The following is a 57,671-nucleotide window of genomic DNA, read 5'->3' as shown; positions in this document are numbered from 1 at the left end:
CGCCGAGGATCAGCGCGGCGGCCACTGCGATGACGGTCGGCAGCACCCAACCACGCTTGCGCGGTTCGGGCTGCGCGGGAGGTGGGGCATCAGGCACCGGAGGGTAGACGGGAGCGGCGAGGGTCGGCGCGAAGTTCGGCGCCAGGTGCGTGGCGGTCTGCGGTGCCGAGCCGGCGTGAAGGGCCCGCTGCGCGGCACGACCCAATCCGCCTGCGCTGCCGTACCGATCGTCGGGGTCCTTGGCCATGCCGCGCGCGATCACATCGTCGAACGTCGCGGGAACTGCGGGATTCGTCGCGCTGGGCCGCGGGGGCGGTGTGGAGATGTGCGCGGCGAGCACACTTTCCAGCTCATCACCGGGGAACGGTGCGTGTCCGGTGAGCGATTCGTACAACACGCAGGCCAGTGAGTACGAGTCGACCGCAGGCGTCACCGTCTGCCCGGTGAACCGTTCGGGCGCCATGTAATTCAGCGTGCCGATGCGGCTTCCCTCCGTGGTCAGCCGGCTCTCCCCCTGGCTCTCGGCGATGCCGAAGTCGACGAGGTAGGCGAAATCGGCAGGGGTGACGATGATGTTCTGCGGCTTGATGTCGCGGTGGATCAGTCCGGCGGCGTGCGCCGCGTCGAGCGCGGCCGCGATCTGGGTGACGATGGCGACCGCCCGGGCCGGCGGGAGCGGGCCGCGCGCGGTCAGATCCGACAGCGTCACACCCTGCACCAAACGCATGTCGATGTACAGGTTGCCGTCGATCTCACCCCAGTCGTGGATGGGGATGACATGCGGCTCTTGCAGGACCGCGGCGGCGTGGGATTCACGTTGGAATCGGGTGCGGAACGTGGTGTCGTGTGAGTACTGGTCGGCGAGGATCTTCAGAGCGACGGTGCGGTTCTTGTCGTTGTCGAAGGCCTCGTACACCTCGCCCATTCCGCCCCTGCCGAGCAGACGCGTGATGGAGTACTTACCGAACGTCGTGCCGACGCGCGAGTCCACTGCCGATCCCCCTGGTCGTTCGTTGTAAACGCAGTATCGCCTCTGGGCCCACGCGGTGCAGATGATTGCCGACCTTCCGGCCGGTCAGGGGCTCCCGATCGCGGGCAACGTGTCGGGCGGCCCTTTTGGTCGCTGATAGTCCGGGCAGGTCACCTCGATCTTCACCTGGCGCCATCCGGTCCCCCGCTCGTCGGCGGGCATCCGGCCGGTGATCGTGTAGTCGTCGTCGACCTTGGTGGCCGTCATCTCCTGCGAGTCCTTCGTGAAGCCGTTGGCTTCCGGGATGCGGAACCCCGCCGCCGTGACCACGAGCCGGTTTCTCGTCGCCAGCATCACCCGGACGCTTCGCCGGTGGTTCGTCGCCGACGGTGAGGCGTAGATCAGCAGATTGCCGTCGGGAAACCTGGTGCAGGTGACGTGCGCGGTCAGGGTGTGCGGCTCACCGTCCAACACGATCGAGACGTCGGACGTCGCGCCACCGGACGCACATCCGGCCACGAGCGTTATCGCAGCTACCGGCGCCGCGATGCCGACGACGGCACGCATGTGTGCAGTATGGACCGGTCACGGGCGAGCGCGCTGGATGAATCTGCCGCTTTCAGCCGGTATGGCACACCTCGCTTGAGAAAATGGTCCCGCCGATGGCGCTACCTGGGTGATGGGATGCCACATGATCGAAGTGATCGACAGAGGGTCAACCAGCGAATCGCATCCCGTGCCGCTGCTCTTCGTTCACGGTGCGAGTAGCGCAGCATGGTGCTGGGACGAGCATTTCCTCGGCTACTTCGCCGACAGGGGCTACCGCGCCGTCGCACTGAGCCTTCGCGGCCACGGGGCCAGCAGCCTGCCCAAGCCGCTCGATTCCTGTTCGATTGCCGACTATGCCGACGACGTCCATACCGTTGTCGGCGAGCTCGGTGTCGAGCCAGTGCTCATCGGTCATTCCATGGGGTCCTGGGTCGTGCTGAATTACCTTGCAACGCACGGCGCCCCAGCTGCCGTGCTCATGGCACCCGGTACCCCGCAGGGACTGCGCCGGTGGGCACTCCGTGTACTCCGCCGTCACCCGTGGCTTGTCCTGCGTACCAACACCTTCGGCAATCCAGCCGATCTGTTTGGAACACCTGCTTTGGCTCGTGAATTCGTATTCTCAACGGGCACGCCCGAGTCCGTCGTCGCATCGTGTCTGGCCCGAATGGGCTTAGAGAGTAAACGCGCCTCACGAGAGACGGTGAAACAACTTCCAAGTGCTCGGGTGATCACAATGCCAATGCTCGTTCTTGGCGCAGGAGCCGATGGCATGCGAGTCGCCGGGGATGCATCTGCCGTCGCCGGGATCTACCAAGCAGACATGGAATCGTTTCCCGGTATGGGCCACATCATGATGCTCGGACCAGGTTGGCAGGCTGTCGCCGAGAAGATCGACAATTGGTTGACAGCCGCCGTCGGCACCGCGATGCCGACGTAATCGGAACGCGGGGCAAAGTTAGGTAGCCGACTACGCTACGCAGCCCGCAGCCGCGGCGGGACCCTTGACGGATGAGCGTGCACGGCACACAGGACGACAACGGGAACCGGCTCGCGCCGGACTACCTGGCCCACTGGGTGGTCAAAACCGCGCGTGCCGACGAGGTAATCGCCTGGTACGAAACGGTATTCGGGGCCCGCGTCGTCCACGAAGACTCCAAGATCGCCTTCTTGACCTGGGATGAGGAAAGCCATCGCCTCGCGCTGGTCAAGCTACCGCGGTTCGTGCGGTACCTCTTCCCCCTGGGACGGTGGCGCCGCAAGTTCTACGGGGTCGACCATCTCGGATTCACCATCGGCTCGCTGGAACAGCTGTTGTCGACCTATGAGCGGCTCAAGCACGCCGGCATCACCCCGGTCTGGTCGATCAACCACGGTCCGACGACGTCGTTGTACTACGAGGACCCCGACGGCATCCGGTTGGAATTCCAGACCGAGAACTTCCCGACTCCGCAAGAGACGGCCGAGTACTTTCTCAGCGGCACGTTCGCCGAGAACCCGATCGGGGTGAATTTCGACCCCGACTATCTGCTTGAGCGGCTTCGCAGCGGTGCCGACCCGGCCGAACTACGTCGACAAGGAGCCGGCACCCGCCCCGGTGCCAAAGTGAGGCGTCCACTGACCTGGAAGACGCTCTGAGCGCTTCCTAGAGCTTGCCTGCGGCGAAATCGGCTGCCTGCGCGACCTTTCCGGACTGCACATACGAGACGTGGGCGCCCATGTCCCAGCCGCCTTCCCAGCAGATCGGGTCGGCCTCGTTGCACTGGTCGATCGAGTTCGCGGCGTACTGAGGCGCGAGCGTCGGCAGTGGCATCCCGGACGCCAGGAGACCCGAGAAGCTGGTGCGCGGCGTACCGAACAGGGCGGTGGCCGCCACGTGGTCGGCGGTCTGGGGAGAGGCTGCGCTGGTGGCCTGTTCGATGACCGCCGCGCCCTGCGAGTAGCCGCCCAGGACCATCTTGGTGTTCGGACAGCTGGCCGCGGTGGACTCGATCAGGGACCGGGCCGCGTCGGTGCCGGCCGGGGTGCTGTTGTGGAAGTCGTTGTTGGCCGGGTAGTCGACCGCGACGCCGTCGACGGTGCGCGGCGCCACCCGGGCCCGCAGATCGTCGACGAACGGGCCGCCGACACTGCCCAGGCCGGGCGGCTCATTGGTGCCGCGCGCGAACACCACCGTGACATCGGAACACGGTGCGGCCGCAGCCTGCGGAGCAGTGACCGTCGGGAACGCTGCGGCCAACGCCGCGAAAGCCAGGATGAAAGCGGGCTTGCTCGTCATACCCATCGATCGTAGAGAACGCGGCCGGCCGTTCCCCCGATCGGAGGACCCCCGATTCAGCCGATTCATCGTCTGACCAGCGGACATACGCAGGAGCTCCGAACCGGGATGGTGATTTCAACACACCAACCACCCACGAGGGGAACCACATGACCACCACCAATCGCATCGGGTTCGCCCGCCGCTTCGCTCTCATCGCCGCAGCGGTGGCCGTGCCGGCCATCGGCGTCGCCGTCGCACCGACCGCCGGCGCGCAGGCCACCGAGTTCGGTCCGTGCGGAAACGTGCACGACAACGTCGACCTCTGGAAGGACGTCAGGTATGCCACGCCAGCACACAAGGACGGCGCCATCGACGTCGTGTTCCCCGGCGGGGACAAGTCCCGCGGCTACGCGGTCCGGCAAGGGCACCACCCCGCACAGCTGACCGACCTGCTGGTGATCCCGACGGCTCGCGAGACCGGCATCGAATGCGACAACCTGCTGAACGCCGACGCTCCCCATTACTTCAAAGACGCCTTCGAGCAGGTCAGCATTCTGCCGCCGGGCAACCAGGGGCAGGCCCCGGACTGGGCGCTGGGCATCAACTCCGCCGACAACCGCGGCCAGGACCAGCTGCACATCCACGTGACCCTGCTCGACCCCACGGCCCGCGGCGACATCGATCAGGCTGTCAAGAACCACAAAGTGACCAAGGATGAGAAGGGCTGGAAGACCTCGGTGATCGGGGTGCGCGGCCACACCGAGAAGGGCCCGATCGAGACGAGCGCCCGCGGCTACCGGGCGTGGAACACCGACAACATCGACCAGAACTTCTTCTCCGCGCTGAACACCCAGATCGTCGCGCCGATCAAGAAGCAGGACCCTAGCTTCGGGATGGGCAACGAGACGCTGCTGATCACCAAGAACCACCAGGGCCCGGGGTTCATCGTGCTCGCCAGTGACGAGAAGTCAGGCATTGCACCCTTCGGCGTCAACAACATCGAGCGGTTGCTCGACAAGGGCTGACGCTTGCGAACCCAACGGCCACCCGTGTGCGGGTGGCCGTTGGTGTTGGGTGTTCAGCGCGCAATCGTGAGCAACAGAGCTGCCTCGTTGTAGGGAAACGCCTTGTAGAGCAGCCGGAAACTGGGGGTCACCAAGGGCGCGCCCTCGGCCTTGCTCACCAGCCGCGGGTTCGTGAGCGGTATAGCCCGTCCCCGCTTGTGCAGCACCGCAGGTCCGCCGGCCAGCACGTTCTTCAACCAATCCGTCTGCTGGCCGTAGCCGACCAGGATGGCGTAGCCGTCGCGGGTCTCGAACACCAGAAGTGGCGTTCGATACCGCCTGCCCGACTTCCGCCCGACATGCTCCAGTGTCCCCAAGCTCGGGAGCCACGGCGTGATCGCGCGAGCCAGCGGATTGGTGACGTGCTTGTTGAAATGTGCGACTCGTCGAGGGACGCGCATTTTCGGAGTGTAGGGGTTGATAGAGGTCGGTGACTGGCCACGACTCAGTCGGCCTGGCCGTTCACGCAGGTCGTTCGAGCCACAACGCACGTCAGGCGGAGCACAGTTCAACGAATTGTCTTCAGTGGTCCGCTCCAGAGGACCGTCCTGTGCTAGCGCGCTAGCGCTCGCCGCTGCCGTCGGTCATGCTTCGATCAGCTCCTATCCCGGATAGTGCACGAACACTTCTCGTAGCGACGGGTCGTTTATCTCAAACCGTCCCAGAAGCTCAGGCACCAGTGCGACAAGAGATCGGGCTCGTGCCCCGCACAGCAGCATTGCGGTAACCTCAGCGACCGAGGATGTTGGCCGGTTGGGGGATTGGCATGGCAAACGAACTACGGGCGAACGTTGACGGTCTGCGAGGGGCGGCTGCCAGCAGCGACGGCATAGCCGCCGACTTGACTGGCATATACGTCGGCAGCCGCCCGCCCACATCTCGGCGCAGCGCTGTCGGAGTGGCAGCGGTCAACGCAGCGCTCACCGAAGTACAAGGTCGCCAGTCGGCACGCGTCACCGGCCAGGCCGACGATCTCTTGGTGAGCAGCGCGCGCTACGACACCACAGACTCCGATGGGCACGCTGCGATTACCACGGTAGGCGTGTGAGCCCTGCTGCCGCGCCTGCTCCGCTACCTACGCGGTCAGAGATTGAGGAGTGGGACACCTCTTACCTCAACATCGCAGCATCGGCCTGGAGACAGACCGCTACAGCGAGCGAGGACGCTTTCGGTCAGCACCGGCAGAATATCTCCTCGCCGGGCGGTACCACCTGGGAGGGCGATGCCAGGGACGCCGCATTGGATCGGGTAACCAAGGATCTCGCGGTGGTCGGCCGCCAGAGCGATGTGCTGCGTGAGGCCGCGGGTCTAGCCGAGAACGGCAGTCACGACATCAAAGCCGCCAAGGACAAAGCCGTGGAGGCGATCACCGCAGCCGTGGACGACGGCTTCAATGTCGCCGAAGACTTGTCGGTAACCGACTCCCGCAAGTACGACATGGCCACGATCGCCGACCGCAACAAGGCGGCCACAGAGCACGCCGAGGACATCCGTTGGGCTGCTGAGCAACTCATGCATGCAGACAAGCTCGTGGGCGACCGATTGGAGGAGAAAGCCGCTGATCTGGAAGCGATCCGGTTTGACGGCGAGGATAACGGCCGCAACAGTCACGTGTCGCTCGTCGACAACAAGGTCAAGCACGATGCCGAGGGAAATGACCGGCCGGGTGAGAAGAAGCCTGAGACCCCCGCCCAGGCACCGGGTCAACTCGGTCCGTTCGCAGTGCCCCGGACCGTGGAGGACGCGGCGAAGAGGTCGGGGGCCAAACCCGATAGCAACGCGCCAGGACCTGAGACACAGCGTGCCCCCGGTTCTCTGGAGGATATGTTGCTGCCGGCAGGCAAAGCTGACCCGAAAGCACTCGCATCGGACGTCGACCCGAACAGCCGGGAGGGCAAGGAGATTTCCGCAGCACGCGAGTCATTGATCGCGTCGGGTAGGTCACCGGAAGAGGTCGAGAGGACGATCAACAACATATTCGGTGGCGCCAATGAGAAGTACACGCCGCCTGACGGACCGAAACCTCCTCGACCCGCGTTAGATGAAGGTGCCGGCGACACCCTTCGTGGCACGGAGGATTTCGTTCATGACCTCCTCGGCCAGGACGGAATGGAGTCCTTCAAAGATGCGTGGAAGGGCGTCGGCTCGAACCTCCTAGAGACGGCGAAAGATCCGTACGGCACCCTTGTGCGTGGGGTCGGCGATGAGTTTCACGATGCTGTCGACAATCCCGCCTACTGGGCCGGGGGGAAGTTGGCCGAGGCGGGAATCGCCGGAGCCACCGCCCCGCTCGGCCCCGAAGCGCTCGCGGCCCGCGGCGCGCTCGACGACGTTGTCCGCTCAGGCCTACCGCACGAAGCCGTCCACGCACCTCCCCACGTCGATGTGCCGACCCCACCCGTCGAACATCCCGCGCCGATGAGCGCCGATGAGACCGTTCGAACGAGTCCAGACGCAGGCGGGGGTTACGCTCCGCACAATCCCGCTGACCATTCAACACCAGTGGATATCGGTGACCGTCCTGTCGTGCCAGCACCTGATGGACTTGACCACCACGCGCCGATCGGACCCTGGCTACCACCGTCGGTCGACGACATCCGCCAATGGCTTCCCGATATCAATCATGGCCCTGGAATGGATCCCTTCGACCCGGCGCGCGCCGTTAACTGCGGGCAATGCGCGCTTGCAGTGGACCAAAGACTAACGGGCGCACTGCCTGACGCATCGGCTGGGCTCGGAACGTTGTCCATACCCGAGATGGAGGCCGCGACAGGATTGCGGCAGGTACCGGCGACACCGCTGGAGATCGAGCAGTACCTGATCAACCAGGGGGCCGGCGCCCACACGGTCATCGGAGTGGACAGAGCAGGGGCAGCTGGGCACTGGTTCAACGCGTACTACGATGGGACGAAAGTATATGCCGTCGATGGACAAACTGGTGACGTCGTTGGATGGCCACCTAACATGGACTTCCCTGGCCATCCGGTAATGCAGTGGGACATGGGGGTTCAGAAGTGAATCAGGATCAAATCGCCTTGGCCGCAGAGCTTCTCAATATGGACCCGCAGGTCGCCGCCGCCAATGCATACGATATTCGCGACGACATCATGTGCACCTACAGCGACATTCGAGGTTTGGGATCGGTACTGGTCGGTCCAGACCTGTCAGTTCTTTTCTTCGCATCGTACGTATCTCCGGAGCAAGCCCTCCAAGTTTGGGATACCGGCCGAAGAACGCCTAGAGAGTCGTTCGCCGCGCTACATCAGACCCGAAAAGCAGATGGTAAGACGACCTGAAAAGCGCATTCCGCCAGCGTCCGACCAAGCGTCGCACGCGACTTCAGCAGCGTGGTACGAGAGTCGGTGAGGATCTCGGTCATCGCCTGAATATTCATCTGAACCTCGACCGCGTCCATCAGCATCGCACAGATGCGGCACGCAGGTGGACAGGACACCGTGACCGAACCAAAGGTCGAGCGCGGGTGTAGTCCAGAGCGCGACTAACGTTTCCGAGCTACCCATCGATGGCCTATAGCCCTAGAAGAGCTTCTCTTGATCGACGTCAGCCTCAGGTGAGTCGTCGCCTTCCTCCGAACTGACTTCTGTGCCGTCGTCAACCTGCTTTGTGCCTCGGACTGCCGCAACTGAAGAAGGAGTATTGCTCTGGCGATACCCAGGGTCGGGACGGGCTGTTTAGCCCACCTAATAAGGCTAAACCCACTGCGATTAGGCCTTTACAGTGCCCCCACAGTCGGACTCGAACCGACACTTGGCGGATTTTAAGAACGGACTGGCGGGCGTTCTGACCTACGCGTTCGCAACGCGACTTCTCGCCAAAGTCACTGGTAAGGACAGTTTTTCGGGCTGCCTAGCAATGCTGCCAGCACTTACCCCCTCAAGGCTAACCCCCTCAGGGTTGCACAACGTTTGCACAACGCAACCATCCTCTCAGCGTGTTTGCTGGCGCAGCGGCAACACCGTGGCGGCAACTGCGAGGGAACAAGCGCGACCTCGGCTAGGCTGATCGTCGCTAATCAAGCAGCCGGGGGTGGAAGCGTTGGAAGAACACGTTTGGGGCTGGGACCCTGCGACTCTTGAGGCCTTGTCTACCGCTGTGGCTGCGACGTTCGCCATCGTGGCAGCAGTGGTGGCATTCATTTCATGGCGCTCGACAAGAACTGAGATCGACTCCCGAATGCGACCATGGGTAGGGCTTTACAACTTTGAGCCGAGGTTTGATGAGAACGAGAAACTAGCAGGCCTGTTCGTTCTGCTCAAAAACGTTGGTTCCTTGCCCGCCCAGAAGGCGCACCTGGTCGTGATTATTCGGCCTTGCAAGCTGCACGAAGGCGAACAACCGAACCCAGCGCGTAGCGAAAGGTTAGAGCAGAAGGCCTTGATGCCCACTGAGGACGGCAACTACGGCGTGTTGTTGGCGCCCTACCCTCAGATCCAAACGTGGGTGGCTGATAGACGAGATATCGCCATCGAAGGCACGTTCACCTACGCACTCGGACCGAAGAAGTTCAAATCGACTTTTCAAGCAGAGCTTTGGTTCAGCCGACCCAAACCACAAGACAAACCGGTCGCGCTCAACTGGCGCAATACCGACGCGACATAGGCAATACAGTTAACCCGTCGACCTCCGGCGAGAATCCACCAAAGGTGCAGCCCCACTACTGATATGGGCACATGTGGTTGATCGAGAGCTACCTCATCCCGCAGGGCTATTTCGTGATTTTTGCTACCGGTGGGCTGAACAGCGATGAGAACCCGCTGGCGCTTCGTGAGCACGAGCGGCCCGAATGGCGGGGTTTGAAGATCTATCCCGGTCCATACCGGTATCCCATTGTTGAGAGCATATTTTCGCGTGGCGTCGGAACTGGCGTTCGGTATCGCGGGGCGCCTGTGGTCGTTCAGGTGACCGCGAACGCGAGCTAACCGTCCCCGCGATCTTTCTCTAAACAGGTTGGTGTGCAATGGCGTTCGATCCAGCTTGGCTTAGCGCAGAGTACCTAGACGAACCTATCGACAACAGCCCGTCCGAGCTGTCACACGGTCGCGGCCTGCGCCCGAAGCACCTGCGCGGCACCCTGCCAGTTGACGGCGGTATGTATCACGGCAAGGCACCGAGCATGAATCCCACAGAGCGGCAATGGCACACCAGCCGCCCCGGCGAACACGCGAAGAGGTAAACCCATGACTACCAAACAGGTTCGCTACACCGGCGCATTGCCGGGTGTGAAGCTACAACGTGAAATGTCCCGTCAGGATTGGGCGCTACTCGGTATCAAGAGCGGTCCGCATGTATGGTCAGCGGCCAACGGCTATGCCCTACCCGCGTCAGACTTCACCGCTGAGCATCTCAAAGTGCTAAGCGGCACAAGCGGTTTCGAGGTCACATAGCCTGGGCCAGGGCGGCGTGCTTGCCTTGGTTGAGACCGCCCTGGCTCACATAACCGGCACCCGGCAGTCAGACAAACCTTTAAAGCACTTGGTCTCTATGGGGTCTGGCTGCCGGGTGTCTTCAGCGGGAAGTGCGTGGCCGACTAGATTTCGGAACGTACAGTTTGTCGATGTTCTCGACACTGTCCGCTGCTTTCCCGAGCGCGACAAGGTAACTCTTCACGAAGTCAACGTCGTATCCGGCGTCCATCAGAAGATCGATGGGCGGAAAGTACTTGGCGGCAAAGAATGTTTCGCGTTGTCGCGCGTAGCCGTTGTACCCGGCGTCATACAGGTCTTGCAGTGCCTCTTCGATTTCGGGGGGAACGCCAGGGTGGCGCTCGCCAGTCGCGAGGTCAAGAGCCTTCGTCGCCGCTGCCCACCCGATCACCTCGTGCGGGTGCACCGTCGCCACCCCGAGCAGTTGTCCGTCAGCCAGGCTCAGACCGAGTTCCAACAGTTTCAGCGGTGGGTCGACCGCTAATACTGGCCCGCCACGCTCAGGGCGCTTGCCGCGCGCACTACCCACGTTTTTATTGGCGCTGTAGTTCTGAAGGTATTGCTCCCCACGCGCCGACAGGTGAGGCAACAGCAGCGCTCGCTTAGCCCAACCGTTGGCGTTGTCGCGTAGGTGTTTCTCCACCCCTGCGAATGCGTACGCGAGGCCGCGCTCGCTGCCGTCAACCCACACGTTGTCTACCGGTGACATGCATCCATCGTTGCAGCGGGCACCGACACGTCGCGGCAGCCACGCCGGTTCCGTCGGATCGGTCTACCGGTGCCGTGGGCTCAGATGGGCGACTGGCCGACACTGTGACGGCACCGTACCGCCGCGAGTGACGTATGGGAGATCTGGGCTAGGACTTCGTGACCTTGTCCGTGGAGAACCATCCAACGAGGGTGGCGGCCAGCATGACGGCAGACTCCGCCTCAGCCTGCGTCATGTCGGGCAACGGCACTGGCGCGCCGCCGTGCCGGTCGTGCTGACCACGGTTGAGCATGCGCATCATCGACACAAGCACTTCGCGTGGCGGAGCCTGGTTGTGTTCACGCTGGTGCGGCAGCTTCCACTTCTCGTTCGCGGCCAAATCCCCGATGGCATCGCCGAGGACGGCATCGACCTTCTTTGGGCAGACGACCGGTATCGCGGCATCCTCTACGGCAACGATTGCCAGCGAGTAGGCCCGTGACGGGTCAGGGGCCAAGCCGAAGGCTGCGTTCCACGCCTCGGCTAAACGCTTGCCGCCGTTGGGCAGTTGGCTTGCGTGCTTTACCGCCTCTTCCACGCCCTTTGGGAGGCGACGCACCAACCCGAGCTTCCCGCGCCGCTCGCCGACGCGCCACGCAGATCTGGCCTCGGCGAGGGTCTGGTCCAAAGAGGTCCTGTTTCCATCGCCCTCGCGTGTCGTGAGCAGGAAATCAGCCAGAGCTAATGGCGCTGACGCAGATTTACCCATGTACGCCTTACGCAACCGGTCCGTCGCATCCCGCTGATAAGGCCCGATCCGTGGCATTGGTTCCTGAAGTACACGCTCGGCTTGCCGCAGAAGCGCATCCCGGAACACAGGGCTACCGCCTGTGGTGTGGCCCGTAAAGACACGACCGATCCAGACCCAAAGAGACTCGTTGAGCCAGGGCGGTACGTCATCGCGCAGGGCAAGGAATTGCGCTGTCTGCTCGTCATCGTCTTCGACGCCGAATGGGAGCCAATCGTCTTCGTCCACAGTCACCCGGCCATTCTCCCAAACCGCGGTGACGAAACTCGCCGTGATTTCCGTGCGCGCCGTGTTTGCCGGAGCGCTACTGGTGGACGATCCCCCTCGCAGGGTTGCACAACGATTGCACAACGGAACTACCACGGCGTGCCGTACTCAGCGGCGTATGACGCTTCTACCTGCACTTATTCGGTGCCCCCAGTCGGACTCGAACCGACACTTGGCGGATTTTAAGTCTGTCCGTCTTGAGGGTCAGCAACCTATCCGTTGGTCAAAATTGAACTAGGGAACGCATTCAAATCACGACCTAGATAGGTTGCGTCTCAATCGATTTCATTGATTCAGCGAAGTCAAAACCGACGTGAACAATGGCAAACATGCAGGTCACGCGCTGACCTTGGCAAACGCCCGGGTCGTGCTGCTCGGTGCTGTTGGCCCGCTGTTGAGGCCGGTTTGCTAGCAGCGCGCTCAGATTGAATCGGTCAGTCGCTCCATGCGCGATGAATGTTCGTCGGTTCATTCGCTGGCTCTCGATTGCCCTAGTTCGCTTTACGGCCAATCGGAACAACGTTCGTCTTGGCAGCGGTAACAGCCACCGGACGCGCCAACGGTGCTGCTTTGCCGCCCTCAACCGAAGAGATGTAATCGCCGTACGTGTCCAAGGTGAGCGTGAATGTCGCGTGACCCAACCATTTGGATACCTGCATGTAGTGCTCTCCACCGGACAGACTCATCACCGCAAAGCTGTGCCTTAGATCGTGCCAGCGTGCGCGGGTCAGATCGGATGGCAGCACACCGGTTTCAGCGAGCTTGGATAGAGCCTTATTGAAGTTCGTCTCATAGACGAAATCGCAGACAATCGGGTTATCCCAATCCAGCATGTCCAACGGGTCAGAGAACTTGCGCTTGAGAGTGCTTGCGGTGTGACGATTCAGACGGCCCGGAAACAGCACGGCTGTTGGATCACCGGCGTTCGGGTGAACGTTGGTTAGGTACTCCCGCAAATCGGCAGCTAGCCAGCCATCCAAAGGCACAGTACGAATCGACTTCTCAGACTTTGGTGTGGACGTGATCCATTGGCAATCTTTCGTCTTGCGCCGTGTCTTCGTTCGGCTCACGCTCACGGACGGATTGACCGGGTTCAGGTCCAAATCGGCTATTTCGAGACCTTGCAGCTCGGCAGCGCGTAGGCCGCTGAAACCTGCGAACGTCACAGCAAGACCAAAAACCGGGTTCCGCTGTTCGGCGCTGATGTAATCGGCAACGGCTGCAATCTGACCAGCATTCAACGGGCAATGTTTGAACGGTTGCCGATCAGCGCGTTGCTTGGTGGACGTGCTGATTTTGACCTCTGTAGTCGGGTTAGCGTCAATGGCCTTATCCAACACAGCTTTACGCATGATTCGGCGCAATACGCCAAGTGCTTGTTTAACGGTCGAATCGGAACGGCCTGCCATCAATCCCGACGTCCAGGTGTCCACGTCGCTAGGCAGGATCGAACACACCGGACGATTACCGAACGTCGGCTTGATGTGAACTCGGTACAGCTCTCGATAACCGTCAAGGGTGGATTGATCGATACGGCCCACCAGAGCATCGAAATACATGCGTGCGTAGTGGGCTAGTGGCTGGCTGGCACGGTCTGCCGATGCCGACGGGTGACCGCCTGATTCAATCTCAACTTCTATAGCCACCTTGCGACGTTCAGCGGCCTTTTCGGTATCAACCGTTTCGGTTCGTTGAACGAACTTGCCCTTGATCGGTGCGCCGTAGTCATCGCGTGCATTCTCACGCCAGCACACCTGATACTTACCGTTCTTCAACGTGCGTACATAAGCCATGATTCAGGCCGTCCTTTTGGTGTCGTGCCGTAGAGCTGTCATCACAGGACACCTTCACGGGCTAGAACGTTACGAACAGTCGAGTAATGCCACGTATCCCCTTGTGGCGCTTTCACTCTCGATTGGTTCAGCTTCGTTGCAATTGCCTTCGGTCCAAGACCGTCGTTCTCTCGCATCGCAACGATTCGCCGAACTGTTGCACGCGGGATAGTGGACGGCCTACCAAGTGCCTTACCTTCACGCTTGGCACGCGCTAGACCTTGCTTGGTTCGCTCGCTGATCTTTTCGCGCTCTTGCTCTGCGAACGCCAGCTTGATTGTCAGCTCTAGCTTTCCAATCGCTTCGCTGTCTTCGCCTTTGATCGTGACGATTCGCCAACCTTCATCCTGTGCTGTCTTCATCAGCTCCAAACCATCTAGCGTGTCTCGCGTAGCCCTATCCAATGCGTTCAGTAACAACACGTCGGCAATTCCAGCTTGAATCGCAGCGACAGCGGCAGCACGGCCATAGAGCTTGTCAGTCTTCCGACCACTCATCACGTCAGGAATCACGCTGACTAGCTCGTAACCGCTTTCCTTGCAGAATGATTCGAGCCGATCCCGTTGCGCGTCCAACGAATATCCGTTATCCGCTTGGCGATTCGTGCTCACACGTACGTATCCAATCGCTTTCGGTCTAAGCGATGGTTTACCGGCCTTCGTCACGGCCTGACCTCCAATTTCGCGGCGTTGGTGTAGCTCGGTGACGCTCGTTTAGAACGTCACTTGCACCCTACCAACTGGCACCAAACGTACAGGTCAGCGACGTTTGCGGCCCGGTGGTAATGCCTTGAGCGCTCCGGCCTCACGGTTCGCAGCGTTCGCGGCCTCTATGGCGTCTTCTCCCGTGACGTGCTCGGTTCTCCGGTACTGCATATCCCAGTGCTCGCGTGACGCTCTCCTACGGGCAGCTAGGCCGTCGCAATCGCGGTCTGTGCCGACGTGCTGACCAGCTCCGAATCCATCCACCGGGGCGGTGTGAGATTTTCGTGAGCTACCGGGATCATTGAATGCCGTACCTTCATTCCAGATGTTTGAATCCTGTTGGTACTCCGCTTGATTCGATTGCCCAGACGAACGCGACGAACCGAACGGGTTAGATTCCGTTGGCCCGAAAGGGTCTGAATCATGTTGCACTTTCATTGACTCGCGTTGACTATCAATGTATTCCGGTTGTGTGTGTTGGATACCCGAATACCCGACGTCTTGCGCAATGTCTTCAAACGCTGACGATTGACCGGCAGACACAACCACTTGCTCTGGCGCTTTAAGTCCAGCTCTATCCAGTGCATCGCGGATAGCGGCAAGCTTCACGCTGTCTTTAGTCTTTGGATCAATTGCCATGCGTAGCAACTGTTCTGCCATTTGATCGGCTGCGTTCTCAATCCTGTTTCTAGCGGCCAACTTCACGTGTGGAGCTAGGCCGCCATGATGCCGACAAACCCGACCACCGGTAATCGACTTCTGACGGCAACGTGTTCCATCGGTCGAAATTGCACGGCATCGGCTCAATTTCTCCTCTGGCGCACAGTGTTCCCACCAATCGGCAGACAAGTACGGATAGGGGTTTACGTACTCTGTTGGTTCCTGGCCGTCTGACTCTTGTTGTGCCGCACCGTTGTTACTCGACGCGCTTGGATCGTCGATCTGATTTGAATCCTGTTGTGGTCCAATCGTTTTTGGAAGCAAGGCCGGTAGAGAGATCGCACAGTCATCCACCGATTCGCCCTGTGATTGGTCCGAAAAATCCTGGCAATCTTCGCTGATTACCTCAACATCAATCGTGTTGTCTTCTTTGGCTTTCCGCTGCATATACTCACCAACTACATCCTTTGGCTTCCTACCTTCAAGTGCGGCTAGTTCGTTCTCAATCTCTTGCATTTTGTCCAGCGCATAGTTTGCACGACGCTTAGCATTCCGACGCTTTGGGTTCTTGCTTTTCTGTTCATAGGTTCGCTTGCCAGTATCAACGGCCTGGTCATCCGCACCATCGAAATCCGTACTCACGTCAAACCCTCACTCTCACTAGATTCTCTAGCTCGGTACTTCCCATCAGTTTTGGCCCAACGTGCGGCAGCTCCCTTTTTGCCAACGTTGCTCCGATGCTCGCGTCTACGTATGTCGTCATCGGTTGGCTTATCGAACGATTCGACTTCTGCCAGCTCGGCATCCAATTGCTTCACTCTGGTTTGCCACGTGTTGAACCGTCGTCTTGCTTTGCGCCGATCTGAATCCTTCACCATTGCACGACCGTCACTTACTCACTCGCGCAGACGTTTTGACGTTCGGAACCAAATAGACCTCTGTAAACCCCTTGCACTGACCCAAGACCAACGTTCCACCGTGGCACACTTCGCAATCAATGTGAATCTCTACCCAATGCCGCCTATCTGAGTACCTCAAATCAGTCGTCGGCCCTTGACGCACCTCACCGTTCATCGCGTCGAATGTCGCAGTGCTAGCCGATGTTGCGCCTTGATCGTAATCATCACCAGGAAAGTAACCGGCAGAGATTTCGTCAACGTGCGTCAGATCGTCAGAACAGAACGGACACAGCATTACCCCGTTATCACTCAGTGCTAGAACAGTTCCCGTTGTGGCCCGGTACCGATCTTCTACCCTCATCTTCTCTTTCCCTTCATTCAATCGTGTTGTTTCCCAATGACTCTCGGTGCCCCGACCCCGTTGCTAGCTAGATGCAGTGCGGAGATGCGATGCCCTAAGCACTCGCACTGCATGGCAAGCCTGCCATTGCGCCTGTGCGTGGCTATGCTCGGCGAAAAGATGTGTTGCGGATGCCGCACAGCATGTTTCAGCAGGTAGAGCACTAGATGCCGTAGATGCGATGCGGCCCGCACGGCATCCGCAGACTGTGCCCGGCAAACCCAAAGATGCGATGCGGTCAGACCGTGCGGGCCACCTGCGCCAACGACCCGAAATCGGCCGAAAAGTGTTTGCTGCCGTCACCGTTGGTTGCCCTTTCCGACTTCTCTGCCGGTTTTGAATCGCTCCACTTCATACTCACGTGTTGACTTGCCATAGGGCCGAATCTCTTTGGTTTTCGTGCTGACGACGTAACCGTCACGAATCGACCTGTCCCACAACGCACGCCAACCGTCACGTGAACGCCCTTTGTAGGCCGCTAGCAAGCGAGTGATTGTGTTCGTCTTGCTGGTCTCGGGGTTAGCGTCAACGTCGGCTTGAATCGCGCGTAAGCAATCGTCATCGTCGGCAAGCACAGTGAAACGGCCCGTGATTGCGTCAGCTGCGTTGTGAACCACCGACCAGTCGCACGCGGCCCACTTGATGACGTTGTGGTCAGACATGTCTCTAGTCAGATGCCAGTCAATGTCATAGCGCATGGAACCTGTTCTACGAGAGCCATATTCAACCTTGAGCTTTGCGTAGCTGTCGATGCCGATGCTTTGGAAATCCGTCCGGTGGCTCTGCAAACACCAGGAATCGGCCCATTGGCTCATGCCGCTAAAACCAATGTCGTCTAGGTCTAGGCGGTTGTCATCGGCAGACTTGTTGATGTGATCGCCGATGATGAGCGCGGCATACGGTTCGATCTCTTCCCTGATCTTCGCCAGCATCGGCCCGCGTGAGTAAACATTGCCGGTTTCAACGTCTTTCGGGTGATAGGCATACAAAGGGTCTATGTAGACAGCTACGGGTTGCACGACGTCTAAGTGATGTTTCAACGCGGCCATGAACTCTGGATCGGAGAGTGTCGAAACCTTGAACAACGAGTGAAACGACAAGTCTTCTAGTTCGTTTGGCTTCAAGCCGTACCGAGCCCCGATGGCTTGATGGCGGCTCATGAACTCATCTTGACCACCTTCACCCGATAGATAGATCACGGAACCGCCTGTGACTACTTCAAATTCGTCAAGAAACGGTAGACCGCTGGCAATGGCCAAACCCATAGAATGCATCTGCCACGTCTTGAAAGCTTTCTTCTTTCCAGCGGCCACACCGGCAGATTTTTCAATCCATACACCCTTAACCAACCATCTAGCGGGTTCAATCTCTCCTGCAAGGGTTTTCGATGAGACCAACGGGAACTTATCCCACGGGTCAAGGTCAAGGCCGGCCGAATCGTCTTCGACCCAATCATCGTTTGTATCAACCATATTCGATTGTTTCCTCTTCTTGCCCGCCCACGATGACGACTCAAAATCTGCAATACCTTGCTTCACTTCATCGGGTTGCCAACGTAGCCAAAGTTCACGCTCTGTTTGGTCCCGAACTTCACCGATGGCAAGAGCGATCAAGTCAGCTAGTTCGGTTTCATCAAGCGTGCGGCCACGGTTCGCGTAGGACAGAACCGCAGCGTCACGAATCTTGCCCAGAGCCTTACGCCAGCCGTACCGGCCACCCTTTGATTCCCGAGCTGCCCAGCACAGTGCATCCCGTAGCGCGTTGCGGGTCTGATTTGGGTTAGACCCGAACGTCTTTTCAATGATCGCGTCGATAACCATCGGTTGCGGCCCGCTTGAATACTTCGCTTCAAACGCGGCAATCTCTTGTGCTGTGGCATCACTTGCCCCCGCCCTGGCTTTCAGATCGGCAAGACCGGCAAGCCAGTCATCCGGCAGCATCGGCAGGGCTTTTGATTCGGGTAGGACACCAGAGCGCACCAACTGACCATCACACCTATATCGCTGGTAGCGACTACCGGAGTAATGAAAGCTGGGTGGAACGACTAGGTACCGGTGGAACCACTGGATTAGTTCGATGTGTTCGGCTGGCTGTGTCTTACCGTGCCAGCCATCGGGAACACGGAATAGACGGATACCGCTACCGGTAGACAGCTCCCTAGCCGTGACTACCGGGGCCGGGGGGAGTTTCCCGTACTTGGCTTCAAGCTCGCGTAGTTGGTCCAGGCCGCGCTTTGACCCGTATTGGTCAACGTCGATACCGATTCGATCCGTTGGGCACCGCACGCCTAGCGACAAGATGCCAGACGCGCCGTGTTCGTCTATCAGTCTCCGAATACGTTGAGGCCAATCCTCGATTTCGGATGGATCGGTCAGCTTTGCGTCATATCCCGTCAAACCCTTGAACCACGGCGCTTTGTACTTCGGTTGGTCGTTCCCCTTTTCGACCCGACCAACCGGCAGCGGATGCCAACCGCGCGAATGATTGCGCATCGCGGACGACACGAACGTGTCTGCGCTAAGTGATTGCACACCAACGGGATTGGCGGGTACGCTGGTCATTGGTCAACCTTCAGTTCGGTCATAAGGGTGATTAGTGTTGGCGTGACCACGAATCGATTCGATTCGCGCAGTAGAAGAACCGCCCCATTGAAAGGAAGCTTTGGGGCGGTTCTTTGCGTTGTGGTCCAACATGATTAGCAATCCAGTTCATTATCTGCGCTGGGTAGCGCGTCATGCATCATGTCTAGTAGCCGGTCGTGATGCCTCTGCGTGTTGATTGGCCGCCGTTGGTTCAATCTCCGATCAAAGCCGTCAAGATCGAACCACTTACGGCATTGCTGACAGCTCGCAAAGATCACCACAATTTCGCCTAGCTTCACGGGAAACCGGATTACCGCGTTGTCTGCCATGCAATCCCGCGAGATTCCAATGTCGCACTTGTGATAGTGCGGAAGCCGTTCGTTCACAACGTCTTTCCATGTGTACTCACTGGACAACGGGATAAGTTGGCCCGGTAGACCGGCAAGCAAGCCATACAACCGGTTCTGTGTCATCGGGTCTGCCGGGTCATACTGCGGCCCGCGATGCTCTGCAATCTCTGTGTGGCCGTGCGGGTTTGGCTGAATCCCATACTCCGGGAACCCGATACCCACAGTTGCAAGATGGTTCATGATCTTTTCAGCAGCGAGAGCAGTCGCATCTGAATCCTGGTCAAGCCAGGTCAATTGGACGAAATCGTTCTGCCCTAAACCATCGGCCAGCTTTGTTACGTAATCCCAATCATCCGGCATCACGACGGCTACGCCAGCTTTGGCAAGCGTTTGGTTGATGCGGTGTTGTGTGTCCTGTTCAAAGCTCATGCTTGGTTCCTAAGTCGTTTGATCCATGCGTCAATGTCTTCACGCGCCCAATAGGTACGGGCACCGATTCGGGTTGATTTCAACAGCTTTCGACCCTCGTAAGTTGCGCGTACAACGCTGCGCTCTGTGATGTGTTTTAGACCCTTGCCGTGCAAGTAGGTCACGACGTCGGCACAATCAAAGAACTCTTGATCGACCGTCGCGCCAGCAATGCGAGACATATTGATTGCCTTTCGGATTGAAAAACCCACGTAGATAACGGGGTAACGGCCTCTATCGACCCGACACCCAGAGTGCCACGGGACGCGTTGGGAGGCAACCACTTCGGGACGGCGCGCCGTTGACGCATGGCGTTGACCAGCGGGACGCATTGGCGCACAATGCGATTACGGGCATGGTGTGAGTCCTGTAAGTCTCCCCTAGCGAGTCATTTTCGCGCCGTCGCCTAGTGAATCGGTTCTTTACTTACCTTTCAGGCCGATTCACTAGCGCGGACGGTTCTGCCAATCAAGCAAGCTTTGAAGGGATTCCACCAATGTCTGACCTGTTCCGAAACCTGTTGGAAAATCCGCCGTTTGGCGCAGAGGGCGGCTATAACACAGAGGGTGACACTCTGGTCAATCGTTCTGCCGATGGCGTAGACCTAAATCTGATTTGGGGTGAAGTCAAGGCCGCGCTTGATGCGTGGAACGCGGAACGGTCTGCGATTACGAACCTGCTTTCGTACTGGACTGTCAACACTGCTGACGCAATCCCGCAAGCAACCAATGACGAAAGTTTCGAGCTGGCAAGCGAATACGGTGAGCCGGAATCTGTTCGCGCTCCGTCCAAGCATCTGCTACTTGGCTACACGTTCCGCGACTACGACAAGGCAACCCGCTTTACGTGGAAGTTCCTGCGAGACAGCACAGCCGAACAGATTCGTGCTGTAGCCAACTACGCGCTTGCTGCCGATCAAAAGCTAGTCCAGGGCACCATTTTGGAACGTCTGTTTTCTCCGACCGCAGAACTGAACGAGTGGAATCACACGTGCTACGGCCTCTACAACGGTGATTCGATCGTGCCACCGGCCTATCTCGGCAAGACGTTCACGGCACCGCATACGCACTACGCGACTAGCGGGGCGGCCACAATCGATAGCGGTGATCTTGAGACCTGCGCAAAGAACGTGACTGAACACGGTTACAACGCGGATTCTGGCGCGCAACTGTTGGCTTTCGTCAATCCCGCACAAGGTGAAGTCATTTCTACGTTCCGAGCTGGCAAGGAGACAGCAACCGACATTGTGGCCAAACACGACTACATTCCGTCGGCTGGCGCTCCGGCCTACTTGCAGCCGGAGAATCTTGTGGGTCAGGTTGCGCCGGAAAAGTTCAACGGCCTCAAGGTTTCTGGTTCCTACGGCCCGCTGTGGATCATCGAAAGTGATTTCGTGCCAGAGGGTTACTTCTCTGTTGCTGCCACCTACGGCCCAAATCACCCGAACAACGTGATTGGTGTTCGCCAGCACGTGAACGCGGCCTATCAGGGATTGCGTCAGATTCAGGGCAAGGTTCCTGGCTACCCGCTTCAAGATTCGTTCTTTAGCCGTGGTTTTGGTGTTGGTGTCCGTCATCGTGGCGCAGCGTCAGTGATGCAGATTTCGGCTAACGCGAACTACACCGCCCCGGTAATTGCCAAGTAAGCCAATCGGTTTCCCCCTGCCCATTAAGCGCATGAAGCGCGTTCATCTGTGAAGGATTGAACACATGGAACCGTCTACTTGGCTTGCACAGCATCTATCAGATGTGGTTGTCGCTCTGGCTGTCGCGGGTTCAACGCTCGAGCCTAAGCCGGTCACTGTGCCTACAGTGCAACATGATTCGGCTAGTGAAGGTGGCCAGCAATGACTATCGGAATCGGGTTTCTAGGTGATTGCGAACGGCCTCTAGACCCAACACGGCTAGATGACACTGCTACCGAATACAGCTGGGGCAAGGGCATCACGCCAAAGGGCAAAGAAGACAAGTCACCGCTTGAAGGTGGCCGCTACCACGGCAAAACACCGCCGATGAATCAACCGATCATCGGCACCGGTAGCGCATAGAAGAACTTCCCGAACCATGCGCCGGTTCGGGACACGACAGCGGTCTAGTTGGGTCGGCTAGGCCGCTGTTGTTGCGTCCAAGCTCTATGAGCACCTGGCGCACGCGGTCTAGCGCTGCGACCACTTGAGGGTCATCGGGGTCTGAACCTTCGGCACGGATGGCAGCACGTTCGATTTCGTCCATACCCCGTTAGACGCGCCAGCTGGCCGAACGGTTCCGTACCCGTCAGAACAACATGTCTGGCGCTTCATCCGGCGTTTTGAGTGCTTCGGCTTGAATGTGGGTTTGTGTGTCAGTGAGCGGCTGACGTGGTTTCTTGCCCTCTAACAGCTCGGCAATCGTGATGTGCTGCAATCGCGGGAACGGTTCAGCCACAGACGGATGCTTGTATGTGCCCCCGTGATTGATGGCGTCGCGCACACCTTTTGTTGACGGCTTCAATGTCACAAGTATCCCCATTTCGGCCTTTTGCGTGGTCAGCGTGCCGTTCAAATCTCGAACGTCAGTAGGTCCATAAGCGCCACCTTTGACACTAACGATGATCTTTCCGCGTTCGTTCTTACCAGGCAGCAAGAAACGCGCAATACCGTCAACCCCTTTGTCACCACCGGGTTTCGCCTTTGGACGTGCTCCGACAAGCGAAACCGCCCAACGTTCAAACTCAAAGTGATTGCGCTCAAACAACTTTTGCGCGCCGTCCAGGTCTTTGGGTATTCCAGTAACGTCGAACGTACTGGATATTGGCGGCTGTGCATCTTTGTAGACGTCTTTCAATCGCTTGATGATTAGGTCCACGGCAAAGTAAGTAATATCTATGCCGATCCACTTGCGGCCTAACCGTTGCGCAGCGTCCACCGTTGTGCCGCAACCACAGAACGGGTCTAGAACCACGTCACCGGGTTCAGTGGTTAGTTCAATGATCCGCTCAAGAAGTGCGAGCGGCTTTTGTGTCGGATATCCGAGTCGTTCGGCGGCTTGGGAATTCAGTGGTGAAATGTCAGTCCAAACGTCACTGAGTGGTCGGCCACGCTGTTCGTCAAGGTAGCGCTTCATTTGGGGAATCTTGCCCGGTGCTGTTTGAACAATTATCCCGTCATTGAGCGCTTGTTCCATTCGGTCTTTCGTCCACCTCCATACTTTCGTCATACCCATAAATTCGTATGTGAGGTTCGGCCGATTTGGATTCGGGTTAGTAATGTCGCTAAGACGATAGATTCGGCCATCCGGGTCTTTGTACTTGTATTTCCCGGCAGTCTTCTCGTCAAGGTCGTCAGGATCGTATGGTGTGAATGCTTTATCCGCTATCCATTTTGGTGTCGTGGATTTCGCGTACCCGAGCAATACGTCATGATTTCGCGCCAACCTCGTTGTCTGCAATCCCTTGGCGGCTGTGCGGTTCCAAATGATTTCATTACGGAAGTTGCGCGGATCAAAAACCGCGTCTAACAAGATTTTGAGATAGTGGCTCATCGTTGCATCGCAGTGGAGATAGAGCGAGCCGGTTGGTTTCAGAACCCGATGTAACTCAAGTAATCGCGGCGCCATATTCGTTAGGTAGGCCATCGCGTCATTTTCACCCAGTAGGGTATGGAATGCGGTTAGCGCGTCTGCGGCTTCATTCGGCGCTTCGTCAATAAATTGGCTGAACTGAACGTCTGTTACTGGCGTCCAATGCCACGTGTCCTCAAAGGCTTCGATCTGCGCAGCATCATCAACGTGCCCTGACTTGTTGAAAATGACCGAATAGTTCCGGTTTGAGTTAAAGGGCGGGTCTAGATACACCAGGTCTACGGACTCGTCAGGGATTTCCTTGCGGTACTTGCGCAGCACGTCAAGGTTGTCGCCGTAGTAGAGCTGGTTCTTATCCACGCCAGCAGCCTAAACGGGGCGGTTGAAGCTCATGCGCTGCGCCACGCGATGAATCAGCCGGGGTTCAAATGAGCACCCTTGTTCAGTCGCGGCCAGGTTTCCACGTTGAAACCGTCCACCGGTGGCCGATTGGAGCGCTTCGCCGGTGGCATTGCCGTAGCGAGCTGCCTACGTCAGCGAGCGACGAAATCAGACGGCAATACGGCCATCGTGCGCGGTCAGCTCGGAGCGGTCTTGGCACTCATCCACCAGGGCGGTTGGTGATTGGCCGATTCAATCCGTGCCATTGAATGCAAGCGGTGCGGATGGTGGGACTCGAACCCACAACACAGGGATTTTAAGTCCCCTGCCTCTACCAATTGGGCTACACCCGCTTGAGCCGGGAGTCTATCTAGGTCCGTTTGAATGCAGGTCAGAGGGTAGTTTGCTGGATTTTGTACCTAGCTTTGTTGCGCTGTTGATGTGCTGTTGAAAGTGCGATGAGCACCTATCGAACCATCCTGACAGACAACCATTTTCAACCCTCTGACCTGCATTACCTTCCGTTTGGGCAAACCGCATGAATCCGTAGGCCGGACAGATTTTAAGTCCGCTGCCTCTGCCAATTGGGCTATGGGGGCGTCGCAGGAGAGCATATTTCAGCAGGGTTCACCCTCATCAGACCGCCCCGAGTACCCGAAGGGTCGATCACCCCACCTCGACGACGATCTTGCCGAACGGGCCTCGATCGAGATGGTCCAGCGCCGTCGACAAATCATGCAACGGATAGCGCGCGCCGACGACGGGCTTCGTCCCCGTGCTGTCGATTGCACTGACGAGCTCGGTGAGTGCGCGCCGATGTCCAGTGCCGATACCGTGAATTGTGATGTCCTTCATCAGGATTGGCATGACGGGTGTCGTGACCTCGAACCCGTCAAGCGCGCCGATGAGATGGATGTGGCCGCCGACCGCGACGACCTGCGCGGCCTTGCCGAGGTGCGCGCCCCCGACGAGTTCCAAAACATGGTCCACACCGCGGTCGCCCGTGAGGGCGAGGATGGTCTCGGCCCAATCCGCGCTCCGCCGATCCACGACATGGTCTGCACCCAGTTGGGCGACTCTGTCCAGCTTGTCCGCGCTGCCCGACACGATGACCTGGGCACCGTGCATCTTCGCGATCTGAAGTCCGAACAACGCGACGCCGCCGGTGCCTTCGACCAGCACGACCTCACCGGCCCGAACATGTCCACGTTCGACGAGCGCGAACCACGCCGTGAGCCCGGCAACCGGCAGCGTGCTAGCCTCTGCCGGCGACAGGGTCCGTGGAGCCTGAACAACCCAATCCTGCGGCAGCACTACATATTCGGCGAGCACGCCGGGGTAGAAACCGCCCAGTGTCCAGTAGGAGGGCGTCCGCGCATCACCTGCCCGGGAGCCATCGATCCAGTCCGGGGTGAACACCGAGATCACCTGATCGTCCACGGCGAATCGGGTCACCGAATCTCCGACCGCGACGACGGTCCCGGCGAGATCGGACCCCGGTGTGAAGGGGAATTTCAGTGGCAACCCGCGGCCTGTTTCGATCACCATCTTGTCGCGATGGTTCAACGAAACCGCCGCCACCTTGATCAGAACTTCGCCGGGACCCGGCGTCGGAACGGCCACCTCACGCAGCCGGAGCGCGTCTCGGCCGATCCCGTCCATCTCCCACCGGCGCATGATTTCAGCCATGAGCCGCTGCAACCAGGCCGGACACGGGCATATTCCCCGAGGAATGACGGACCGGAGCACACCCTCGCACAAATGGGGGATGGCACCGACCTGGGTCCGCTTGGTTGAATGGCCCGCAGGGCTGAACAGCGACGGGGGCCGCACATGCCAAGCAGTATCGCGAATTCGATTGCCGTAGTTGCCGAAAGCATCGCGGCAACACTTGGACCACGGGCGATGCGGATCATCGCCCAGTTCAACAAGTACGTCACCAACCCACTGCAACGACTGTGGGCACCGTGGCTGCCCTACATGGCCGTCATCGAGCACACCGGCCGCAAGTCGGGCAAGCCGTACCGGACCCCGGTCATGGCATTCATCGACAGCAGGTCGGTCAGGGTGGTGCTGAACTACGGCACCCAGTCGGACTGGGTGCGCAATGTCCGGGCCGCCGGTGCGGCTGACGTGGTACATCGGGGCCGGCGCTACCGCTTATCCGAGCCCCGCATCATCCCGGCCACCGATCAGAAGGCCCGGTTCGTCGCCTCGTTGGCGCCGGTTTCTACCGCTGGGTCGTGAAAATCGCGGCGGCGCGACCCAGGTGTGGAAAGCGGCGTCGCAGAAGCAGGCGATAGGCGACACCCGCCGGGCGTAGGCTGCGCATATCCCGACTCCCGGGAGGCTGCGATGCCCGAACTGGCCATCGAACTGCGCGACGTGGTGCGCGAGTACCAGGTCGGCGGCCAGACCGTGCGCGCCCTCGACGAGATCAGCCTGCGGCTGACCGGCGGGCAGTTCGTCTCGATCATCGGCCCGTCCGGTGCGGGGAAGAGCACGCTGCTGCACCTGCTGGGCGCACTGGACTCCCCCGATTCCGGCTCGATCACCTTCGACGGCGAGGAGATCGGCCGCCTGGGTGACGAGCAGCAGTCCGCGTTCCGCCACCACCGGGTGGGCTTCATCTTCCAGTTCTTCAACCTGCTGCCGACCCTGTCGGCTTGGGAGAACGTGGCCGTCCCGAAGCTGCTCGACGGGGTCCGGCTGGGCAAGGTCAAACCGCAGGCCGTGGAACTTTTGGACCGCGTCGGCCTGGGCAACCGGACCGAGCACCGGCCGTCCGAACTGTCCGGTGGCCAGATGCAACGCGTCGCGGTGGCCCGCGCGATGATGATGGACCCGCCGCTGATCCTGGCCGACGAACCGACCGGCAACCTGGATTCGACGACGGGTGCGGCGATTTTGACCTTGCTGGGCGACGTCGCCCACGAGGAGGGCCTCGGCCGGCTGGTGGTGATGGTGACCCACAACGCCGACGCCGCGGCGGCCACCGACCGGGTCATCACCCTGCAGGACGGCCGGCTCGGCTCCGACGAGATGTCGGTGGTGCCCGGGTGAAACTCGCGGCCGCGGCAAGTCGGCTTCGAGTGTTCAGCCTGCGCGAACTCACCGTGCACCGGCGGCGCACCATCGCCTCGATCGCCGTAATGGCCGTGTCGGCAATGTATCTCGTCGCGATCCTCGGCATCTTCGGGTCGATCACCGGATCGGTCAACCGGCTGGCCGACGGCGTCGCCGGCATCGCCGCCCTCGAAATCTCGGGCGTCACCGACGCGGGGTTCCCCGACGCTGTGCTGGGCGACGTCGCCAAGGTGCCCGGGGTCGCGACCGCCGCTCCGATGATCCGGATGTCCGCGCCCACCGCGACCGAACCGGTCCTGCTGTTCGGCGCCGACGACCGCAGCCGCGCCCTGGAAGGCGCGCTGAAAGACGCGGTAGGGGTGCAGGTGCAAACCCCGACGGCACAAGAGGGTGTCCGCGTCGGGCCCGCCGTCGGGCACGCGAAAGGCGAGACCTTCCAGCTCGGCTCGGGGAAGGTGACCGTCGCCGAAGTGCTGGAGGGCAAGCAACTCGCCGACCTCAACGGCGGTCACTATGTGCTGGCCCCACTTCCGTTGGCGCAGAGCGTGACCGGGAGGCTGGGCCAGCTCGACTCGATCCTGATCACCACCACCCCGGATGCCGACCTCAACAAAGTGCGCGAGCAGGTCACCGCGGCCGTGGACGGCCGGGCCATCGTCGCCGCACCCAGCCTGCGGGCCGCCCGGGCCGGTGATGGCGTCAAGCTGATGAACTACATGGCGCTGATGGGCGCGGCGGTGGCACTTGTGGTCGGCGCGTTCCTGATCTACACCACGATGACCATGGCGATCGCCCAACGCCGCCCGGTCATCTCCATGCTGCGGGCCATCGGCGGCCGGCGCGCCACCATCGTCCGCGACATGCTCGCCGAAGCCGCGATCCTCGGGCTGATCGGCGGCACCATCGGTTCGTTGCTCGGAATCGTGTTGGGCCGCTTGGCGATCGGCCGGCTGCCACCGACGATGACGCAGGGACTGGAAGCCCGCATCGAGTATTGGCTGCCCGATTACGCGATCCCGGCGGCCATTGCGGCGACGGCATTGACCAGTGTGGCGGCGTCGGCGATGGCGGCCCGGCAGGTGTACAAGGTCTCACCGATCGAGGCGCTGGCCCCGGTCGGGGTGTCGGCGGCGGACAACGTGCCGCGCTGGCTGCGCATCACCACGGGTATCGCGGCCGTGGCGGTGCTGGCGGCGTCCATCCTGGTGGTGTTCTACGTGCCGGGCTCGATCGCGTTCGTGGCGATCGCCGCCCTGTTCACCGCACAGATCGCGCTGGGGTTCGCGCTCGCCGGGCCCATCGTCACGGCCACCGCCGCCGTGGCGCGGATGTTCGGTTCGGCCGGCGCGCTGGCGGCGGCCACCATAGAGCGTGCCCCACGGCGGGTCTGGGCCACCGTGATGACTGTGCTGATCGCCGTCGTCACCACCGTGGTGATCACCGGCACGAACAACGACATGATCCGATCGGCGCGCGATATCTTCGCCCCGGTCGCCGAGGTCGACGTCTGGGTAAGCGCCAATTCACCCGACCAGTACCCCACCGGCCTTCTGCCCCAAGGCCTTACCCAGAACGTCACCGAGGTGCCCGGGGTCGCGAAGGTCACCGAAGGCGCGCTGGGCTTCGCCGTCGTCGGGGGCACCCGGGTCATGCTGGACGGCTTCGCCCCCGGCAGCCACGACGCACTGTTCCGGGCCCTCGACGATCAGACCCGCAGCGACGTGCTCGCCAGCCGCGGCGTGGTGCTCTCCCAGAACCTGGGGAAGACCCTCAACGTCCGGGCGGGCGACGAGCTGCAACTGCAGACGCCGCACGGCCCGCAGCGGACGAAGGTGCTGGCACTGGTCCCCTATTTCTCGACGGTGATCGGCACCGTCGGGATGGGCCTCGATCAGCTGCGTGCCTGGTTCGACCGGCCGGGGTCGACGACGCTGCAGGTCACCGCCGCCAAGGACACCGACCCCACTCGCCTGCTGGCCAACATCCGTGGCGTCGTTCCCGCACCGAACCACGCCTACGACGGCCGTACCGCGCTGGCCGGCCTGGAGGCGCCGCTGCACCAGAGCATGCTGATCGCCAACGCCGTGTGGATCATCGTGGTGTTCGTCGCCGCCGTCGCCCTGCTCAACACGCTGACGCTGTCGGTGCTGGAGCGGCGCCGCGAGATCGGGGTGCTGCGCGCGATGGGATCCAGCCGTCGCTACACGTTGGCGATGGTGTTGGCCGAGGCGGCAGCCATCGGCATCGTGGGCGGAGTCCTGGGCCTGACGATCGGCTTGGTCGACCAGTGGCTGTTCAGCCTCGTCAGCGGGGACGTCATGAACTTCAACGTCACGTTCCGGCCGAGTCCGATGGCACTGGTCTTCACGCTGGGCGCCCTGGCAATCAGCCTGCTGGGATCGCTGCCACCCGCGCGACGTGCCGCGCGGCTCAACATCATCGAGGCCGTCAGCGTCGAATAGTCGCGACTCCCTGCAGATGTGGGGTGCACGGTGGCGGTACCAGCGTCCGCGGGGTGCTGCGCAGCTTGCTGGTGTCGAATCCGGCCGCGGCGATGGCGTCGACGGTCCGGCGATTCGGCTCGCAGCCCGAGGACAGCCAGGCCCACGGCCTCGCGATCAGATCCTGGTACCGCCCCATCAAGCCTTCACCGCGGACGTGCTCGAGCACTACCAACCGGCCGTCGGGCGTCAGGACGCGGCGGATCTCGGCGAGCGTGGCCGCCACATCGTCGACCGAGCACAACACCAGGCCGACGTGGACCGAATCGAAACTGCTGTCCGGGAAGGGAATCGACTCGCCGGCCCCGTCGACGACCTCGACGGCGATACCGTGGCGACGGGCCAGGGCGCGCGCCATGCGCCGCATCGTCGGTTCCGGTTCCACCGCCACGACGGACGTCACCGCCGCCGGCAGGAACAGCAGATCCGTGCCCGGGCCGAGTCCGACTAACAACAACCTGCCTGTCGCATGGCTCATCGCCGACCGGCGGTACCGGCGGTAGAACAGCCTGTCGAATACCGGCATACCCAGCCGATATACGTACGGGAACAACGGGTTACGACGCCTCATGCACCTCAATCCATGTCAATGTCCTACGCACGGCGCGCTGGTCACGCGTTGTCCCTGGCCAGAGATGTTGACATTCCCTCCGCACAGCGCCGCCGCGAAGTTGTTGTCCCCGGTGACCGTCGAATGACTGCCGGGGATGGCATAGGAGGTGTTGTTGTTGCCGGTGACGTGATTCGTGCTGCCGAAGGCGGCGCGGACATCGTTGTCGTTGCCGTTCGCGGTGGCGGTGCTGCCGTTGATCGCCAAGGCAAAGTTGCGATCTCCGTTGGCGGTTGCGGTGCTGGGATTCTGTCCCGGCAGGTCGAAGGCGACGGCGACGCTGCGGCCGCTGGTGTTCGCCGAGCTACTGCCCACCTGCACCACATCGTGACCGCCTGCCGACACCGCCACGCCACCCGTATCCACGTGTGGCGTAGAGGAATTGGCAGACGGCGTGGCCCACGCGGTTCCGGCTCCGAAACACAGCGCCGCGACCGGGGCACCGACACATGCACTGACGAATCTGGTTGATTTCCTCATTGGAACCCACCTCTTCTGGGTGCACGGTGTGGCACCCCACACCCTCTGCACGTTGGCGAGCACCGATTGGTTCAATCCGCGGCCCCCAGATCCATTCGAAACGGTGGATATTCGTCACTCATCAGCGAGACGTACACGGCGACGCGGTAACGCCACCGCACGATTCCCATCAAGAGGTCGAACATGCCTTGCGAGACTGTCCCCCGGGCCAGCAACCGCACCGCGGAGATGACGCAGAGCACTTGCAGCGGCGCCTCCATCGCCCAGCACATGATGATCTGCGGCAGCGCCAACATCCACCACTTCACCAATACCGCTCCCCTGGAGAGCTGTTCGGGATAGTCGACCTCGAGATCACCCGGATAGTCGGCCTGCGGCTTGAGGGAGAACGGCGGGTACTTGTCGGTGGTGTTCATCGGGAACCGGTAATTCATCACCCGCCACGACCAGCGCAACACCCCGACGTTGAAATCGAACAGGGGCCGCGGATACCGGCCGGTGAACAGGATCGCGACACCCGCGGCGAGCACCACCAGCGGATACACCAGGTACAGGCCGATCAGTATCGGATAGTGCGGCACGGCCAGCACACACCATTTGACGAGCCACAGCTTGTTCGACGGCGCGTCGATCGCTCCCCGCACACGTACGGCTTCAGCGGGCATGTTCGTCGCTTCCTGTGGCCGGAGCGGGCGCCAGGTCCCGGTTGATACCGGCGGCCATCCTGCGGTGGCTCACCACCCGCAGGAAGGTGGCCAGCACCCAGGTCATCACCCGGTCGGGGACCATCGCCGCCGGCCGCAGCACCGCCTCGCCGTGCGACACCTGCAGCGAGGCCACCCGGGACACCGCCGCGACGCGGCGCCGACGGGTCTTCTCGTACCAGCGCAGCGCCCCAGCCACGTCGGCGCCGCCACGGCTATCCGAAAGCGCCTTGCACAACACCATCGTGTCCAACAGCGCCTGATTGGTTCCCTGCGCCAGCGTCGGCGGCATCGTGTGAGCGGCATCGCCCAACAACGTCACCGCACCCCGGCCCGGGCCGGGGATGGGATGGCGGAAATGCGGGTACGGCGAACGGACCAGGTCAACATCGGTCAGTGACGCGAGCACGCGATCGACCAGCTCGGACCATCCGGTGAAATTGGCGCGGATCACCTCGATCGGGCGGTCGGGCCGGACGAAGTCGGGTGACCACGGCAGGTCGAACCACCACTGCACCTCGGTGCCGCCGGCCGGCCACAGGCCGAGGTTCCCGTGCTCCCCGACGATGACGAAGGCGACCCGGCGATCGGCCCCGTCCGGGAGCGTGGCCAGCCCTTGCCAGCTGCACCAGCCCGTCGGTTCCGCGTGCGGCGCGCCCACGATCTCGCGGACCTTGGAGTGCAAGCCGTCCGCACCGATCACCAGATCGCCGTCGGCACAGCCGCCGTCGGCGAAATCGATACGGATCCCGCGGCTGCCGTCAGCGACGCCGACCACCTGGGTGTTGCACCGAATACGTTCGGCCGGAAAGCCTTCCAGCAGCCGGCCGAGCAGAATCCGGCGCGGAACCATCCGCACCGGCGCACCCATCCGGTTCACGATCGCGGTCACGTCAAGGGTGGTCATCGGACGTCCCGTCGACGTCATCACCCGAACGGTCGACAACTCCTGACCGGCGCCGCCCATGTCGACATCGAGTTGGCGCAGCACCGTTTCTCCGTTGGACCAGATGGTGACGGCGCCGCCACCGGCCCGCACCTCGGGGCGCTGCTCGAACACCGTGACGTCATGGCCGTCCCGCAACAGTCCGCGGGCGATGGAGATGCCGCCGACCCCAGCGCCGACAACGAGAACCCGCAGCGGCCGTTGCGCCGCTGGTTGAACGTGGTGCCGGCTCTGGGGCCGTTTTGAGCCCACGGCTCAATTTATGTCCGTTGCGGGGCCGCTGTACAGGTTTGTCCGGTACCCGCCTAGTGAGGCCCGCCCGGCCCGGCGGAGACCACCACCAGCGGCCGCGGGAAACGCAGCGTCGCGCAGGCGTCGTCGACCGTCATCTCGATGGCCCGCGAAGGCTCGGCAAGGTCATCGGGACCGGCGTCGAGGCCGAACCCGCCACCTCCGACCCACACGCGGGTGAGCACTACCGCGTGCGCCTTCCGAATGCGGGCCATCTCGGCGATCACCTCACCGACCACCTCGGGCGCCTCAGTGAAACAGTCCTTACTCGAACCGATTTCGCGATACACACCGACCAAATCGAGACGCGGACCGGTCAGGACGGCAGTCACGACGTCGGCGGTGGTCGTGCCGAGAACCACCCGCTGCCGACGGTGCCGCACGGCACAGGACACCAGCAGCCGAACCTGCTCGGGGGTGTTCGCCACCACCCGCCCGACCCCGAGGTTGGCGCTGCAGAACACCAGCTCGTCACCGCTGAACCCGCCGGCGTGCACCACCAGGCGCATCGGGTGAATGCCGGTGCCGATCGCCGTCGCGAGATCGCCGCCGTTGTGCACCTCGACGACCAGCGCGTGATCGCGGGCCCATTTGGCCACGTGGCTGTCCCGCAACGCCCGGGCAGGCAACGCCAGCTCGACCGGGTCGAGCGAGCGGTGCCACGCGGCGCACCGGCGCATCGCCTCCTGCTCGGCCGACGCCGGCAGCATCGCCGAAGATGTGGACCACAATCCTGTCGTGAGTGTCACCGAAACCTCTTCTTGACCGCGCCGCGGCCCGATGCCGCATGCGCCTTCATCGAGCCTTCCGCTGCCGCGACGGCTTGGCCAGGATCTTTGCGGCGTCTTGACGGGATGGAGCGGAACCTTCACGCCGCGTTGACATCTCGTGGCAACAATGCGCGGACGGACGGGGACACGGTGAGCGCAGGCCGCGGGAAGCGATAACGCGCACACTGCTCCTCGAGGACCTCGCTGAGCGCGTCGGCCACTCGTCGCAGCGCCCACGGATGCAGGCCGAACAGGCCACCATCCAAGCCCGCCAGGATGATTCGGCTCAGCAGCACCACCTTGGACCCCAACCTTGACGACCCCTTGATCATTGGACGGCGTCGGCGACGGGGCCGACCACAAGAGCCGGCAGGTACTCCAACCCGATCAGGAGCAGGGTCGTGGCCAGGGTCAGCACCACGAAGGTGGGCGTATGGGTCCGTAACGTCCCGGCGGTGACGACGCCGGGACGCTGCGCGGCGAACGTCCCCGCGATGGCCAGGACGGCGATGATCGGTAGGAAGCGGCCGATCACCATGGCGATGGCCAGCGCGACGTTGAACCAGGTGGTGTTCCCGCTGAACCCGGCGAACCCGCTGCCGTTGTTGGCGGCCGAACTGGTGAAGGCATAGAGCATCTCGGAGAGCCCGTGCGGCCCGGAGCTCAGCATCGCCGCGCGCTGACCGGGCAGCGCCATGGCGATCGCAGTACCGACCAGGACGGCGATCGGCAGTGCCAGGAGGTACAGGCTGACGAGCTTCATGTGCCTGGCCTGCAACCGCTGCCGGAGGTATTCGGGTGTCGTCCCGACCATCAGCCCGCCGAGGAACACCGCCAGCAGGACCATCATGACCAGCCCGTACAGGCCGCTGCCGGCACCGCCGGGGGCCACCTCGCCGAGCATCATGTTCAGCATCAGCACCGCGCCCCCGAGGCTGGCGAAACTGTCGTACGACGAGTTCGCCGCACCATCGCCGGTGGCTGTGGCCGCCTGACCGAATGCCGCGCTGCCCGGCACGCCGAACCGCAACTCGGTGCCCTCCACCGGCGCCCCCACCGCGTGGACGACGGTGCCGTGCGGCACCGATGTGGCCGCGACGAGGGCGACCGTGGCCAGGACGTACAGCACTGCCACGACGGCGCACAGGGCCCAGCCCTGCTTACGGTCACCGACCATCACACCAAAGGTCCGCAGGAACGCCACCGGGATCACCAGCATCGCAACGATTTCCACGACGTTGCTCAAAGGTGTCGGGTTCTCGAACGGGTGCGCACTGTTGACGTTGAAGGCTCCGCCGCCGTCGCCCGACATCAGCTTGACCGACTCCCAGGTGGCCACCGGACCGCCGAGCAACGTCTGGCTGCCGCCGGCGATCGTCGAAACCTCCTGGCCGCCATGGACGTTGTTGACGACACCGAGGACCAGCAGGAGCAGGGTGACGATCACCGACAGCGGCAGCAGGATCCGGACCACGGTGCGCACCAGATCCACCCAGAAATTGCCGATCTCCTGGTTCTGATACTGTGCCAGCCCGCGGATCAATACCACCGCAACGCACATGCCGACCGCGAGGCTCGCAAACGCCTGCACCCCAAGGCCGGCCACCAACCCGACGTGACCGAGCGTCGCCTCACCTGGGTAGTTCTGCCAACTGGTATTGGTCGTAAATGAAATTGCGGTATTGAACGCTAATGCCGGTGTCATACCTTTATGGCCCCACGGTTCGGGCAAATTCACCTGCAAAAGCAGAAGCCCGTACAACAGCAGAACACTGACGGCCGAAAAGGCCAGCACCGCACTCAGATAGCCGGTCCAGCGCTGCTGCCCGTCGGGTCGCACCCCGACCAGCCGGTAGATCACCCGCTCCACCCGCAAATCAGACCGCGACGTATAGACAGCGGCAAGGTAATTACCCAGCGGGACATGCAGAAATACGACGAGGACGGCAATCGCGACCAGCTGGCCCCAGGCCGCCGGTCCCCACAACGATGGATTGTCGATGACTCCAGCTCCTTCACACGGCGAGACTCCCGGCACACGCTAAGAACCCGCGCCGCACGAATTCGACAGCGATTACGCATTTCCTACACCGCAACCGGGCGCTGTTGACGGCACCTTTACGCCGCCGACGAGGGTCCGAGCGGTCCCCGGGAAAGAACCCGTAAAGGTCCGGCAGCCGAGCGTAAAGAAGACATAAAGATCGTCGCCGGACGGACGCCGCGGACGGACGCTGGATCAGTCGCCGAGATCCGGCGACCCGAATACGTGTTGGAGAACCCATGTCCGTAGTGGTGTTCATCGTGCTGACAGTGGCGATCTTTGCGCTGCTGGGCCTGGTGCAGAAGTTGGTCGAAGGACTGTGAGCTACGAAAACGTCGTCGGCCTGGGCCTGGCGATCCTCATCGCGCTGTTTCTCTTCGCGGCGCTGCTGTTTCCGGAGAGGTTCTAGTGACTACAACAACCGCGGGGATCGTTTTCCTCGTCGTCCTCATCGCCGCGGTGGCGGCTGTGCACGTGCCGCTCGGCGATTACATGTACCGCGTCTACACGACCGACAAGCACTCCCGTGTCGAACGCGTCATCTACCGCCTGATCGGCGCCGATCCGAAGGCCGAGCAGACCTGGGGTGCCTACGCCCGCAGCGTGCTGGCCTTCTCCGCGATCAGCGTGCTGTTCCTGTTCACCTTGCAGCTGGTGCAGGGCAAGCTGCCGCTGCACCTGAACGATCCGGGCACCCCCATGACCCCGGCGCTGGCCTGGAACACCGCCATCAGCTTCGTGACCAACACGAACTGGCAGGCCTACTCGGGTGAATCCACCCAGGGCCACCTGGTGCAGATGGCCGGCCTGGCCGTGCAGAACTTCGTCTCGGCCGCGGTCGGCATGGCCGTGGCCATGGCCTTCGTCCGCGGCTTGGTCCGGCGCAACACCGGCGACCTCGGCAACTTCTGGGTCGACCTGGTACGCGGCAATCTCCGTATCCTGCTGCCGATTTCGGTCGTCGGCGCGCTGATCCTGGTCGGCGGCGGCGCCATCCAGAACTTCGCGCTGCACAGCGAGGTGGTCAACACGCTCGTCGGCGGCTCGCAGACCATCCCGGGTGGCCCGGTGGCCAGCCAGGAAGTCATCAAGCTGTTGGGCACCAACGGCGGCGGCTTCTTCAATGCCAACTCCGCGCACCCGTTCGAGAACCCCACCACCTGGACCAACTGGGTCGAGATCTTCCTGATCCTGATGATCCCGTTCTCGCTGCCGCGGACGTTCGGCCGCATGGTGGGCAGCGTGAAGCAGGGCTATGCGATCGCCGCCGCGATGGGCGTGATCGCGACCATCAGCGTCAGCCTGATGATGCTGTTCCAGTTGCAGGCCCACGGCACCGTGCCCACCGCTACCGGCGCCGCGATGGAAGGTGTCGAGCAACGGTTCGGCATCGCCAATTCGGCAGTGTTCGCGGATGCGACGACGCTGACGTCGACCGGTGCGGTGGACTCCTTCCACGACTCGTACACCAGCCTCGGCGGCTTGATCACGATGTTCAACATGCAACTCGGCGAGGTCGCTCCCGGCGGCGTCGGCTCCGGCCTGTACGGCATGCTGGTGCTCGCGATCATCACCGTGTTCGTTGCGGGCCTGACGGTCGGGCGCACCCCGGAGTACCTGGGCAAGAAGATCACCCCGCGGGAGATCAAGCTCGCCGCAACGTATTTCCTGATCACTCCGTTGCTCGTGCTGACCGGCACCGCGGTGGCCATGGCGATGCCGGGCCAACGGGCCGGCATGCTCAACACCGGGCCGCACGGCCTCTCGGAAGTGCTGTACGCCTTCACGTCGGCTTCCAACAACAACGGTTCGGCGTTCGCCGGCATCAGCGTCAACACCGAGTGGTACAACACCGCGCTCGGCCTGGCGATGGTGTTCGGCCGGTTCCTGCCGATCATCTTCGTGTTGGCGCTCGCCGGATCCCTGGCCAAACAGGGCAAGACTCCCGAGTCCATCGGCACCCTGCCCACCCATCGACCCCAGTTCGTCGGCATGGTCGCCGGCGTCACGCTGATCCTGGTCGCCCTCACCTTCTTGCCCATGCTCGCGCTCGGGCCCCTTGCTGAAGGAATTCACTGATGTCAGTACCTACCCTCGCCTCACCGTCGTCCACACAGCCGAAACCCAACAGTTCCAACCGGATCAAGGGCGGCCTGCTGGACCCGAAGATGCTGTGGAAATCGATGCCCGACGCGCTGCGCAAGCTCGACCCGCGCACGCTGTGGCGCAACCCGGTGATGTTCATCGTCGAAATCGGCGCGGTCTGGAGCACCATCCTGGCCGTGCTCAACCCGTCGTGGTTCTCCGGGTTGATCGTCATCTGGCTGTGGCTCACGGTGATCTTCGCCAACCTGGCCGAAGCCGTCGCCGAGGGCCGCGGCAAGGCCCAGGCCGAGTCGCTGCGGAAGACCAAGACCTCCACCATGGCCCGCCGGCTGACCGGCTGGGCTCCGGGCACCGCGGGTCAGGAAGAAGAGGTCGCCGCACCGCTGCTGCAGCAGGGCGACGTCGTGGTGGTCGAAGCCGGCCAGGTCATCCCCGGCGACGGCGATGTCGTGGAAGGCATTGCCTCGGTGGATGAATCGGCGATCACCGGTGAGTCGGCGCCCGTCATCCGCGAATCCGGTGGTGATCGCAGCGCCGTCACCGGCGGCACCACGGTGCTGTCCGACCGCATCGTCGTGCAGATCACCCAGAAGCCCGGCGAGAGCTTCATCGACCGGATGATCAACCTCGTCGAGGGCGCCAACCGGCAGAAGACCCCCAACGAGATCGCGCTCAACATCCTGCTGGCGTCGTTGACGATCATCTTCGTCTTCGCCGTCGCCACCCTGCAGCCGCTGGCCATCTTCTCCAAGGCCAACAACCCGGGCGTCGCAGACACCCTGGCGCTCAACGGAAACGGCATCTCGGGCATCGTCATGGTGTCGCTGCTGGTGTGCCTGATCCCCACCACCATCGGCGCCCTGCTGTCGGCGATCGGCATCGCAGGCATGGACCGGCTGGTGCAGCGCAACGTGCTGGCCATGTCCGGCCGCGCCGTCGAGGCCGCCGGCGACGTCAACACCCTGCTGCTCGACAAGACCGGCACCATCACGCTCGGCAACCGCCAGGCCGCCGCGTTCGTCCCGCTGTCCGGCGTGACGCCCGAGCGGCTCGCCGATGCGGCGCAGCTGTCCAGCCTGGCCGACGAGACCCCCGAAGGTCGCTCCATCGTCGTGTTCGCCAAGCAGGAGTACGGATTACGCGGCCGCACCCCCGGTGAACTCGACCATGCGCACTGGGTGGAGTTCAGCGCCAACACCCGGATGTCCGGTGTCGACCTGTCCGGGGACCATCGCCTGCGCAAGGGCGCCACGGGTGCGGTCGCCGAATGGATCCGGTCCGAGGGCGGCAAGGTGCCGACCGAACTCGGCGACATCGTCGACGGGATCTCCGCCGCCGGTGGCACTCCGCTGGCGGTCGGGCACGTGGTCGACGGCAAGGCCGAGGTGCTCGGCGTCATCCACCTCAAGGACGTCGTCAAGCAGGGCATGCGGGAGCGCTTCGACGAGATGCGCCGGATGGGCATCCGCACCGTGATGATCACCGGAGACAATCCGTTGACCGCCAAGGCGATCGCCGACGAGGCCGGTGTGGACGACTTCCTCGCCGAGGCCACGCCCGAAGACAAGATGGCGCTGATCAAGAAGGAGCAGGCCGGCGGCAAGCTGGTCGCGATGACCGGCGACGGTACCAACGACGCGCCCGCCCTGGCCCAGGCCGACGTCGGCGTCGCGATGAACAGCGGGACCTCGGCGGCCAAAGAGGCCGGCAACATGGTCGATCTCGACTCCGACCCGACCAAGCTGATCGAGATCGTCGAGATCGGCAAGCAGTTGCTGATCACCCGCGGGGCACTGACCACGTTCTCGATCGCCAACGACATCGCGAAGTACTTCGCGATCATCCCGGCGCTTTTCGTGGCGCTGTTCCCCGGCCTGGACCTGCTCAACATCATGCGGCTGCACAGCCCGCAGTCGGCGATCCTGTCGGCGGTGATCTTCAACGCGATCATCATCGTGGCGCTGATCCCGTTGGCGCTCAAGGGCGTCCGGTACACCCCGAGCAGCGCGTCCAAGCTGTTGAGCCGCAACCTGTACGTCTACGGCCTCGGCGGCATCATCGCGCCGTTCATCGGCATCAAGCTGATCGACCTCGTCGTCCAACTCTTCCCGGGAATGTGACATGAAATTCTCCAACGTGCTCCGTCAACACGCAGCGGCCCTACGGGCCCTGCTGGTACTCACCGTGATCCTGGGCATCGGCTATCCGATCTTCATCTGGCTGGTGGCCCAGATCCCCGGCCTGCGCGACAAGGCCGACGGATCGCTGATCGAGCTGAACGGAAAGCCGGTGGGCAGCAGCCTGATCGGTCAGTCCTTCACCGATGCCGACGGCAATCCCCTACCCCGCTATTTCCAGAGCCGGCCGTCCATGGCCGGTGACGGGTACGACCCGATGGCCACCAGCGCGAGCAACCTCGGCCCGGAAAGCGTCGTCGACCAACCCGACAAGCCGAGCCTGCTCACCCAGGTGTGCTCGCGCAGCGCGGCCGTCGGCGAACTCGACGGGGTCGACGGTGCCCGCCCATTCTGCACCGGCGGCGGTGTCGGAGCGGTGCTGTCGGTGATCGGCCCACGGGATACGCGCGGCAACGTGGTTCACCCCACTCGGGTGGTCAGCGTCAACGAACCGTGCGACGCGACCAAGACCCCCTTCCTCAACACGTATGAGGGTGTCCGGGTGGAATGCGCGAAGCCGGGCGAGGACTACAGCGCCGGTCTGATCGTGCCGATCCGCGGCAGCGCACCGGCCGATCCGCAGGTGCCGGCCGACGCCGTCACCGCCAGCGGCAGCGGGCTCGACCCGCACATCTCGCCGGCCTACGCCGATCTGCAGGTCAACCGGGTGGCCAAGGCTCGCGGCCTGAACCCCGATCTGGTGCGTTCCATGGTGGCCCAGCACACAGACGGACGCACCCTGGGCTTCTTCGGCGAACCGCGGGTCAACGTGCTCGAACTCAACATCGCCCTCGACTCGCTGTAGGCACGAGGATGATGGTCTTGTGAACACGCCGTCGTCGGGCCCCGCCAAACGCGGTGAGCTGCGCATATATCTGGGCGCGGCTCCCGGCGTGGGGAAGACCTACGCGATGCTCGGCGAGGCGCACCGCCGGCTCGAGCGCGGCACCGACCTGGTTGCCGCGGTGGTCGAAACGCACGGGCGCAAGAAAACCGCCGATCTGCTCGACGGCATCGAGACCATCCCACCGCGCTACGTCGAGTACCGGGGCGGCCGGTTCCCCGAACTCGACGTGGCCGCGGTGCTGGCCCGTCACCCGCAGGTGGTGCTGGTCGACGAGCTCGCCCACACCAACACCCCGGGCAGCAAGAACCCCAAGCGCTGGCAGGACGTCGAAGAACTGCTCGACGCCGGGATCACCGTGATCTCGACGGTCAACGTCCAGCACCTGGAAAGCCTCAACGACGTGGTCACCCAGATCACCGGAATCGAGCAGCAGGAGAAGGTCCCCGACGAGGTGGTCCGGGCGGCCGATCAGATCGAGCTGGTCGACATCACCCCGGAGGCGCTGCGCCGCAGGCTGTCCCACGGCAACGTGTACGCACCCGAACGCATCGATGCCGCGCTGTCGAACTACTTCCGGCGCGGAAACCTCACCGCGCTGCGCGAACTGGCGCTGCTGTGGCTGGCCGACCAGGTCGACGCCGCACTGGCCAAGTACCGGGCCGACAACAAGATCACCGATACCTGGGAGGCCCGCGAGCGCGTGGTGGTCGCCGTCACCGGCGGCGCCGAGTCGGAAACCCTGGTGCGCAGGGCATCTCGTATCGCGTCGAAATCCAGTGCCGAGCTCATGGTGGTGCACGTCGTCCGCGGGGACGGCCTCTCGGGTGTCTCGGCACCCCAGATGGGCAAGGTGCGCGAGCTGGCCGCAAGCCTCGGTGCCACCGTGCACACCGTCGTCGGCGACGACGTACCCACCGCGCTACTGGATTTCGCACGTGAACGCAATGCCACCCAGTTGGTGCTCGGCACGTCGCGGCGGTCCCGGTGGGCCCGGATCTTCGAAGAGGGCATCGGCCCCGCTGTGGTGCAGCAGTCGGGCAAGATCGACGTGCACATGGTGACGCACGAGCAGGCTCGTCGCGGCTTCGGCTGGTCGGCCGCCACCCCTCGGCAGCGTCATATCGCGTCCTGGCTTGCCAGCCTTGTGGTTCCGTCGGCGATCTGCCTGGCCATCGTGACCCTGCTGGACCCGTATCTGGGGGTCAGCGGCGAGAGCGCCCTGTTCTTCATCGGCGTGCTGATCGTCGCACTGCTCGGTGGCGTAGCCCCCGCGGGACTCTCGGCGCTGTTGTCCGGGCTGCTGCTGAACTACTTCCTGGTCGACCCGCGGCACACGTTCACCATCGCCGAACCCGACAGTGCGGTCACCGTCGTCGTGCTGCTGTTGGTCGCGGTGGCGGTCGCGGCACTGGTCGACGGCGCCGCGAGCCGGGCTCGCGAAGCCAGGAAGGCCTCGCAGGAGGCCGAACTGCTGACCCTGTTCGCCGGGTCGGTGCTGCGCGGTGCGGATCTGACCACCTTGCTGGAACGGTTGCGGGAGACATACTCCCAACGCGCGGTGAGCCTGCTGAGGGAAGGCAACGGCACCGCCGACATCGTGGCCTGCGTGGGCACCAGGCCGTGCGCCGACGTGGACACCGCCGACACCGCGATCGAAGTCGGGGACGACGAATTCTGGCTGCTGATGTCCGGGCGCAAGCTGGCCGCGCGGGATCGCCGCGTGCTGAGCGCCGTCGCCAAACAAGCTGCCGGCCTGGTCAAACAGCGCGAGCTCACCGAGGAGGCAAGCAAGGCCGAGGCCATCGCGCAAGCCGATGAACTGCGCCGCTCGTTGCTCTCGGCGGTCAGCCATGACCTGCGCACCCCATTGGCCGCGGCGAAGGCGGCCGCGTCGAGCCTGCGCAGCGAGGACATCGACTTCTCCGACGAGGACACCGCCGAACTGCTGGCCACCATCGAGGAATCCATCGACGCACTCACCGCGCTCGTCGGCAATCTGCTGGACTCGTCGCGGCTCTCGGCCGGGGTGGTCCGCCCCGAGCTGCGCCGGGTCTATCTCGAGGAGACAACGCAACGCGCGCTCCTGGGAATCAGCAAGGGCGCCACCGGGTTCACCCGTGAGGGCCTGGACCGGGTCAAGGTCGACGTGGGCGATGCGGTGGCGATGGCCGACGCCGGCCTGCTCGAGCGGGTGCTGGCCAACCTGATCGACAACGCCCTGCGGTACGCGCCCGACGGTCCCATCCGGGTCAGCGCCGGGCAGGTGGCCGACCGGGTGCTGATCGCGGTGATCGACGAAGGGCCCGGCGTGCCGCGCGGGGTCGAGGAACAACTCTTCGCACCGTTCCAGCGACTCGGCGATCACGACACCAGCATCGGCGTCGGCCTGGGATTGTCCGTTGCCCGCGGCTTCGTCGAAGCCATGGGCGGCACCATCTCCGCGACCGACACTCCCGGCGGTGGCCTCACCGTCGAAATCGACCTTGCTGCACCGCCAAAGGACGAACCAGCATGACACCCACCACCAACGTCGCCAAGACCCGCGTCCTGGTGATCGACGACGAACCGCAGATCCTGCGCGCGCTGCGGATCAACCTGTCGGTGCGCGGCTACGAGGTCGACACCGCCACCAACGGCGGGCAGGGCCTGCGCGCCGCCGCCGATCACCGGCCCGACGTGATCGTGCTCGATCTCGGCCTGCCCGACATGTCCGGCATCGAGGTGCTGGCCGGCCTCCGCGGGTGGCTGTCGGCGCCGGTGATCGTGCTCTCGGCCCGCACCGACTCGTCCGACAAGGTCGAAGCCCTCGACGCAGGCGCCGACGATTACGTCACCAAACCCTTTGGGATGGATGAGTTCCTGGCCCGGCTGCGCGCTGCGGTGCGCCGTGGCGCGGCGGCGTCCGAAACCGATGAACCCGTCATCGAAACCTCGTCGTTCACCGTCGATCTCGCGTCCAAGAAGGTGACCAAGAACAACCACGAGGTGCACCTGACCCCGACCGAGTGGGGCATGCTGGAGATGCTGGTCCGCAACCGCGGCAAGCTGGTGGGCCGCGAAGAGCTGCTGCGCGAGGTGTGGGGGCCGGCCTACGCGAAGGAAACCCACTACCTGCGGGTCTATCTGGCGCAGCTGCGCCGCAAGCTCGAGGACGACCCGTCGCGTCCCGTGCACCTGCTGACCGAGGCCGGTATGGGGTACCGCTTCCAGGAGTAACCGACCGATGACCGCGCACGAGCGACCTCCCGTCGCGGGCAGCGCACCGACCAGCGACAATCACCGATTTCGGCTGGCCGGACACGCTACGGTGCCGGTATGTCAGACGATGGTGCCCTGTACCGTGCTCTCTTCGAAGCCAGCCTCAACGACCCAGCCACCTTCTGGGCCGACGCCGCCAAGGCGGTGACCTGGACATCCGAGCCGCAGCGCATACTCGACGACACCAACCCGCCGTTCTACCGCTGGTTCCCCGACGCCGAGCTCAACACCTGCGCCAACGCCCTGGACCGGCATGTCGCCGAGCGCGGCGATCAGACCGCCCTGATCTACGACTCCCCGGTCACCGGCACCAAGGCCAGCTACACGTACCGCGAATTGCGTGACGCCACCGCCCGGTTCGCCGGGGCCCTGCGCGGGCTCGGGGTCACCAAGGGCGATCTCGTGGTGATCTACATGCCGATGGTCCCCGAGGCCGTCATCGCGATGCTGGCCTGCGCCCGGCTCGGCGCGGTGCACTCGGTGGTGTTCGGCGGGTTCGCCGCCAATGAGCTGGCCACCCGAATCGACGATGCTCGCCCGGTGGCCGTGGTGAGCGCATCCTGCGGCGTCGAACCGACCCGCATCGTCGAATACAAACCCATGCTGGATGCGGCACTGGAGATCGCCGAGCACAAGCCGCGAGCCTGCGTCATCCTGCAGCGCGAGCAATGTCCCTGCGAGCTGGTCGACGGGCGCGATCACGACTGGCAGCAGCTGGTGGCCGACGCCGCGCCGGCCGACCCGGTACCGGTGGCCGCCACCGATCCCCTGTACGTGCTGTACACGTCGGGCACCACCGGCAAACCCAAGGGCATCGTCCGCGACAACGGCGGGCATGCGGTGGCCCTGCTGTGGAGCATGCGCCACATCTACGACGTGGCACCCGGCGACGTGTTCTGGGCGGCCTCCGACGTCGGCTGGGTGGTCGGCCACTCCTACATCGTGTACGCACCGCTGCTGCTGGGCGCGACAACCGTTCTCTACGAAGGCAAACCGATCGGCACGCCGGACGCCGGGGCGTTCTGGCGCGTGGCCGCCGAGTACGGCGTCAAGGCACTGTTCACCGCTCCGACCGCGATCCGCGCGATCAAGAAGGAAGATCCGAACGCCACGCGGCTGGCCGATTACGACCTGTCCGGGCTCAAGTATCTGTTCCAGGCCGGCGAGCGCCTCGATCCCGACACGTATCACTGGGCCGCCGACAAACTCGGCATCCCCGTCGTCGACCACTGGTGGCAGACCGAAACCGGTTGGGCCATCGCAGCCGATCCGATGGGCGTCGAGCCGCTGCCGATCAAACCCGGTTCGGCGACCGTGCCGATGCCAGGCTACGACGTCCAGATCCTGCGTTCGGACGGCACGCGGTGTGAGGCCGACGAGGAAGGCGCGATCTGCATCAAGCTGCCGCTGCCTCCGGGCACGCTGCCCACGTTGTGGGGCGACGACCACCGCTATGTCGCGTCGTACCTGTCGGCGTTCACCGGCTACTACCTCACCGGCGACGGCGGTTACGTCGACTCCGACGGCTACCTGTTCGTGATGGGCCGCACCGACGACGTGATCAACGTTGCCGGACACCGCTTGTCGACCGGGTCGATCGAAGCCGTGCTGGCCGACCACCCCTCCGTCGCCGAATGCGCGGTGATCGGCGTCGCCGACGAACTCAAGGGACAGGTGCCGCGCGGCTTCGTGGTGCTCAAGAGCGGGGCCTCGACCGAGGGGATCACCCAGGAGCTCGTCGACCGGGTGCGGGACCACATCGGCGCGGTCGCGGTGTTCAAGAAGGTCGACGTGGTCGCGGCGTTGCCGAAAACCCGCTCGGGCAAGATCTTGCGCAAGACCATGCGCGGCATCGCCGACGGTCTGGACGAGCCGGTGCCCTCCACCATCGAGGATCCCGCCGTGCTCGACGCGCTCAAGGACGTGCTGCAGCGCTAGATTTCCGAGCGCGGCCAGGCCCGGCTGCTCAGCAGACGCAGCCCGTTGAGGGCGACCAGGATGGTCGACCCCTCGTGACCGGCGACCCCGAGCGGTAACGGCAAGTGCCCGAACAGGTCCCAGGTCACCAGCACGGTGATGACGGTGGCGGCGATCACCAGGTTGGCGATGACCAGGCGCCGGGCGCGCCGGGACAACGCGACCACCCCGGCGATCGCCGAGAGATCGTCGCCCACTGTGACGACGTCGGCGGTGTCGACCGTGAGATCGGCACCGGTGCGCCCCATCGCCATCGACGAATGCGCCGACGCCATGGCCGGTGCGTCGTTGACGCCGTCGCCCACCATGAGCACGCGGCGCCCGCCGGATTCCAGCTCCCGGACCGCGGCCGCCTTGTCCTCGGGCAACAGCCCGGCCCGCACGTCGTCGATGCCCAACTGCCCGGCCAGTTGCACTGCCGCCGCGTGGTTGTCACCGGTGAGCAGCACCGGCGAACATCCGGTCAGGGCATGCAGCGCCCGCACTGCGGCGGCCGCTCCCGGACGGGCCTGATCCCGCAGCCCGAGCACCCCGATAGCGTCACCATTGACGGCCACGACGACGACGGTCGCCCCGGTCGCCTCGATCTCGGCCACCTCCGGAATCGGCTGACCCGCATACGCCACGGGGCTGAGCACCTCGACCGAGCGTCCGTCGACCACCGCCCGGACCCCGCGGCCCGCGCCGGCGGTGAAGCCGGTGGCCTCGGGCACCGCGATGACGCGGGACGCCGCCTCGGCGACGATGGCGCGCCCGATCGGATGCTCGCTGAATTGTTCTGCGGCAGCGGCCGTTGCGAGCACCAGGTCCGGCGCCACCTCGCCGACGGAAATCACCTGAGATACCTCGGGCGCCCCGGTGGTCAGGGTTCCGGTCTTGTCGAGGACGACGACATCGGTGTCGGCCAGCCGCTCCATGGCCACCGCGGATTTCACCAGCACGCCGCGACGGCTGGCGTTCGCGATCGCGCACAGCAGGGGCGGCATGGTGGCGAGCACCACGGCACAGGGCGAGGCCACGATCATGAAGGTCATGGCGCGCAACAGAGTTGAGCGCAAATCGGCTCCGAACGCCAGCGGAACCGCGAACAGCGCCAGCGTCGCCGCCACCACCAGCACCGAGTAGCGCTGCTCGACCTTCTCGATGAACAACTGCGTGGTGGCCTTGGTCGCCGAGGCCTCGGCGACGGCCGCGACGATCCGGGCCATCACAGTGCTCGAGGGGTCCCGCGTGACCGTGACCTGCAGCGCCCCACAGGTGTTGAGCGTTCCGGCGAACACGTCGTCGCCCCGGTGTTTGGTGACCGGCAGGGGTTCCCCGGTGATCGAGGATTGGTCGACGTCCGAGGAGCCAACGGTCACAGTGCCGTCAGCCGAGATCCGTTCCCCGGGCCGGATGAGGATCTGGTCGCCGGGGCGCAGCGACTCCGCGTCGACGACGCGCTGGGTGCCGTCGTCGTCGAGCAGGGTCGCGTCCGGCGGGGCCAGATCGAGCAGGCCGCGGACCGAGCGTTCGGTGCGCGCGGTGGCGACATCCTCCAGTGCGCCGGACGTCGCGAAGATGACGATCAACAGTGCGCCGTCGAATACCTGTCCGATGGCTGCCGCGCCGATCGCCGCCAGGATCATCAGCAGGTCGACATCGAGAGTCCGCTCGCGCAGCGCCTGCACGCCCGCCCACGCGGGCTCCCACCCGCCGGCGGCGTAGCAGGCCAGATACAGCGTCCACCACACCGGTTCCGGGGCGCCGGAGAGCTGCGCGGCCAGCCCGGCCAGGAACAGAACCAGTGCTGCGGCGGCCCATCGCACCGAGACCACTGACCACAGCCAGCCCAGCGGTCGACCGGGTACCGACGTGGGACGGCTGCGGGCCGGCGAGGCCGCCAGTGCGGTCATGAAACGTCTCCCGTCAGATGCAACAACGCATACCTTTATACATGTATAGATTGAAATGTATCAATCGGTACTTGCTTGCCATGCTTGAATGAATGCCATGGGTCACGGAGTTGAGGGACGCGCGACGCCCGCGGCATCGCTCGATGCGGCCGCTGCCGCCAAGGTCGCCGAGACCCTGCAGGCCCTTGCCTCCCCCAACCGATTGCTGATCCTGACCCGGCTGCGGGAATCACCGTGTTCGGTGACAGAGCTATCCGCTGCGGTCGGCATGGAACAGCCCGCGGTCTCCAACCAGCTCCGGCTATTGCGGGCGCTGGGCCTCGTGACCGGCGACCGGACCGGCCGCAACATCGTGTACCGGCTTTACGACAGCCATGTGGCGCAACTGCTCGACGAAGCCGTCTACCACATCGAGCACCTCCGACTCGGCGCGCGCGACACCTCGGCCTGAGCCCCTAAGTCGGCTGCGGCCAAAGAGTTTCACGCAGTGTTCATCTGAGAACGCCGCCCCGAAACACGTCGCGTGGCAAAAACGCGCGCCATTGCCGGAATCCTTTATTTTCACGGTGGGCCGAACTATTGTTAAGTCGTTATATGTTGATGTCCACCCATACTCGGGAGTTTGCTGTCGACCTTCCGGCGGCACCCGAACAGTGAGGAGTTGAACAACGATGCGCATGGCAACCAAGGGATCCTGCACCTGTCGCTGCAATGCCTGCGACGGTGGCCACCACTGCGGAAACCCCCCGAACTGCAACGCGCGGCGCTGACGCCGTCGGTGGCCTGTCGTCCGGGCAACCGGCGACAGGTCACCACCCCTAGCCCCGACGCCGACTGATCCTCGGGCCATAACCTCATCGATCGCACCGATCGGTCGTGCGATCTCGCGCTTCGTCATATTTCTCACCGCCGCCCCCGCTTCCGCGGTTCTGAGCCCGCGCTGGCTTATGCTGCGCCTGTGCTCACCGCACTGACCTGGGGCCTGGTCGCCGCATCCTCACTTCTCATCGGCGCGGTCGCCGGTGTGGTCCGGGACTGGAATCAACGCCTCGTCGGCCTTGTCCTCGGCTTCGGCGCCGGCGCGCTCATCTCCAGCATCTCCTTCGAGCTCGCCGAGGAAGGCTTCCGGGCCAGCGGCGGGTGGGCCGTGGCACTCGGCCTGGCCATCGGGGCCGTGGTGTTCTATCTCGCGGACAAGGCAGTAGATCGACTGGGCCGCAACGGAACCCAGACCGCCGGACTGCCGCTGCTACTCGGCGCCCTGCTCGACGGCATTCCCGAGCAGGCCGCGCTCGGCATCGGCATCGCGACCGGCGCAGGCGTCAGCCTGGCGCTGGTCGTATCCATCTTCGTGTCGAACCTTCCCGAATCCATCGGATCCGCCAGCGATATGCGATCCGCCGGGGAACCCACCCGCCGCATCGTCGGCGGGTGGGCCGCGATCGCCGCACTGTGCGCGGTGGCCACCGTCGGCGGCTACCAACTGCAGAATGTCGCGGGCGCCCAATTGCAGGGCGGGATCAACGGATTCGCTGCCGGTGCGCTGCTGGTCATGCTGGTGGGCTCGATGATCCCGGAGGCCACCGAGAAGGCCGGCGAGAACGCCGGACTGGCGGCCGTGCTGGGATTCGCGGTGGCCGCCGGACTATCGCTGGCCGGGTGAACCGGCCGCGGGTTAGGTTCGGCTGGTGACTGCGCAGTGGCACCTGGGGCCTCTCAGCGTCGGCGTGCACAACCTGTTCGTCGCCCTCGGGGTGTCCGCCGCGTTGCTGGTGTTCGTGTCCGAGGCCCGCAGGCGCGGGGCGGTCAACGAGCAGTCCGTGGTCGCCGCTGCCGGGGCGCTGATCGGTGGCGCGATCGGAATGAGGTTGACCGGGTGGGTGCGTCACCTGGACTTCAGTGCCAATCCGACGCTGGCTCAGGCGTGGCAGTTCGGTTCGCGCAGCATTCTCGGCGGGCTGCTCGGCGCCTATCTCGGGGTGCTCATCGCCAAACGGCTCGGCGGCTACCGCGGAAAGACCGGCGACCTGTTCGCCCCCGCGGTCGCCCTCGGGATGGCGATCGGCCGGATCGGTTGCCACCTCACCGAAGCCCCCGGCCGGCCCACCACCATGCCCTGGGGGATCCACGCGCCTGCCGACACCCCCGAATGCCCTGGCTGTGTCGCCGGAGTCGCCATGCACCCGTCGTTCCTCTACGAGATCGCCTTCCAACTCCTCGCATTCGCCGTGCTGTGGTGGCTGCGCCCCCGCATCGGCAGACCCGGGGAGCTGTTCGTGCTCTACGTCGCCGGCTACGCGGTGTTCCGCTTCTTCGTCGAGTTCGTCCGGGCCAACGAGACGGTGTGGCTGGATCTGACCCGCCCGCAATGGTTCCTGCTGCCGTCGTTGCTGATCCTGGGATTTCGGCTGTGGTACGGCTACCGCCGCGGGTACTATCGCAAACCAGCCCACTCTCAGGAGGTGCCCGCATGACGACACCGCCCGGCCCACCTGACGACACGCCTCCGCATGGCTCCGTTCCACCGGAGTTCGGTCCTCAAAGCTTTGAACCACAATGGATTCCACCCGCCTACCACGGCGACCCACCCGCACCGCCGCCACCACCGCCCCCGCCTCCGGGCTACCCGGTGTACCCGTATCCGCCGGGATATCCGTACGGCCCACCGCAACAACCGCAGCGGCGCATCTCTGTGGCCATGGTGATCCTCGGCCCGATCATCTACGCCGCGCTCAACCTCGTGATCGGTTTCCTCGCCTTCATGGGTGCCGGGGCCACCGACAGCGCCGGCGGCAGTCCCAATGCGGTGCTGGGCGGTGCCGCAGTGCTGTTGGCCCTCATAGCCTTCGGCGGCGGGACCCTGATGTTGTTGTCGAAGAACCCGACCGCGAAAGGTCTCGGCATCGGGCTGATGGTCGGTTGGGCGCTGGTTTCGCTGTTCACCGCGGGGTTCTGCACCGGCGTCAACCCGGAGCTGTACGCGCTGTGAGCACCGGAATGGGGTTGCGTGGCGACCGACTGCACCGGTACGTCACCGCCTTCTGCCCGCACTGCCACAACGAGGCGCCCGAGCGTCCGCTGGCCGACGTCACGCGGCTGTCGGGGATGCTGATCGAGCGCGACGGGCAGGTCTGGCTCGAACGCGGCTGCCGCACACACGGATTGGTGCGCACCCTGTACGACGAAGATCCGGAGATCCTGTCGTATCTGGAGGAGTGGACCGCCCCGACCAAGGCCCACGTCCCCGACGTCGCGGGGAACTTCGACCCGATACCGTCGGCCTATCTGCGCGGCCTGCCCGAGATGCAGACCCAGCACACCTGCATCCTGCTGGAGGACATCGCCGAAACCTGCAACCTGCGCTGCCCCACCTGCTTCACCGACAGCTCACCGGATTTGCGCCATGTGGTGCCTACCGCCCACATCCTCGCCAACGTCGACCAGCGGCTGGCCCGCGAGAACGGCCGGCTCGATGTCCTGATGCTCAGCGGGGGCGAACCGACCCTGCACCCGGACCTGACCGAGCTGCTCGACCAGCTGGTGGCCCGGCCGATCACCCGAATCCTGATCAACAGCAACGGAGTCCGCATCGCCAACGATGACGGGCTACTCGACCTGCTCACCACGCACCGCGAACGCGTCGAGGTCTACCTGCAGTACGACGGATTGTCCGAGCAGGCGCACCGTCACCACCGCGGCGGCGACCTGCGCAGAACCAAGGACCAAGCCCTACGGCGGCTCTCCGAGCGGGAGATCTTCACCACCCTGGTGATGACCTGTGCGCTGGGGGTCAACGACGACGAGATCGGCGACATGGTCCGGCTGGCCCTGGACACCCCGTATGTCGGCGGGCTCACCATCCAGCCGCAGTTCGGGTCCGGCCGCTCCGGTGCGATCGACCCGATGAACCGGCTCACCCACACCGGGGTGCTCAGGCGGCTGGGTCCGCAAACGGGCGACGCCGTCACCTGGCGGGACCTCACCGCGCTGCCGTGCTCGCACCCGCACTGCTGTTCGGTCGGCTACCTGATCCGCGACGACAGCGACCAGTGGCGCTCGCTGGTATCTCTGATCGGCACCGAAAGCCTCAAGGACAAGCTGGGCCTGGTCTCCAATCGCATCGCCGACACCGAGCTCCCCCGTCAGCTCCGGATGGCGGTGCAGGAGTCACTGCTCGGGCTGCTCTCCGAGCAGTCCTCGCTGTCGCATCCACAGATCGGTGACGTGTGGCGTGCCATCTGCGAGAGCTGCGACCTGGGGATGGGCACCCTGCTGACGCTGGCGTCCTCGGCCCTGCCCGGGCGCCGCCGCAAGATCCGACGGTTGCTGGGCGAGCGCGTGGTCCGACTGACCGTCAAGCCGTTCATGGACATGTCCACGATGATCGAGGAGCGCCTGATCCAGTGCTGCGTGCACGTCGGCACCCGATCCGGGCAGCCGGACTCGACTCACGACCAGTGCGCACCGTTCTGCGCCGTGCAAGCCTGGCCGGCCCTCGGCCGTCAGCGGCTGTCCCTGTCGGCGGGGCGGGCATTACCGCTCATCGAGATTCAATGAGGCGCCGAACAGGCTGGTCACCTCCACATCGGACCAGACCAGAGAGCTCGGGACCCAGGTCAACACGGTTTTCTGCCAGGCGCCGATGGCAGAAACTGTGAACTAGTGTTCCTAACCGTCCTCTTAAGCTGCTAACTTCCCATGAAGTGGGTGTCCCACTGCCGGGGGCCTGCCAACTCTTTTTTGGATCAGTCAGGAGTGAATGCCTTGAAGATGACGAATATCAGTACGGCCTTTGCCGGAGCGGCTATTGCCGCCGCGGCAATCGTCGCCGGCGCCCCGATGGCGCTCGCCGACGCCGACGACAGTGCCGTCACCACCGCTGCGCTCGGCGGCCAGGGCAAGCTGGACGGTGGCACCCAGGTCTGGACTGTGACCGACCTCAAGCCCAGCACCGACACCATCAACTACGCGCCGCGCGGCACCCTGTGGGAGGTCACCGCGACCAACGAGGCCCTCCAGGGCTCCGTGACGCCGATCGTCTCCAACTTCAACATCCGCGCCGCCGACGGCCAGAACTACCGCGCGCTCTTCCAGGTGCCCAGCACCCAGGGCGTCAACCCTGCCACCCTCGCCCAGGGCCAGAAGACCAGCGGCAAGATCTACTTCGACGTGACCGGTGAGCAGCCGACCTCCGTCGTCTACAACGCCGGTGGCAACGACGTCCTGGTGTGGAACAAGACCGCTGCCCCGGCCGCGGCCCCCGCCGCCGGTGCGCCCAAGCGTCAGGCCCCCGCCGCCGCTGCCCCGGCTGCTACCCCGGCCGCGCCGGCCGCAGCCCCGGCTGGTGCCACCCCCGCCGCTCCCGCAGCGGCATCCCCGGCTCCCGCGCCCGCTGCCGTCCCGGCTGCCCCGGCCGGCACCGGTGCGGGTAGCCGCGCGACGGACCTGCCCGCCGCCACCCCGGCCCCGGGCGCTCCTGCCGCCACCCCGGCCGGCACCGAAGCGGTTCCGGCCGCTCCGGCACCGGGCGCTCCGGCCGCCGAGTCGACTCCGGTCGCGCACGGCACGCCGGTCTCCGAGGGTGTCCCGGCCCCGGCCGCCGCAGGTGCCGGCAACGCCGCCACCGCGATGCCGCCGGCTGAGGGTGCCCCCGCCGCTGCTCCGGGCGCTCCGGCTGCCCCGGCTCCGGGTGCTCCCGCCGCTCCGGCTGCTCCGGCACCGGGTGCTCCGGCTCCGGCTGCTCCGGCCACCGAGCCGGCGCTGGTCCCGGCCGGCACCCAGCCGGTCGTCACCACGCCCGCCCCGGCCCCCGCGGTCGCGCCGGCGAGCAACCACGGGACTGTGTCCTGATCTAAGTAGTCACGGCAACGGCCGGACGCGGGCAACCGCGTTCGGCCGTTGTTTTTGTGTGGGCCCTGCGCGTGCCCGAGCATTCGCCGCTTTCCACGCCTGGGCTGCCGAACGCGTGGTCTCACAACCCTCCAGTAGAAAACGGCGCGCCGCCACCACCCGCGCATTCATCGCTTTCTACACCTGGGCCGCCGATCGCGTGGTCTCACGACCCTGCGGTAGAAAACGGCGCGCGCAGAGGCGTTTTCGAGAGCGTGTCAGGCGATCGACAGCGCGATGCCGTCGAGAATGTCGTGCTCGCTGACCACCAGTTCGCCGATGCCGGCCCGATCACCGAGCACTGCCGCCAACTCCTCGACGATGATCGCGCCGCCGCCGATCACATCGGCCCGGCCGGCATGCATGGGCCCGAGCGCCAGACGTTCGGCCTTGGTCATCCCGATCAATCGCTCGCACACCGCGAGCAGCTCATCGAATCCGATGCGGGACAGGTGGATTGCCTCAGGATCGTATTCGGTCATGCGCTGCGCGAGCGCCGACAGCGTCGTCATCGTCCCGGCCACACCCACCCAGGTGTGCGCCCCCTCGACCGGCACCACCCGCAGCGCTTCGGCCAGGCCGTCACGGGCCACCGCCCGCGCCTGCGCCACCTCGTCCGCGGTGGGCGGGTCGGAGCGCAGGCACCGTTCGGTCAACCGGACACAGCCGATGTCGGCCGAGAAGCTGGCCTCTACGGCAGCTCCACCGCGCACCAGTTCGGTCGAGCCGCCGCCCAGGTCGACGACAACGAAAGGCCCAGCGGCGGAGTCAAGTTCACCGACCGCACCGCGGAACGACAGCTCGGCCTCCTCGGTACCGGTGATCACCTCGGCCACCGATCCGGGTACCACCTTGCCGAGCAGCCGTGCGGTCATCGCGAAGAACTCGTCGCGGTTACCGGCATCGCGCGCCGCCGAGGTCGCCACCATCCGCACCGCGGTCACCGAATGCCGAGCCATCAGAGCCACATAGTCAGCCAGTGCGGATTCGGTGCGCGCCAACGCCTCCGGAGCGAACTGGCCCGTGGCGTCGACGCCCTGCCCCAGCCGGACCACCCGCATCTCGCGGTGCACGTCGCGCAGCTCGCCGTCCACCATGTCGGTGATCAGCAGACGAATCGAGTTGGTGCCACAGTCAATTGCGCCGACCCGACTCAAACCCACACCTCACGATCCAGGATTCCGGCCATCGCCGGCTCGACGGCCAGCAGCGCCAGCGCCTCATCGCCAAAGGGATTGACCCCGCGGCCTTTTGCCAACGAGTGGGCCATCACCACGTGCAGGCACTTGACCCGGTCGGGCATGCCGCCGCCGGTGAACGTGGTGCCCAACGGTTCGATCGCGTCCCGCTCGGCCAGATACGACTCGTGCGCCCGCTGATACGCCGCGGCCAACTCCTCGTCGTTCAGCAGCCGCTCGGACATCTCCCGCATCAACCCGGAGGATTCCAGCCGGCTGGCGGCCGCGGTGAGCGCCGGATGTGTCAGGTAGTACAACGTCGGAAACGGCGTGCCGTCAGGAAGTCTCGGCGCGGTCTTGACCACCCCGGGCTCGCCGTTGGGACAGCGATAGGCGATCTCGAGGACTCCGCGCGGCTCACGTCCCAATTGCCGCGCCACGGCCTCGATGTCGGCGGGATCAACCATTGGAACCTCTGGAGGGCTGGGCGGGCGGCGGCGGAACAGGCCCGCCGGGAGCAGGCCCACCAGGTGCCGGCGGCCCACCGATGGTCGGCGAAACCCCGTGCGGCTCATCGGCAATCGTGTGCCACAGCGAGGTGTACCAGGGCTGCCCTGCGGGCACCGTCGACCCTGGAAGCACCGGCGTCCCCGGGTCGGACACCATGGCCCCTGGCGGCAACTGCACCTGGTACGGGGTGTCACCGGGCATGACGAAGCCCAGCCGTTCCCTGGCCTGGGCGGCGATGTACACCGGGTCGGCCAGCTTGACCTTCTGCTGCTCCAGGTCGGCGATCTGGGCCCGCAACCGTTCCTCGGTGGCTTTGAGCTGTTTCATCTCGGTGCGCTGGCCGAAGTAGGTGCGAACCGGCCCGGCGATGGTCAGGGTCAGCACACACACCACCGCGGCCAGGATGGCCGCCCGGCGGGCCGTCGACCCGAACCGCTGTTCGGACTGCAGCTCGGCCTGCTGCTGAGCTTGCACCGCAATGGCTTTGGTGACCTTCTCCTCGGCCACCGGATCGGCCTGCGCCGGACGCGATTCAGCCGCCCGGCGACGGGGCTGTGAAGCGCGCGGCCGATTCGACTCCCCGGCCTTGCCCGGCTTACCGGGTCGGGAGGCCGGGGACCGTCGCTTCGGATCGGGCCGCTTCGCTTCGGGCATCGACTTGCTGGTACGCAGACGCCTGCGTTACTTGGCCTCGAACCGCGGGAACGCGAGATCGCCCGCGTAGCGCGCGGCGTCGCCGAGCGCTTCCTCGATGCGCAGCAACTGGTTGTACTTGGCGACGCGCTCGCTGCGGGCCGGGGCACCGGTCTTGATCTGACCGCTGCCCACCGCGACCGCGAGGTCGGCGATGGTGGTGTCCTCGGTCTCCCCCGAGCGGTGACTCATCATGGTGCGGTAACCGCTGTTGTGCGCCAGGGCAACAGCATCCAGCGTCTCGGTGAGCGTGCCGATCTGGTTGACCTTCACCAGCAGCGCGTTGGCCGCGCCACGCTCGATGCCGTCCTCCAGGCGCTCCGGGTTGGTGACGAACAGATCGTCGCCCACCAGCTGGACCCGGTCACCGATGGCCGAGGTCAGCGCGACCCAGCCGTCCCAGTCGTCCTCGGACAGCGGATCCTCGATCGACACCAGCGGGTAGGCGTCGATCAGGCCGGCGTAGAACTCGGACATCTGCTCGGCCGTACGCGTCTCCTTCTCGAAGGCGTAACCCGTACCGTCGGTGTAGAACTCGGTGGCAGCGACGTCCAGCGCCAGGGCCACATCGCTGCCGAGCTTGAACCCGGTGGCCTCGATCGCGACCGCGATCAGGTCCAGCGCGGCCTTGGTGCCCGCGACGTCGGGGGCGAAGCCGCCCTCATCGCCGAGACCGGTGGACAGCCCCTGCTTCTTCAGCACGGACTTGAGCGAGTGGTACACCTCGGCACCCCAGCGCAGCGACTCCTTGAACGACGGCGCGCCGATCGGGGCGACCATGAACTCCTGGACATCCACCCCGGTGTCGGCGTGGGCACCGCCGTTGAGGATGTTCATCATCGGCACCGGAAGGATGTGCGCGTTCGGGCCACCGAGGTAGCGGAACAGCGGCAGCGCGGCGCTGTCGGCCGCGGCCTTGGCCACCGCTAGCGAGACACCGAGGATCGCGTTGGCGCCCAGCCGGGACTTGTCGGGCGTGCCGTCGAGATCCAGCAGCGCCTGGTCGACGAGGCGCTGATCGTCAGCGGCCAGGCCGATGATCGCCGGGGCGATCTCATCGAGCACGGCTTCCACGGCCTTCTCGACGCCCTTGCCGCCGTAGCGGGAACCGCCGTCACGCAGCTCCACCGCTTCGTGCTCGCCGGTCGACGCACCCGACGGCACCGCAGCCCGGGCGAACGTGCCGTCGGTCAGGGCCACCTCGACCTCGACCGTCGGGTTGCCACGGGAGTCGAGGATCTCGCGGGCTCCAACCTGCTCGATGATGGGCACTGGCTTCTCCTTATTGAGTCCTGCGTGTAGGGATGAGAGTAGATCGTGGCGCGGGCGACGGCGTGTTTGGGCGTGTCACTCGGGTCACTCGACGTGTCACAAGCCGTGGCCGGCCGCGTATGCCGTCGCCCAGTCCCGGACCATCCGGGCGTACTGCTCGGAGTTGTTGTAGGCCTTGAGCGCCTTCATCCAGCCTCTCGGGGTGGACAGGTCCTTGCCGTACCAGCACAGCAGCCCGGCCGCCGAGAGCGCCGCGTCGTCGAAGTTGTCCGGACTCACCACACCGTCGTTGTTGGCGTCCACCCCGAAATGCCCCCACGTCTCCGGGATGAACTGCATCGGCCCCATGGCCCGGTCCATCAGCGGATCCCCGTCCAGCTTGCCCTTGTCGGTATCGGGTATGTGCAGGTTGCCGGAGGTGCCGTCCAGCTGCACGCCGCGGATCGGCGGGGTGACGTCACCGTTGCGCGCGATCATCGCCCCGCGGTAGGTGCCGTGATGGCTCTCGACCATGCCGATGCCGGCCAACGTGGTCCACGCCAGCTGGCAGTTCGGG

General features: G+C 64.1%; 52 protein-coding genes and 1 tRNA gene (2 of these 53 cut by a window edge). 26 read left to right on the top strand and 27 right to left on the bottom strand.

From position 1 onward, the window contains the following. Together G6N57_RS12935 and G6N57_RS12930 are read right to left on the bottom strand one after the other, a co-directional pair. A protein-coding gene (locus G6N57_RS12935; protein ID WP_097926398.1) for a serine/threonine-protein kinase crosses the window boundary here: on the bottom strand, positions 1-991 show its 5' portion. 443 nt of this gene lie to the left of the window's left edge; 991 of the gene's 1,434 nt are visible here — the first part of the coding sequence; it begins with the start codon at positions 989-991; its stop codon lies off the left edge, out of view. 84 nt (positions 992-1,075) lie between these two features. Next, positions 1,076-1,537 (bottom strand): lipoprotein LpqH, encoded by a 462-nt coding sequence (locus G6N57_RS12930; protein ID WP_077742852.1) that lies wholly within the window; start codon positions 1,535-1,537, stop codon positions 1,076-1,078. Positions 1,538-1,661: 124 nt separating this feature from the next. Between G6N57_RS12930 and G6N57_RS12925 the strand changes: the two genes are divergently transcribed. After that, positions 1,662-2,459, top strand: a complete 798-nt coding sequence (locus G6N57_RS12925; protein ID WP_077742851.1) for an alpha/beta hydrolase — start codon at positions 1,662-1,664, stop codon at positions 2,457-2,459. Positions 2,460-2,530: 71 nt separating this feature from the next. Continuing rightward, positions 2,531-3,157 (top strand): VOC family protein, encoded by a 627-nt coding sequence (locus G6N57_RS12920; protein ID WP_077742850.1) that lies wholly within the window; start codon positions 2,531-2,533, stop codon positions 3,155-3,157. Between the two features lie 7 nt (positions 3,158-3,164). Here G6N57_RS12920 and G6N57_RS12915 read toward each other — a convergent pair whose 3' ends face one another. Then, positions 3,165-3,797, bottom strand: a complete 633-nt coding sequence (locus tag G6N57_RS12915; protein WP_077742849.1) for a cutinase family protein — start codon at positions 3,795-3,797, stop codon at positions 3,165-3,167. Positions 3,798-3,946: 149 nt separating this feature from the next. Between G6N57_RS12915 and G6N57_RS12910 the strand changes: the two genes are divergently transcribed. Next, the gene (locus G6N57_RS12910) at positions 3,947-4,804 is read left to right on the top strand and encodes a CDP-diacylglycerol diphosphatase (protein ID WP_077742848.1); all 858 of its coding nucleotides are present in this window, start codon (positions 3,947-3,949) and stop codon (positions 4,802-4,804) included. 53 nt (positions 4,805-4,857) lie between these two features. Here the strand turns inward: G6N57_RS12910 and G6N57_RS12905 are convergent, their stop codons facing one another. After that, on the bottom strand, positions 4,858-5,244 hold the full coding sequence (locus tag G6N57_RS12905) for a nitroreductase family deazaflavin-dependent oxidoreductase (protein WP_077742847.1): 387 nt from the start codon (positions 5,242-5,244) through the stop codon (positions 4,858-4,860). Between the two features lie 643 nt (positions 5,245-5,887). On the opposite strand from G6N57_RS12905, the gene G6N57_RS12900 reads away from it, so the two are divergent. From G6N57_RS12900 to G6N57_RS12880, 5 genes are all read left to right on the top strand, one after another. Further along, entirely contained in the window at positions 5,888-7,861 is a 1,974-nt protein-coding gene (locus G6N57_RS12900) for a toxin glutamine deamidase domain-containing protein (protein WP_077742845.1), read from the top strand. Then, entirely contained in the window at positions 7,858-8,139 is a 282-nt protein-coding gene (locus G6N57_RS12895; RefSeq protein WP_163646629.1) for a hypothetical protein, read from the top strand. Before G6N57_RS12900 ends, G6N57_RS12895 begins: the two co-directional genes overlap by 4 nt. 751 nt (positions 8,140-8,890) lie before the next feature. Next, on the top strand, positions 8,891-9,463 hold the full coding sequence (locus G6N57_RS12890; protein WP_077742844.1) for a DUF8453 domain-containing protein: 573 nt from the start codon (positions 8,891-8,893) through the stop codon (positions 9,461-9,463). Positions 9,464-9,534: 71 nt separating this feature from the next. Next, the gene (locus G6N57_RS12885; RefSeq protein WP_077742843.1) at positions 9,535-9,783 is read left to right on the top strand and encodes a hypothetical protein; all 249 of its coding nucleotides are present in this window, start codon (positions 9,535-9,537) and stop codon (positions 9,781-9,783) included. Positions 9,784-10,041: 258 nt separating this feature from the next. Continuing rightward, complete coding sequence (locus tag G6N57_RS12880) at positions 10,042-10,248, top strand: hypothetical protein (RefSeq protein WP_133118382.1); 207 nt, start codon at positions 10,042-10,044, stop codon at positions 10,246-10,248. Between the two features lie 121 nt (positions 10,249-10,369). Here the strand turns inward: G6N57_RS12880 and G6N57_RS12875 are convergent, their stop codons facing one another. The 7 genes from G6N57_RS12875 to G6N57_RS12845 form a co-directional block, all read right to left on the bottom strand. Then, positions 10,370-10,996: a hypothetical protein gene (locus tag G6N57_RS12875; RefSeq protein ID WP_077742842.1), complete on the bottom strand. Its 627-nt coding sequence runs from the start codon at positions 10,994-10,996 to the stop codon at positions 10,370-10,372. A gap of 148 nt (positions 10,997-11,144) precedes the next feature. Next, entirely contained in the window at positions 11,145-12,017 is an 873-nt protein-coding gene (locus G6N57_RS12870) for a hypothetical protein (protein WP_077742841.1), read from the bottom strand. 524 nt (positions 12,018-12,541) lie between these two features. Then, positions 12,542-13,843, bottom strand: coding sequence for a tyrosine-type recombinase/integrase (locus G6N57_RS12865; RefSeq protein ID WP_077742840.1), 1,302 nt, complete (start codon positions 13,841-13,843; stop codon positions 12,542-12,544). 41 nt (positions 13,844-13,884) lie between these two features. Next, positions 13,885-14,547, bottom strand: a complete 663-nt coding sequence (locus G6N57_RS12860; protein ID WP_077742839.1) for a recombinase family protein — start codon at positions 14,545-14,547, stop codon at positions 13,885-13,887. A gap of 93 nt (positions 14,548-14,640) precedes the next feature. Continuing rightward, entirely contained in the window at positions 14,641-15,888 is a 1,248-nt protein-coding gene (locus G6N57_RS12855) for a hypothetical protein (protein WP_133118383.1), read from the bottom strand. Positions 15,889-16,844: 956 nt separating this feature from the next. Then, a complete protein-coding gene (locus G6N57_RS12850) occupies positions 16,845-19,106 on the bottom strand; it encodes an AAA family ATPase (protein ID WP_077742838.1) in 2,262 nt (753 codons plus the stop codon). Between the two features lie 134 nt (positions 19,107-19,240). Continuing rightward, positions 19,241-19,906, bottom strand: coding sequence for a hypothetical protein (locus G6N57_RS12845; protein ID WP_077742837.1), 666 nt, complete (start codon positions 19,904-19,906; stop codon positions 19,241-19,243). Between the two features lie 535 nt (positions 19,907-20,441). Here G6N57_RS12845 and G6N57_RS12840 point away from each other — a divergent pair. Beyond that, entirely contained in the window at positions 20,442-21,590 is a 1,149-nt protein-coding gene (locus tag G6N57_RS12840; protein WP_077742836.1) for a hypothetical protein, read from the top strand. A 201-nt stretch (positions 21,591-21,791) separates the two neighbouring features. Beyond that, positions 21,792-21,992 carry a hypothetical protein gene (locus G6N57_RS12835; protein ID WP_133118384.1) on the top strand — a complete coding sequence of 67 codons (201 nt, stop codon included), beginning with the start codon at positions 21,792-21,794 and terminating at the stop codon, positions 21,990-21,992. Positions 21,993-22,218: 226 nt separating this feature from the next. On the opposite strand, the gene G6N57_RS32245 is transcribed toward G6N57_RS12835, so the two are convergent. The 3 genes from G6N57_RS32245 to G6N57_RS12820 form a co-directional block, all read right to left on the bottom strand. Then, complete coding sequence (locus tag G6N57_RS32245) at positions 22,219-23,862, bottom strand: site-specific DNA-methyltransferase (RefSeq protein ID WP_077742835.1); 1,644 nt, start codon at positions 23,860-23,862, stop codon at positions 22,219-22,221. 300 nt (positions 23,863-24,162) lie between these two features. Continuing rightward, positions 24,163-24,236: transfer RNA gene (locus G6N57_RS12825), tRNA-Leu, on the bottom strand. Between the two features lie 313 nt (positions 24,237-24,549). Then, entirely contained in the window at positions 24,550-25,572 is a 1,023-nt protein-coding gene (locus G6N57_RS12820; protein ID WP_234815839.1) for a zinc-dependent alcohol dehydrogenase family protein, read from the bottom strand. A 216-nt stretch (positions 25,573-25,788) separates the two neighbouring features. On the opposite strand from G6N57_RS12820, the gene G6N57_RS12815 reads away from it, so the two are divergent. The 3 genes from G6N57_RS12815 (at position 25,789) to G6N57_RS12805 (ending at position 29,432) form a co-directional block, all read left to right on the top strand. Further along, a complete protein-coding gene (locus tag G6N57_RS12815; protein WP_234815840.1) occupies positions 25,789-26,130 on the top strand; it encodes a nitroreductase family deazaflavin-dependent oxidoreductase in 342 nt (113 codons plus the stop codon). Between the two features lie 108 nt (positions 26,131-26,238). Next, complete coding sequence (locus G6N57_RS12810) at positions 26,239-26,946, top strand: ABC transporter ATP-binding protein (RefSeq protein ID WP_407665969.1); 708 nt, start codon at positions 26,239-26,241, stop codon at positions 26,944-26,946. 89 nt (positions 26,947-27,035) lie between these two features. Beyond that, positions 27,036-29,432 (top strand): ABC transporter permease, encoded by a 2,397-nt coding sequence (locus G6N57_RS12805; protein WP_234815843.1) that lies wholly within the window; start codon positions 27,036-27,038, stop codon positions 29,430-29,432. On the opposite strand, the gene G6N57_RS12800 is transcribed toward G6N57_RS12805, so the two are convergent. From G6N57_RS12800 to kdpA (G6N57_RS12770), 7 genes are all read right to left on the bottom strand, one after another. Next, entirely contained in the window at positions 29,419-30,042 is a 624-nt protein-coding gene (locus G6N57_RS12800) for a class I SAM-dependent methyltransferase (protein ID WP_077742832.1), read from the bottom strand. The two genes, G6N57_RS12805 and G6N57_RS12800, sit on opposite strands and share 14 nt — an antisense overlap. Before the next feature lie 15 nt (positions 30,043-30,057). Continuing rightward, on the bottom strand, positions 30,058-30,447 hold the full coding sequence (locus tag G6N57_RS12795) for a hypothetical protein (protein WP_133118385.1): 390 nt from the start codon (positions 30,445-30,447) through the stop codon (positions 30,058-30,060). Between the two features lie 185 nt (positions 30,448-30,632). Then, on the bottom strand, positions 30,633-31,205 hold the full coding sequence (locus G6N57_RS12790) for a DUF4389 domain-containing protein (protein WP_097926401.1): 573 nt from the start codon (positions 31,203-31,205) through the stop codon (positions 30,633-30,635). Between the two features lie 10 nt (positions 31,206-31,215). After that, the gene (locus tag G6N57_RS12785; RefSeq protein ID WP_077743240.1) at positions 31,216-32,406 is read right to left on the bottom strand and encodes an FAD-dependent oxidoreductase; all 1,191 of its coding nucleotides are present in this window, start codon (positions 32,404-32,406) and stop codon (positions 31,216-31,218) included. Positions 32,407-32,516: 110 nt separating this feature from the next. Then, positions 32,517-33,251, bottom strand: coding sequence for a type III PLP-dependent enzyme domain-containing protein (locus tag G6N57_RS12780; RefSeq protein WP_234815841.1), 735 nt, complete (start codon positions 33,249-33,251; stop codon positions 32,517-32,519). Positions 33,252-33,370: 119 nt separating this feature from the next. Continuing rightward, positions 33,371-33,583 carry a hypothetical protein gene (locus tag G6N57_RS12775; protein ID WP_133118386.1) on the bottom strand — a complete coding sequence of 71 codons (213 nt, stop codon included), beginning with the start codon at positions 33,581-33,583 and terminating at the stop codon, positions 33,371-33,373. A 17-nt stretch (positions 33,584-33,600) separates the two neighbouring features. Beyond that, positions 33,601-35,259: a potassium-transporting ATPase subunit KdpA gene (gene kdpA / locus G6N57_RS12770; RefSeq protein ID WP_097926400.1), complete on the bottom strand. Its 1,659-nt coding sequence runs from the start codon at positions 35,257-35,259 to the stop codon at positions 33,601-33,603. A 373-nt stretch (positions 35,260-35,632) separates the two neighbouring features. On the opposite strand from kdpA (G6N57_RS12770), the gene G6N57_RS12765 reads away from it, so the two are divergent. The 7 genes from G6N57_RS12765 to G6N57_RS12735 all read left to right on the top strand — a co-directional run bounded on the left by G6N57_RS12765 (position 35,633) and on the right by G6N57_RS12735 (position 45,639). Beyond that, complete coding sequence (locus G6N57_RS12765; RefSeq protein ID WP_019347277.1) at positions 35,633-35,722, top strand: potassium-transporting ATPase subunit F; 90 nt, start codon at positions 35,633-35,635, stop codon at positions 35,720-35,722. Further along, a complete protein-coding gene (gene kdpA, locus G6N57_RS12760) occupies positions 35,722-37,392 on the top strand; it encodes a potassium-transporting ATPase subunit KdpA (protein WP_077742828.1) in 1,671 nt (556 codons plus the stop codon). The genes G6N57_RS12765 and kdpA (G6N57_RS12760) overlap by 1 nt, the downstream gene beginning before the upstream one ends. Further along, positions 37,392-39,539 (top strand): potassium-transporting ATPase subunit KdpB, encoded by a 2,148-nt coding sequence (kdpB, locus tag G6N57_RS12755; protein WP_077742827.1) that lies wholly within the window; start codon positions 37,392-37,394, stop codon positions 39,537-39,539. The genes kdpA (G6N57_RS12760) and kdpB overlap by 1 nt, the downstream gene beginning before the upstream one ends. A gap of 1 nt (position 39,540) precedes the next feature. Further along, on the top strand, positions 39,541-40,401 hold the full coding sequence (locus G6N57_RS12750; protein WP_077742826.1) for a potassium-transporting ATPase subunit C: 861 nt from the start codon (positions 39,541-39,543) through the stop codon (positions 40,399-40,401). Between the two features lie 19 nt (positions 40,402-40,420). After that, the gene (locus G6N57_RS12745) at positions 40,421-42,958 is read left to right on the top strand and encodes a DUF4118 domain-containing protein (RefSeq protein ID WP_077742825.1); all 2,538 of its coding nucleotides are present in this window, start codon (positions 40,421-40,423) and stop codon (positions 42,956-42,958) included. Beyond that, positions 42,955-43,659 (top strand): response regulator, encoded by a 705-nt coding sequence (locus tag G6N57_RS12740; RefSeq protein ID WP_036447923.1) that lies wholly within the window; start codon positions 42,955-42,957, stop codon positions 43,657-43,659. The genes G6N57_RS12745 and G6N57_RS12740 overlap by 4 nt, the downstream gene beginning before the upstream one ends. A 99-nt stretch (positions 43,660-43,758) precedes the next feature. Beyond that, a complete protein-coding gene (locus G6N57_RS12735; RefSeq protein WP_077742824.1) occupies positions 43,759-45,639 on the top strand; it encodes a propionyl-CoA synthetase in 1,881 nt (626 codons plus the stop codon). Here the strand turns inward: G6N57_RS12735 and G6N57_RS12730 are convergent. After that, a complete protein-coding gene (locus G6N57_RS12730) occupies positions 45,636-47,573 on the bottom strand; it encodes a heavy metal translocating P-type ATPase (RefSeq protein WP_077742823.1) in 1,938 nt (645 codons plus the stop codon). The two genes, G6N57_RS12735 and G6N57_RS12730, sit on opposite strands and share 4 nt — an antisense overlap. 97 nt (positions 47,574-47,670) lie before the next feature. Between G6N57_RS12730 and G6N57_RS12725 the strand changes: the two genes are divergently transcribed. The 6 genes from G6N57_RS12725 to G6N57_RS12700 all read left to right on the top strand — a co-directional run bounded on the left by G6N57_RS12725 (position 47,671) and on the right by G6N57_RS12700 (position 53,423). Next, the gene (locus G6N57_RS12725) at positions 47,671-48,024 is read left to right on the top strand and encodes an ArsR/SmtB family transcription factor (protein WP_077743237.1); all 354 of its coding nucleotides are present in this window, start codon (positions 47,671-47,673) and stop codon (positions 48,022-48,024) included. Between the two features lie 507 nt (positions 48,025-48,531). Continuing rightward, complete coding sequence (locus G6N57_RS12720; protein ID WP_077742821.1) at positions 48,532-49,236, top strand: ZIP family metal transporter; 705 nt, start codon at positions 48,532-48,534, stop codon at positions 49,234-49,236. Positions 49,237-49,261: 25 nt separating this feature from the next. Beyond that, a complete protein-coding gene (locus tag G6N57_RS12715) occupies positions 49,262-50,047 on the top strand; it encodes a prolipoprotein diacylglyceryl transferase (RefSeq protein ID WP_077742820.1) in 786 nt (261 codons plus the stop codon). Further along, on the top strand, positions 50,044-50,562 hold the full coding sequence (locus G6N57_RS32035; protein ID WP_235652695.1) for a hypothetical protein: 519 nt from the start codon (positions 50,044-50,046) through the stop codon (positions 50,560-50,562). The genes G6N57_RS12715 and G6N57_RS32035 overlap by 4 nt, the downstream gene beginning before the upstream one ends. An 8-nt stretch (positions 50,563-50,570) precedes the next feature. Continuing rightward, positions 50,571-52,130 (top strand): radical SAM protein, encoded by a 1,560-nt coding sequence (locus tag G6N57_RS12705; protein WP_077743235.1) that lies wholly within the window; start codon positions 50,571-50,573, stop codon positions 52,128-52,130. A 213-nt stretch (positions 52,131-52,343) separates the two neighbouring features. Beyond that, the gene (locus G6N57_RS12700; RefSeq protein WP_235680588.1) at positions 52,344-53,423 is read left to right on the top strand and encodes an MPT63 family protein; all 1,080 of its coding nucleotides are present in this window, start codon (positions 52,344-52,346) and stop codon (positions 53,421-53,423) included. A gap of 257 nt (positions 53,424-53,680) precedes the next feature. On the opposite strand, the gene G6N57_RS12695 is transcribed toward G6N57_RS12700, so the two are convergent. The 5 genes from G6N57_RS12695 to G6N57_RS12675 form a co-directional block, all read right to left on the bottom strand. Then, positions 53,681-54,619: a Ppx/GppA phosphatase family protein gene (locus tag G6N57_RS12695; protein WP_097926461.1), complete on the bottom strand. Its 939-nt coding sequence runs from the start codon at positions 54,617-54,619 to the stop codon at positions 53,681-53,683. Then, positions 54,616-55,107: a DUF501 domain-containing protein gene (locus G6N57_RS12690; protein ID WP_077742819.1), complete on the bottom strand. Its 492-nt coding sequence runs from the start codon at positions 55,105-55,107 to the stop codon at positions 54,616-54,618. Before G6N57_RS12690 ends, G6N57_RS12695 begins: the two co-directional genes overlap by 4 nt. Further along, entirely contained in the window at positions 55,100-55,804 is a 705-nt protein-coding gene (locus G6N57_RS12685; protein WP_077742818.1) for an FtsB family cell division protein, read from the bottom strand. The genes G6N57_RS12690 and G6N57_RS12685 overlap by 8 nt, the downstream gene beginning before the upstream one ends. Positions 55,805-55,831: 27 nt before the next feature. Next, a complete protein-coding gene (gene eno, locus G6N57_RS12680) occupies positions 55,832-57,115 on the bottom strand; it encodes a phosphopyruvate hydratase (RefSeq protein WP_077742817.1) in 1,284 nt (427 codons plus the stop codon). Positions 57,116-57,211: 96 nt separating this feature from the next. After that, positions 57,212-57,671 carry the 3' portion of a lytic transglycosylase domain-containing protein gene (locus G6N57_RS12675; protein WP_077742816.1) on the bottom strand. 272 nt of this gene lie beyond the right edge of the window, so only the last 460 of its 732 coding nucleotides appear in the window; its start codon lies beyond the right edge, outside the window; it ends in the stop codon at positions 57,212-57,214.

This window comes from Mycolicibacterium boenickei, from assembly GCF_010731295.1.
GTDB lineage: Bacteria > Actinomycetota > Actinomycetes > Mycobacteriales > Mycobacteriaceae > Mycobacterium > Mycobacterium boenickei.
This window is presented reverse-complemented; position numbering and strand designations above follow the sequence as displayed.

What these genes read in the sequence shown, in the direction of transcription:
- G6N57_RS12930 (WP_077742852.1), bottom strand. Translation starts at nt 1,537, where the DNA reads ATGCGTGCCGTCGTCGGCATCGCGGCGCCGGTAGCTGCGATAACGCTC.
- G6N57_RS12925 (WP_077742851.1), top strand. Translation starts at nt 1,662, where the DNA reads ATGATCGAAGTGATCGACAGAGGGTCAACCAGCGAATCGCATCCCGTG.
- G6N57_RS12920 (WP_077742850.1), top strand. Translation starts at nt 2,531, where the DNA reads ATGAGCGTGCACGGCACACAGGACGACAACGGGAACCGGCTCGCGCCG.
- G6N57_RS12915 (WP_077742849.1), bottom strand. Translation starts at nt 3,797, where the DNA reads ATGACGAGCAAGCCCGCTTTCATCCTGGCTTTCGCGGCGTTGGCCGCA.
- G6N57_RS12910 (WP_077742848.1), top strand. Translation starts at nt 3,947, where the DNA reads ATGACCACCACCAATCGCATCGGGTTCGCCCGCCGCTTCGCTCTCATC.
- G6N57_RS12905 (WP_077742847.1), bottom strand. Translation starts at nt 5,244, where the DNA reads ATGCGCGTCCCTCGACGAGTCGCACATTTCAACAAGCACGTCACCAAT.
- G6N57_RS12885 (WP_077742843.1), top strand. Translation starts at nt 9,535, where the DNA reads ATGTGGTTGATCGAGAGCTACCTCATCCCGCAGGGCTATTTCGTGATT.
- G6N57_RS12880 (WP_133118382.1), top strand. Translation starts at nt 10,042, where the DNA reads ATGACTACCAAACAGGTTCGCTACACCGGCGCATTGCCGGGTGTGAAG.
- G6N57_RS12875 (WP_077742842.1), bottom strand. Translation starts at nt 10,996, where the DNA reads ATGTCACCGGTAGACAACGTGTGGGTTGACGGCAGCGAGCGCGGCCTC.
- G6N57_RS12865 (WP_077742840.1), bottom strand. Translation starts at nt 13,843, where the DNA reads ATGGCTTATGTACGCACGTTGAAGAACGGTAAGTATCAGGTGTGCTGG.
- G6N57_RS12850 (WP_077742838.1), bottom strand. Translation starts at nt 19,106, where the DNA reads ATGACCAGCGTACCCGCCAATCCCGTTGGTGTGCAATCACTTAGCGCA.
- G6N57_RS12845 (WP_077742837.1), bottom strand. Translation starts at nt 19,906, where the DNA reads ATGAGCTTTGAACAGGACACACAACACCGCATCAACCAAACGCTTGCC.
- G6N57_RS12840 (WP_077742836.1), top strand. Translation starts at nt 20,442, where the DNA reads ATGTCTGACCTGTTCCGAAACCTGTTGGAAAATCCGCCGTTTGGCGCA.
- G6N57_RS12835 (WP_133118384.1), top strand. Translation starts at nt 21,792, where the DNA reads ATGACTATCGGAATCGGGTTTCTAGGTGATTGCGAACGGCCTCTAGAC.
- G6N57_RS12820 (WP_234815839.1), bottom strand. Translation starts at nt 25,572, where the DNA reads ATGGCTGAAATCATGCGCCGGTGGGAGATGGACGGGATCGGCCGAGAC.
- G6N57_RS12815 (WP_234815840.1), top strand. Translation starts at nt 25,789, where the DNA reads ATGCGGATCATCGCCCAGTTCAACAAGTACGTCACCAACCCACTGCAA.
- G6N57_RS12810 (WP_407665969.1), top strand. Translation starts at nt 26,239, where the DNA reads ATGCCCGAACTGGCCATCGAACTGCGCGACGTGGTGCGCGAGTACCAG.
- G6N57_RS12805 (WP_234815843.1), top strand. Translation starts at nt 27,036, where the DNA reads ATGGCCGTGTCGGCAATGTATCTCGTCGCGATCCTCGGCATCTTCGGG.
- G6N57_RS12800 (WP_077742832.1), bottom strand. Translation starts at nt 30,042, where the DNA reads ATGAGGCGTCGTAACCCGTTGTTCCCGTACGTATATCGGCTGGGTATG.
- kdpB (WP_077742827.1), top strand. Translation starts at nt 37,392, where the DNA reads ATGTCAGTACCTACCCTCGCCTCACCGTCGTCCACACAGCCGAAACCC.
- G6N57_RS12750 (WP_077742826.1), top strand. Translation starts at nt 39,541, where the DNA reads ATGAAATTCTCCAACGTGCTCCGTCAACACGCAGCGGCCCTACGGGCC.
- G6N57_RS12740 (WP_036447923.1), top strand. Translation starts at nt 42,955, where the DNA reads ATGACACCCACCACCAACGTCGCCAAGACCCGCGTCCTGGTGATCGAC.
- G6N57_RS12735 (WP_077742824.1), top strand. Translation starts at nt 43,759, where the DNA reads ATGTCAGACGATGGTGCCCTGTACCGTGCTCTCTTCGAAGCCAGCCTC.
- G6N57_RS12730 (WP_077742823.1), bottom strand. Translation starts at nt 47,573, where the DNA reads ATGACCGCACTGGCGGCCTCGCCGGCCCGCAGCCGTCCCACGTCGGTA.
- G6N57_RS12725 (WP_077743237.1), top strand. Translation starts at nt 47,671, where the DNA reads ATGGGTCACGGAGTTGAGGGACGCGCGACGCCCGCGGCATCGCTCGAT.
- G6N57_RS32035 (WP_235652695.1), top strand. Translation starts at nt 50,044, where the DNA reads ATGACGACACCGCCCGGCCCACCTGACGACACGCCTCCGCATGGCTCC.
- G6N57_RS12705 (WP_077743235.1), top strand. Translation starts at nt 50,571, where the DNA reads ATGGGGTTGCGTGGCGACCGACTGCACCGGTACGTCACCGCCTTCTGC.
- G6N57_RS12700 (WP_235680588.1), top strand. Translation starts at nt 52,344, where the DNA reads ATGACGAATATCAGTACGGCCTTTGCCGGAGCGGCTATTGCCGCCGCG.
- G6N57_RS12690 (WP_077742819.1), bottom strand. Translation starts at nt 55,107, where the DNA reads ATGGTTGATCCCGCCGACATCGAGGCCGTGGCGCGGCAATTGGGACGT.
- G6N57_RS12685 (WP_077742818.1), bottom strand. Translation starts at nt 55,804, where the DNA reads ATGCCCGAAGCGAAGCGGCCCGATCCGAAGCGACGGTCCCCGGCCTCC.